Raw genomic sequence first — 55,055 nt, 5'->3', positions numbered from 1 at the left:
GCGTCTCCCAGCCGTACCTCTTCCGGCTCTTCCCGAGCAAGAAGGCGATCTTCCTGGCGGTGGCCGAGCGCTGCCTCCAGGACATGCGCCGGGTCTTCGAGTCGGCGTCCGAGGGCCTGCACGGCGAAGAGGCCCTCGCGTCCATGGCCGCGGCCTACACCCGCCTGATCAGCGAGCAGCCCGAGAGGCTGCAGATGCAGTTGCAGGTGTACGTCACGGTCGCGGCGGCCGAGGCGGAGGGCGACCACGAGTTCGGCGAGATGGTCCGCAACGGCTGGATGGAGCTCTGGGACGCCGTTCACCTGCCCCTCGGCGGCGACGTCGAGGAGACGGCGAACTTCATGGCGTACGGCATGCTCATCAACACCCTGGCCGGCATGGGCTTCCCGCCGGAGCACCGGGTCTGGAGCGGCTTCCACACCAAGCCGCACCGCACCGGCGCTCAGGGACGGCCGCCGGTGCAGGAGACCGCGTAAGGGCTGACGGCGGTATGGCGACGGCCCTTCTGCGCGCCCTCGAAAGTTAGTCAGCAATCACTAATCGACCACGACAAGCAGTGCACACCCTCTGGGGGAGAGATGTCACAGCAGAACGCACGCCGCGGGTCAGCAGGCTGGGCCCTCGTCATCACCAGCGTCGCCGGTTTCATGGCGGCCCTGGACAACCTCGTCGTCACCACCGCCCTGCCCTCCATCCGCGAGGACCTCGGCGGCGCGCTGCACGACCTGGAATGGACCGTCAGCGCCTACACGCTCACCTTCGCGGTGCTGCTGATGTTCGGCGCGGCCCTCGGCGACCGCTTCGGCCGCCGCAGGCTCTTCCTGGTCGGGCTCACCGTCTTCACCGGCGCCTCCGCCGCCGCGGCCATGGCGCCCGGCCTCGACTCCCTCATCGCCGCCCGAGCGGTCCAGGGCGTGGGCGCGGCGATCATGATGCCGCTGACACTGACCCTGCTGACGGCCGCCGTGCCCGCGGAACGGCGCGGGATGGCGTACGGCATCTGGGGAGCCGTCAACGGCCTCGCCGTGGCCTCCGGACCCCTGGTCGGCGGCAGCCTCACCGAGCACATCTCGTGGCAGTGGATCTTCTGGCTGAACGTTCCCCTCGGCCTGGCCCTGCTGCCGCTCGCCCGTCTCCGCCTCGCCGAGTCGCACGGCACCGGCGCACCGCTCGACCTCCCCGGCACGCTGCTCGCCAGCGGTGGACTCTTCGGCCTCGTCTACGGCCTGGTCCGCGGCCCGGTGGACGGCTGGACCGGCGCCGTCGTGCTGACCGCCCTGATCGCCGGAACCGCGCTGCTGGCCTGCTTCGTCGCCTACAGCACCCGCGCCGAGAACCCGATGCTCCCGATGCGGCTGTTCCGCTCCCGGGCCTTCGCCGGCATCAACGCGGCGAGCCTGCTGATGTTCCTGGGGATGTTCGGATCGATCTTCCTGCTCAGCCAGTACATGCAGGGTGTGCTCGGCTACTCGCCGACCGAGGCCGGCCTGCGCATGCTGCCCTGGACCGGCATGCCCATGCTGGTCGCGCCGATCGCCGGCATCCTCGCGGACCGGATCGGAGGGCGCCCGGTCGTCGCCACCGGACTCTTCCTCCAGGCGGCCGGCCTGGGCTACCTCGCCTCCGTGGTCACGGCCGACGCCACCTACGCCGCCCAGCTGCCCGGCCTCGTCCTCAGCGGCATCGGCATGGCGCTGTTCTTCGCTCCCGCCTCCGCCCTGGTGATGTCCAGCGTCCTCCCGAAGGAGCAGGGCATCGCCTCCGGCGCCAACAACGCCCTGCGCGAGGTGGGTGGTGCGCTCGGCATCGCGGTCATGGCCTCGATCTTCGCGGCGCAGGGCAGCTACGACTCCGGGCAGACCTTCGTCGACGGACTGCGGCCCGCGGTCGCGGTGGGCGCCGCGGTCGTGGCGCTCGGCGGCGTCGCGGCCCTGCTGGTCCCGGCCCGCCGCCGGAACGACGAGGCGCTCACGGACGGTCCCGCACCCGAACCGGCTCCCACCGCCGCGAAGCCGCTCGCGGCGGCGGGTGAGCCCTCCTCACGCTGACGCGCAACGGTGAGAAGCGCCCCGGCCGCTCGGCCGGGGCGCTTGCCGTTGCCCCGGGCCGTCGGTGCCGTCTCGTAGTCTTGAGCGCGTGCAGGAACTCCACGACGCCCCCCTCGCCCCGCTGACCACCTTCCGGCTGGGCGGCCCCGCGACCCGGCTGCTCACGGCCACCACCGACGCCGAGGTGATCGCCGCCGTCCGCGAGGCCGACGACACCGGCACCCCCCTGCTGCTCATCGGCGGCGGATCGAACCTGGTCATCGGCGACAAGGGCTTCGACGGCACAGCCCTGCACATCGCCACGCGCGGCCTCTCGCTCGACGGCACGACCCTGGAGCTCGCGGCCGGCGAGGTGTGGACCGACGCCGTCGCCCGCACCGTCGAGGCCGGGCTGGCCGGCATCGAGTGCCTGGCCGGCATCCCCGGCTCGGCGGGCGCGACCCCCATCCAGAACGTGGGGGCGTACGGCCAGGAGGTCTCCGCCACGATCACCGAGGTGATCGCGTACGACCGCAGGAACCGCGAGACGGTCGCCCTCGCCAACGCCGACTGCGCCTTCGCCTATCGCCACAGCCGCTTCAAGGCCGAACCCGAGCGGTACGTCGTCCTGCGCGTCCGCTTCGCGCTGGAGGACGCCGACGGGCTCTCCGCCCCGCTGCGCTACGCCGAGACGGCCCGCGCCCTCGGTGTCGGGACCGGCGGCCGGGTGCCGCTGGCCACCGCCCGCGAGACCGTGCTGAAGCTGCGCGCCGGCAAGGGCATGGTCCTGGACCCCGAGGACCACGACACCTGGTCCGCCGGGTCGTTCTTCACCAACCCGATCCTCACCGACGAGGAGTTCGCCGCCTTCCGGGCCCGTGTGGACGAGCGCCTCGGGAGCGAGACCGAGCCGCCCGCCTTTCCGGCGGGGGAGGGCCGCGTCAAGACGTCGGCGGCCTGGCTGATCGACAAGGCCGGCTTCACCAAGGGCTACGGCGCCGGGCCGGCCCGCATCTCCACCAAGCACACCCTCGCCCTCACCAATCGCGGCGAGGCGACGACGGAGGACCTGCTCGCCCTGGCCCGCGAGGTCGTCGCAGGTGTCCACGAGGCGTTCGGCGTCACGCTGGTCAACGAGCCGGTGACGGTGGGCGTCAGCCTCTAACATCTAGCGGGACGCGCCGCGGCTGGGCGGGGGCGGTGCGCGGCCCGGCGCTGCCGGGGCGCCCTTGCGTCCACTCGTGCCCCTGTCCGGGCGGAATCTCCGTTGCCGACGGACCCTCCCGACCGGCACGCTCGGACCATGAGGCGTCCTCCATGCGGCTGAGACTCACCGAGTACCGCCCCCGCACCGGCCCGCACACCCACCGTGTCGTCCAGCCGCGCACCCCCCTGCGCCACACTTCGCTCCGCGACCCGGAGAACGCCTACGGCATGCTCATGGGCGACCACGACGGACTGAACCGGCTCGCCGGCCTGTTCTCCTTCGCCGCCTGCTCACGCCGCACGATCGTGCACGTCCCGCTGCGCGACGGCGTACCGCCCGACGAGGGACAGGGCGACCTGGTCGACCTGGTGCTGGCGCACCCGGAGGCCGGCCTGCGCCCCACCAAGTGGCCCGAGCTGCGCCGCGGACTGGGACGCGGCACACCGCTGACCGTCCGGACCGACGAGGCCCGCACGGCCCGCGACGCCCGGGCCCGGCTCGACCGCCCGCACGCCCGCGACACGCTGCGGCACACCACGCACGCGCGCACGTACGTCCTCATCGGCGAGCGCGGCGCCTTCGCCTCCGCCGCGACCGCCCTCGCCGAGGCGGCCGGCCGTGGCCCGCGGGCCAGGGGCGTCAGCCAGGGGCACGCGGCGTTCGTCACCTGCCTGCACGGCGAACTGGCACCGGACCCCCGCCCCTGGCGGCACCCCGAGATCGTGATCGCCTTCAAGCCGTATCCGCCGTACGCCCACTTCAGGCGGCCGGGGCGCTGAGCCAGGCGTCGATCCCGGCCAGCAATCCTTCCTGCACGCCCCGCGGGGCCGCCGAGCCGCGCACGGACTGCCGGGCCAGCTCCGCCAGCTCCGCGTCCGTGAAACCGTGGGAATGCCGTGCGATCTCGTACTGCGCCGCCAGCCGCGAACCGAACAGCAGCGGGTCGTCCGCGCCCAGCGCCATCGGCACCCCCGCCTCGAAAAGGGTCCGCAGCGGCACGTCCTCGGGCTTCTCGTACACGCCGAGGGCCACGTTCGACGCGGGACACACCTCGCAGGTCACCTGCCGGTCCGCGAGCCGCTTCAGCAGCCGCGGGTCCTCCGCCGCCCGCACGCCGTGCCCGATGCGGTCCGCCTCCAGGTCGTCCAGGCAGTCCCGCACCGACGCCGGCCCGGTCAGCTCGCCCCCGTGCGGCGCCGACAGCAGCCCGCCCTCGCGCGCGATCGCGAACGCCCGGTCGAAGTCCCGGGCCATGCCGCGCCGTTCGTCGTTCGACAGCCCGAAGCCGACCACGCCCCGGTCCGCGTACCGCACCGCCAGCCGGGCCAGCGTGCGCGCGTCCAGAGGATGCTTCATCCGGTTCGCGGCGACCAGCACCCGCATCCCGATCCCGGTGTCCCGCACGGTCGTCTCCACCGAGTCCAGGATGATCTCCAGCGCCGGGATCAGCCCGCCCAGCCGGGGCGCGTACGACGTCGGGTCCACCTGGATCTCCAGCCACCCCGAGCCGTCCCGCAGATCCTCCTCCGCGGCCTCCCGCACCAGCCGCTGGATGTCCTCCGGCTGCTGGAGGCACGAACGCGCCGCGTCGTACAGCCGCTGGAAGCGGAACCAGCCCCGCTCGTCCGTCGCCCGCAGCTTCGGCGACTCCCCGGCGCTCAGTGCCTCGGTCAGCGTCTCGGGCAGCCGCACGCCGTGCTTGTCGGCCAGTTCCAGCAGGGTGGTGGGCCGCATCGACCCGGTGAAGTGCAGGTGGAGATGGGCCTTGGGCAGTTCAGAGACATCACGTACACGCTCCATCCGGTGATCCTGCCGCACGACACGCCCGGCCCGACAGCACTTTCCCCGTACGTGGTCTTGCTCGTACAAACGAACAGGGGCCACACCGGAACGTTCCGGTGCGGCCCCTCGGACGGGGGGACGGTCAGTCCCGCGCCTCCGCCAGCAGCTTCTGGATGCGGCTCACGCCCTCGACGAGGTCCTCGTCGCCGAGCGCGTACGACAGCCGCAGGTAACCGGGCGTGCCGAAGGCCTCGCCGGGCACCACCGCGACCTCGGCCTCCTCCAGGATCAGCGCGGCCAGCTCCACGGTGTCCTGCGGACGCTTGCCGCGGATCTGCTTGCCGAGCAGCCCCTTGACCGACGGGTAGGCGTAGAACGCGCCCTCCGGCTCCGGGCAGAGCACGCCGTCGATCTCGTTGAGCATCCGCACGATGGTGGTGCGGCGCCGGTCGAAGGCCTCCCGCATCTTCGCCACGGCGTCCAGGTCGCCGGAGACCGCGGCCAGGGCCGCCGCCTGCGCGACGTTGGACACGTTGGACGTGGCGTGCGACTGGAGGTTCGTCGCGGCCTTGACGACGTCCTTGGGGCCGATGACCCAGCCCACCCGCCAGCCGGTCATCGCGTACGTCTTGGCGACACCGTTGACGACGATGCACTTGTCGCGCAGCTCGGGCAGCAGCGCCGGCATGGAGACGGAGAAGGCGTCGCCGTAGACGAGGTGCTCGTAGATCTCGTCGGTCAGCACCCACAGGCCGTGCTCGACGGCCCACCGGCCGATGGCCTCGGTCTGTGCCTCGCTGTACACGGCACCCGTCGGGTTCGACGGCGAGACGAAGAGGACGACCTTGGTCTTCTCCGTGCGCGCGGCCTCCAGCTGCTCCACGCTCACCCGGTAGCCGGTCGTCTCGTCGGCGACCACCTCGACCGGCACACCGCCGGCCAGCCGGATCGACTCGGGGTACGTCGTCCAGTACGGCGCCGGGACGATGACCTCGTCGCCCGGGTCGAGGATCGCGGCGAACGCCTCGTAGATGGCCTGCTTGCCGCCGTTGGTGACCAGGATCTGCGACGGGTCGACCTCGTAGCCCGAGTCGCGCAGCGTCTTCGCGGCGATCGCGGCCTTCAGCTCGGGCAGTCCGCCGGCCGGCGTGTAGCGGTGGAACTTCGGGTTCTTGCAGGCCTCGATCGCGGCCTCGACGATGTAGTCGGGCGTCGGGAAGTCGGGTTCACCGGCGCCGAAGCCGATCACCGGTCGCCCGGCGGCCTTGAGGGCCTTGGCCTTGGCGTCCACGGCGAGGGTGGCGGACTCGGAGATCGCGCCGACTCGGGCGGAGACCCGGCGCTCGGTGGGAGGGGTTGCAGCGCTCATGGGGCCCATCGTTCCAGACCGGAAACCTCCCCGGCACACGGGTTTCACGGACTGAACATGACCGGGCAAAAGGCTGAACAACAGTCCGGATCCACCGCGCGGCCTGGGCGATCTTCGGCCGACATCGCCGGCGGGGCGCTCCACGGGCCCTTTCTGTTCGACGCCCGGCCCGCGAGCACGTACACTCTCACCTCGTTGGCCTTCAGCGGGCCGCACACACTCGGTGCCCACAGGCACTCGGGCGGATGCGGTACGTTGGGGGACACACAAAGGGTCGTAGCTCAATTGGTAGAGCACTGGTCTCCAAAACCAGCGGTTGGGGGTTCAAGTCCCTCCGGCCCTGCTACACACACCTTCGCCAGGATGTGTGCGCATGTACGTACAGCAATGCAACGCCGTGCGGCTCAGACCGGGCGCGGCACGGCCACGACCCGGAATCAGGTGAGGACGAGTGACGGATGCCGTGGGCTCCATCGACATGCCTGATGCCCAGGACGAAGCGCCGGACTCGAAGAAGAAGCCTCGCAAGGGCGGCAAGCGGGCCAAGAAGGGCCCGCTGAAGCGTCTCGCGCTCTTCTACCGCCAGATCGTCGCGGAGCTGCGCAAGGTCGTCTGGCCCAGTCGTAACCAGCTGACGACGTACACCATGGTCGTGATCATCTTCGTTGCCATCATGATCGGCCTGGTGACTCTGATTGACTATGGTCTCAGCCACGCCGCCAAGTACGTCTTCGGCTGAGTCGAGAGCGAAGGGCGCCGAGGTACCCGGCGCCCCTTTCGCGTGTTCCACCCCTATGTATCCAGGAAGAAGCAGCCACCGTGTCTGACCCGAACGTGAACGACGCCGTTGAGCCTCGCGGGGAGGCTGTCGAGTCCGTCGAGGACGAGCTCGGCCTTGTCGAGGGCGCGGACAACGAGGACACCGAGACCTCCGACGAGGTCGAGGCTGCCGACGCCGTCGTCGAGGTCGAGGACGAGGCTGCGGAGGCCGAGACCGACACCGCCGAGGACGCCGCGGACGCGGAGACCGCCGAGGACGACGCCGCCGAGGACGACGCCGCCGCGGAGGCCGCGGACGCGGAGACCGCCGAGCCCGAGCCCGAGCTCGACCCCATCGAGAAGCTCCGTCAGGAGCTGCGCGTCCTGCCCGGCGAGTGGTACGTGATCCACACCTACGCCGGTTACGAGAACCGCGTGAAGACCAACCTCGAGCAGCGCGCCGTCTCGCTCAACGTCGAGGACTACATCTTCCAGGCCGAGGTGCCGCAGGAAGAGGTCGTCCAGATCAAGAACGGCGACCGCAAGACGATCCGCCAGAACAAGCTGCCGGGTTACGTCCTGGTCCGCATGGACCTGACCAACGAGTCCTGGGGCGTCGTCCGCAACACCCCCGGCGTCACCGGCTTCGTGGGCAACGCCTACGACCCGTACCCGCTGACGCTGGACGAGATCGTCAAGATGCTCGCCCCCGAGGCCGAGGAGAAGGCCGCCCGCGAGGCCGCCGAGGCCGAGGGCAAGCCGGCTCCGCAGCGGAAGGTCGAGGTCCAGGTGCTGGACTTCGAGGTCGGCGACTCGGTCACCGTCACGGACGGCCCGTTCGCCACGCTGCAGGCCACGATCAACGAGATCAACGCCGACTCGAAGAAGGTCAAGGGCCTCGTCGAGATCTTCGGCCGCGAGACCCCGGTCGAGCTGAGCTTCGACCAGATCCAGAAGAACTAGTTCTTCTCGGACGTACGCTTCCGCGCAGGTCAGGTGGGACCCTCGGGGACTGCCTGACCTGCTCGGTTTTTGGCCGCGCATCCATACCCGTTATCGTTGTGCGGTATGCCTGTGTCCGGGTGGTTTCCCGGGTGCGGGCAGGACCCGAATCGAAAGGACCCGGAGAGCTATGCCTCCCAAGAAGAAGAAGGTCACGGGGCTCATCAAGCTCCAGATCCAGGCCGGCGCCGCCAACCCGGCTCCGCCGGTCGGCCCCGCGCTGGGTCAGCACGGCGTCAACATCATGGAGTTCTGCAAGGCCTACAACGCCGCGACCGAGTCGCAGCGTGGCTGGGTGATCCCGGTGGAGATCACGGTCTACGAGGACCGCTCCTTCACCTTCATCACCAAGACGCCGCCGGCCGCCAAGATGATCCTCAAGGCCGCGGGCGTGGAGAAGGGCTCCGGCGAGCCGCACAAGACCAAGGTCGCGAAGATCACGCGTGACCAGGTCCGTGAGATCGCCACCACCAAGATGCCCGACCTCAACGCCAACGACCTGGACGCCGCCGAGAAGATCATCGCCGGCACCGCGCGTTCCATGGGCGTCACGGTCGAGGGCTGACCTCCACCCCCGTAAGCACGCCACGCGGCGGCAGCCGCATGGTCAGGACAGTGTGGCAGGGCCTGCTCGGCCCGGACCACGACTCCTAAGAAGCCAACAGGAGCAGTAGTGAGCAAGCGCAGCAAGTCTCTCCGCGCTGCGGACGCCAAGATCGACCGGGACAAGCTCTACGCCCCGCTCGAGGCCGTCCGTCTCGCCAAGGAGACCTCCACGACCAAGTTCGACGGCACCGTCGAGGTCGCCTTCCGCCTGGGTGTCGACCCGCGCAAGGCCGACCAGATGGTCCGTGGCACCGTGAACCTCCCGCACGGCACCGGCAAGACCGCCCGGGTCCTGGTCTTCGCGACCGGTGACCGTGCCGAGGCCGCGCGTGCCGCGGGCGCCGACATCGTCGGCGCCGACGAACTGATCGACGAGGTGTCGAAGGGCCGTCTGGACTTCGACGCCGTCGTCGCCACCCCGGACCTCATGGGCAAGGTCGGCCGCCTCGGCCGCGTGCTCGGTCCCCGTGGTCTCATGCCGAACCCCAAGACCGGCACCGTGACCCCGGACGTCGCCAAGGCTGTCAACGACATCAAGGGCGGCAAGATCGAGTTCCGCGTCGACAAGCACTCGAACCTGCACTTCATCATCGGCAAGACGTCGTTCGACGACACCAAGCTGGTGGAGAACTACGGCGCGGCGCTGGAGGAGATCCTCCGTCTGAAGCCGTCCGCCGCCAAGGGCCGCTACATCAAGAAGGCCGCCATCAGCACCACGATGGGCCCCGGCATTCCGGTCGACTCCAACCGCACCCGCAACCTCCTCGTCGAGGAGGACCCGGCCGCGGTCTGAGCCAACGGCTCGCCCAACCGGTTCACGGGCCCCGCACCTTCCGAGGTGCGGGGCCCGTCCCCTTTTTCTGGTTTCCGGTTTCCGGTTTCCGGTCTTTCGGAATTCCGGTTGTCCGGGACCGCTCCCGGACGCCGGTTTCCCGGTACGGGAGCCGGGTGGCTGGGCTAGCGTGCGGGCAGGTCACGCGCACAGGGGTGGGGACATGACGAGCACGACGGCACACCGTACGGCCCTCTCGATCGCGGTGACGGCCGTGCTGGCGTGCCTGACGGCCTGCATCCCCTCCGGCCCCAACGGGGACGACCCCGCCCCGCGGGCGGAGCCGCTGAGGGCCGTGGAGCGCGCCACCGGCCGCGCCGGGTCCGCGCGGGTCCACTCCACGACCGTCATCGGCGACGAGCTGTCCCTCGACGCCGCCGGCGCCCTGCGCTGGAGCGACGGACTCACCGGCACCCTGACACTCACGTACACCGGCGGGACGGCCGCCGACGCGATGCGCCGCCTCGGCACCACCTCCATGGAGGCGCGCTACCTGCCCGAGGCCTACTACGCGAAGATGGGCGACGCCTTCGCCGCCCGGGCGGGCGGCAGGCACTGGATCAAGTACCTGTACGCCGACCTCGAGGACCACGGCGACGGCGCGGGCGCCGGCCTGGCGGACCGGATGCGCGACACCGCCCCCGACGAGGCGGTGAAACTGCTGCTCACCTCCGACGACGTGCACGAGGTCGGTGAGGAGACGACGCGTGGGCGGCGCACCACGCACTGGTCCGGCACGGTGGACGGCGACGGCGCACGGACCGTCGACCTCTGGGTCGACGCGCAGGACCTGCTGGTCAAGAAGACCGAGCGGGGACGCACGGAGACGGGGGAGCTGTCCCAGACCGCCTACTACAGCGACTACGGCGTTCCCGTCCCCGTCGAGCGGCCCCCGGCCGCCGACACGGCGGACTTCGAGGAGCTGCTCAAGGCACCCGCCGACGGCTCCTGATCCGGAAATCACAAGATCGCCCGAACCGTCTCGGCTACTCTCGCGTCCTGGCTGTGTGACAGCCGTTCACTTCCTGTGTCCCGTGGGGGGAAACCATGATGAAGACTTCTGTGCGTGTGCCCGTGGGTGCCGGGCTGGCCGCCCTGCTGCTCGCCGCGGGCGCGGTGGGCTGTTCGAAGGACGAGGGGGCGGACAAGTCCCCCGAGATGACGCCGGCGGCGGCCGTCGCCAAGGCGGCGAAGAACACGGAGGACATCACCTCCCTGCGCTACCGCATGACCGGCAAGGCCCCCGAGGAGGGCCGCGTCGAGGCCGAGGCCGAGATGCAGCTCAAGCCGACGGTCGCGATGTCCATGAAGATGAAGGCACCCGACCAGGGCACCGACGCGACCGCGGAGATCCGGCTCGTCGACAAGGCCCTCTACCTCAACGGCGGAGCCGAGGCGGCCAAGGAGATGGACGGCAAGAGCTGGATCAAGTTCGACCTCGCCGCCATGGGCGCCGACGACGAGCTGGGCCAGCTCGGCAGCGCCTCCCAGGCCGACAAGAACCCGGCGGCCGAGTCCACCTTCCTCACCGGCGCCGAGGACGTGGAGAAGGTCGGCAGCGAGACCGTCGACGGCGTGAAGACCACGCACTACAAGGGCACCGTCACCCTCGACGCCCTGGAGAAGTCCCTCGCGGACGAGGACAAGACGACCCAGGAGCAGCGCCGCAAGAGCATCGAGCAGTACGAGAAGATGGGCATCGACAAGCTCACGATGGACATGTGGGTCGACGGCGACGACCAGGCCAAGCAGTTCCGCATGCGCGGGGACGCCGCCAAGGGTCCGCTGGACATGACCGTCACCTTCCTCGACTTCAACGAGCCCGTGAAGGTCACCGCCCCGCCCGCCGGGGAGACGGCCGACCTGGCCGAGATGATGCAGGAGGGCCAGACCGGCTGAGTCCGGCCGGGTCGCCGTACGGGCGGATTTGCTTGACACTGCCCCGTTCACGTACGCTCCTCCAGAAGCCAAAGACCGCTGGTCGTTGCCGTGTGCTCGTGAGAGGGCACGGTGGCCGAAGGATCCGCTGAACTGCGGACGACCCGCGCAGGTGACAGTGGATGAGCTCCCGGAGTGCGCGCCCCGAGCGCGTATGACCGGTCGAGTCACGCCCCGTGCGCCTGCGCCGGGGCGTTTCGTTTTCCCCAGACCTCCTTCGGGTCCGCGCGGTCCGAATCACCCGGAAGGAGGCCGAGGCTCTATGGCGACGCCCGAAAAGGCTGCCGCGGTTGCCGAGCTGACGGACAAGTTCCGCAGCTCCAACGCCGCCGTGCTGACCGAGTACCGCGGTCTCACCGTGGCGCAGCTCAAGACGCTGCGCCGGTCGCTCGGTGAGAACGCCCAGTACGCCGTGGTGAAGAACACGCTGACCAAGATTGCGGCCAACGAGGCCGGGATCACGCTCGACGACCAGCTCTTCGCTGGTCCGACGGCCGTCGCCTTCGTCACCGGTGACCCGGTGGAGTCGGCGAAGGGTCTGCGCGACTTCGCCAAGGACAACCCGAATCTCGTCATCAAGGGCGGTGTCCTTGACGGCAAGGCGATGTCCGCCGACGAGATCAAGAAGCTTGCGGACCTCGAGTCCCGCGAGGTTCTGCTCTCCAAGCTGGCGGGTGCCTTCAAGGGCAAGCAGTCCCAGACTGCTCAGCTCTTCCAGGCGCTCCCCTCGAAGCTCGTCCGCACCGTGGACGCGCTCCGTGCCAAGCAGGACGAGCAGGGCGGTGCCGAGTAACTCGGCTCGCTTTGCGGCTCTCGCCGCCTGAGGCGAGGGCCGATGCGGGCCCGACGTACGCCCGCCTCACCCCGTACATCCGGCACCTGCCGAATTAGTGGAAGGACCGCCATCATGGCGAAGCTCAGCCAGGAAGACCTGCTCGCCCAGTTCGAGGAGATGACCCTCATCGAGCTCTCCGAGTTCGTGAAGGCCTTCGAGGAGAAGTTCGACGTCACCGCCGCCGCCGCCGTGGCCGTCGCGGGCCCGGCCGGCCCGGCCGCCGCCGCCGAGGCCCCGGAGGAGAAGGACGAGTTCGACGTCATCCTCACCGGCGCCGGCGACAAGAAGATCCAGGTCATCAAGGTCGTGCGTGAGCTGACCTCCCTGGGTCTGAAGGAGGCCAAGGACCTCGTCGACGGCACCCCGAAGCCGGTCCTCGAGAAGGTCAACAAGGAAGCCGCCGAGAAGGCCGCCGAGTCCCTCAAGGGCGCCGGCGCCTCGGTCGAGGTCAAGTAAGACCTCACGGGTCCCTCTGGGCCTGTAACGCTCAAGCGCTGAAGAGCGATCATCCATCCGGGTGGTCGCTCTTCGGCGTTCCGGGGGCCGGGCGGCGGCGGCCTTGCACGGGTGGCGGCGGAGAGTATGGTGATCTTCGTCGTGCCGTCTCCGGGACCCTGAGATGCCTGGACGGCAGCCGGTTTCGGCAAGGGGGCCTTGACGAACCGCACGCAGCGCGCAATTCTCAGGACGCGTCGTCACAAGGATCCGAATCCGAGGCATGGATCCACGGCGAAGAGGGCAGTATCACCGTGCGTTGAGGGCGAGGCCTTGCCGCAGGTGGTGAGCACTACGAGGAGCGGACACGGTTCAGGAAACTGGCATTGGACATCAGTGTGCCAAGTGGCTACACTGTCCCTTTGCGCTGCCTGTTAGCTGCCCCCTGCCCGTCACCAGGGGTCTGCCCTCGCCCGAGCACTGACGACCAGAGCATGTCTGACCTGGCCCTTCGGTCACATCAGACACTCCCTGTCTCCGTGTGAGGAAGAGGGGCCGGTACGCGCGTAGTGAGTCCGAGCCCTCGGAAGGACCCCCTCTTGGCCGCCTCGCGCAATGCCTCGACCGCGAATACGAACAACGCTGCCAGCACCGCCCCGCTGCGCATCTCCTTTGCAAAGATCCAGGAGCCCCTCGAGGTTCCGAACCTCCTCGCGCTGCAAACCGAGAGCTTCGACTGGCTGCTCGGCAACGACGCGTGGAAGGCTCGCGTCGAGTCGGCTCTGGAGTCCGGTCACGACGTCCCCACCAAGTCCGGTCTGGAAGAGATCTTCGAGGAGATCTCGCCGATCGAGGACTTCTCCGGGTCGATGTCGCTGACGTTCCGCGACCACCGTTTCGAGCCTCCGAAGAACAGCATCGACGAGTGCAAGGACCGCGACTTCACGTACGCGGCCCCCCTCTTCGTCACCGCCGAGTTCACCAACAACGAGACCGGCGAGATCAAGTCCCAGACGGTCTTCATGGGCGACTTCCCGCTCATGACGAACAAGGGCACCTTCGTCATCAACGGCACCGAGCGTGTCGTGGTGTCCCAGCTGGTCCGTTCGCCGGGTGTCTACTTCGACTCCTCCATCGACAAGACCTCCGACAAGGACATCTTCTCCGCCAAGATCATCCCGTCCCGGGGTGCCTGGCTGGAGATGGAGATCGACAAGCGCGACATGGTCGGTGTGCGCATCGACCGCAAGCGCAAGCAGTCCGTGACCGTCCTCCTCAAGGCCCTCGGCTGGACCACCGAGCAGATCCTCGAGGAGTTCGGCGAGTACGAGTCCATGCGCGCCACCCTGGAGAAGGACCACACCCAGGGCCAGGACGACGCGCTGCTCGACATCTACCGCAAGCTGCGTCCGGGCGAGCCGCCGACCCGTGAGGCCGCGCAGACGCTGCTCGAGAACCTCTACTTCAACCCCAAGCGCTACGACCTCGCGAAGGTCGGCCGCTACAAGGTGAACAAGAAGCTCGGCGCGGACGAGCCGCTGGACGCCGGCGTGCTCACCACCGACGACATCATCGCCACGATCAAGTACCTGGTGAAGCTGCACGCCGGTGAGACCGAGACGGTCGGCGAGTCGGGCCGGTCGATCATCGTCGAGACCGACGACATCGACCACTTCGGCAACCGCCGCATCCGCAACGTCGGCGAGCTGATCCAGAACCAGGTCCGTACGGGTCTCGCCCGTATGGAGCGCGTCGTGCGCGAGCGCATGACCACCCAGGACGTCGAGGCGATCACGCCGCAGACCCTGATCAACATCCGGCCGGTCGTCGCCTCCATCAAGGAGTTCTTCGGCACCAGCCAGCTGTCCCAGTTCATGGACCAGAACAACCCGCTGTCGGGTCTGACGCACAAGCGTCGTCTCAACGCGCTCGGCCCGGGTGGTCTCTCCCGTGAGCGGGCCGGCTTCGAGGTCCGTGACGTTCACCCGTCGCACTACGGCCGCATGTGCCCGATCGAGACGCCCGAAGGCCCGAACATCGGTCTGATCGGCTCGCTCGCCTCGTACGGCCGGATCAATCCGTTCGGCTTCATCGAGACGCCGTACCGCAAGGTCGTCGACGGCCAGGTCACCGACGAGGTGGACTACCTGACCGCCGACGAGGAGGACCGCTTCGTCATCGCGCAGGCCAACGCGCCGCTGACGGACGAGTTCCGCTTCGCCGAGAACCGCGTGCTGGTCCGCCGCCGTGGCGGCGAGGTCGACTACGTCCCCGGTGACGACGTCGACTACATGGACGTCTCGCCGCGCCAGATGGTGTCGGTCGCGACCGCCATGATCCCGTTCCTCGAGCACGACGACGCCAACCGTGCCCTCATGGGCGCGAACATGATGCGCCAGGCCGTGCCGCTCATCAAGAGCGAGGCCCCGCTCGTCGGCACCGGCATGGAGTACCGCTCCGCGGTCGACGCCGGCGACGTGGTCAAGGCCGAGAAGGCGGGTGTGGTCCAGGAGGTCTCCGCGGACTACATCACCACCACCAACGACGACGGCACGTACATCACGTACCGCCTGGCCAAGTTCTCCCGGTCCAACCAGGGAACGTCGGTCAACCAGAAGGTCATCGTCAGCGAGGGCGACCGGGTCGTCGAGGGCCAGGTCCTGGCCGACGGTCCGGCCACCGAGAACGGCGAGATGGCGCTCGGCAAGAACCTGCTGGTCGCCTTCATGCCGTGGGAGGGTCACAACTACGAGGACGCGATCATCCTGTCGCAGCGCCTCGTGCAGGACGACGTCCTCTCCTCGATCCACATCGAGGAGCACGAGGTCGACGCCCGTGACACCAAGCTCGGCCCCGAGGAGATCACGCGGGACATCCCGAACGTCTCCGAGGAGGTCCTCGCCGACCTCGACGAGCGCGGCATCATCCGCATCGGTGCCGAGGTCGTCGCCGGTGACATCCTCGTCGGCAAGGTCACGCCCAAGGGTGAGACCGAGCTGACCCCGGAGGAGCGCCTGCTCCGTGCGATCTTCGGTGAGAAGGCCCGTGAGGTCCGTGACACCTCGCTGAAGGTCCCGCACGGCGAGATCGGCAAGGTCATCGGCGTCCGCGTCTTCGACCGCGAGGAGGGCGACGAGCTTCCGCCCGGCGTCAACCAGCTGGTGCGCGTCTACGTCGCGCAGAAGCGCAAGATCACCGACGGTGACAAGCTCGCCGGCCGTCACGGCAACAAGGGTGTCATCTCGAAGATCCTGCCGATCGAGGACATGCCGTTCCTGGAGGACGGCACCCCGGTCGACATCATCCTCAACCCGCTGGGTGTGCCGTCCCGAATGAACCCGGGACAGGTCCTGGAGATCCACCTCGGCTGGCTCGCCAGCCGCGGCTGGGACGTCTCCGGTCTCGCGGACGAGTGGGCCCAGCGCCTCCAGGCCATCGGCGCCGACAACGTCCAGCCCGGCACCAACGTCGCCACCCCGGTGTTCGACGGTGCGCGCGAGGACGAGCTGGCGGGTCTGCTGCAGCACACCATCCCGAACCGCGACGGCGAGCGCATGGTGCTCCCGTCCGGCAAGGCCCGGCTGTTCGACGGCCGCAGCGGTGAGCCGTTCCCGGACCCGATCTCGGTCGGCTACATGTACATCCTCAAGCTGCACCACCTGGTCGACGACAAGCTGCACGCCCGCTCGACCGGTCCGTACTCGATGATCACCCAGCAGCCGCTGGGTGGTAAGGCCCAGTTCGGTGGCCAGCGCTTCGGTGAGATGGAGGTGTGGGCGCTGGAGGCATACGGCGCCGCGTACGCCCTCCAGGAGCTGCTGACCATCAAGTCCGACGACGTCACCGGCCGCGTGAAGGTCTACGAGGCCATCGTCAAGGGCGAGAACATCCCTGAGCCCGGCATCCCCGAGTCCTTCAAGGTGCTCATCAAGGAGATGCAGTCCCTGTGCCTCAACGTGGAGGTGCTGTCCTCGGACGGCATGTCCATCGAGATGCGCGACACCGACGAGGACGTCTTCCGCGCTGCGGAGGAGCTCGGCATCGACCTGTCCCGGCGCGAGCCGAGCAGCGTCGAAGAGGTCTGACGGGAGTTTCGGCGGGCCTTGAGCGATCAAGGCCCGCCGGCCCCAGGACCCCCGATTCAGACCCCAAGACTTACAACCCTGAGAGGGATTGACGCATAGTGCTCGACGTCAACTTCTTCGACGAGCTCCGGATCGGTCTGGCCACCGCTGACGACATCCGTCAGTGGAGCCACGGCGAGGTCAAGAAGCCCGAGACCATCAACTACCGCACCCTCAAGCCCGAAAAGGACGGACTCTTCTGCGAGAAGATCTTCGGTCCGACCCGGGACTGGGAGTGCTACTGCGGCAAGTACAAGCGCGTCCGCTTCAAGGGCATCATCTGTGAGCGCTGTGGCGTCGAGGTCACGCGCGCCAAGGTGCGCCGTGAGCGGATGGGCCACATCGAGCTCGCCGCCCCCGTCACCCACATCTGGTACTTCAAGGGCGTCCCGTCGCGCCTGGGCTACCTGCTGGACCTGGCGCCGAAGGACCTCGAGAAGGTCATCTACTTCGCCGCGTACATGATCACGTTCGTGGACGAGGAGCGCCGCACCCGCGACCTGCCCTCGCTGGAGGCCCACGTCTCCGTCGAGCGTCAGCAGATCGAGAACCGCCGCGACGCCGACCTCGAGGCCCGCGCCAAGAAGCTCGAGACCGACCTGGCCGAGCTCGAGGCCGAGGGCGCCAAGGCCGACGTGCGCCGCAAGGTGCGCGAGGGTGCCGAGCGCGAGATGAAGCAGCTGCGCGACCGTGCGCAGCGCGAGATCGACCGCCTCGACGAGGTGTGGAACCGGTTCAAGAACCTCAAGGTCCAGGACCTCGAGGGCGACGAGCTGCTCTACCGCGAGCTGCGCGACCGCTTCGGCACCTACTTCGACGGCTCGATGGGCGCCGCCGCGCTGCAGAAGCGCCTGGAGTCCTTCGACCTCGACGAGGAGGCCGAGAAGCTCCGCGAGATCATCCGTACCGGCAAGGGCCAGAAGAAGACCCGCGCGCTCAAGCGTCTCAAGGTCGTCTCCGCGTTCCTGCAGACCAGCAACAGCCCCAAGGGCATGGTGCTCGACTGCGTGCCGGTCATCCCGCCGGACCTGCGTCCGATGGTGCAGCTGGACGGTGGCCGCTTCGCGACCTCCGACCTGAACGACCTGTACCGCCGTGTCATCAACCGCAACAACCGCCTGAAGCGGCTTCTCGACCTCGGCGCGCCCGAGATCATCGTGAACAACGAGAAGCGCATGCTCCAGGAGGCCGTGGACGCGCTGTTCGACAACGGCCGCCGCGGCCGTCCGGTCACCGGTCCCGGCAACCGCCCGCTGAAGTCCCTCAGCGACATGCTGAAGGGCAAGCAGGGTCGTTTCCGTCAGAACCTGCTCGGCAAGCGAGTCGACTACTCGGCGCGTTCCGTCATCGTCGTCGGCCCGCAGCTGAAGCTGCACCAGTGCGGTCTGCCCAAGGCCATGGCGCTGGAGCTCTTCAAGCCGTTCGTGATGAAGCGCCTGGTCGACCTGAACCACGCGCAGAACATCAAGAGCGCCAAGCGCATGGTCGAGCGCGGCCGCACGGTCGTGTACGACGTGCTGGAAGAGGTCATCGCGGAGCACCCGGTTCTGCTGAACCGTGCGCCCACCCTGCACCGCCTCGGCATCCAGGCCTTCGAGCCGCAGCTGGTCGAGGGCAAGGCCATCCAGATCCACCCGCTCGTCTGCACCGCGTTCAACGCGGACTTCGACGGTGACCAGATGGCCGTGCACCTGCCGCTGTCCGCGGAGGCGCAGGCCGAGGCCCGCATCCTGATGCTGTCCTCGAACAACATCCTCAAGCCGGCCGACGGCCGTCCGGTGACGATGCCGACCCAGGACATGGTCCTCGGTCTGTTCTTCCTCACCACCGACGGCGAGATGCGGGACACCAAGGGCGAGGGCCGGGCCTTCGGCTCCACCGCCGAGGCGACCATGGCGTTCGACGCCGGTGAGCTCGCGCTCCAGTCGTCCATCGACATCCGCTTCCCGGTGGGCACCATCCCGCCGCGCGGCTGGACCCCGCCGGTCTCCGAGGAGGACGACGCCGACGCCGCCGCCTGGCAGCCGGGCGACCCGTTCCGCCTGCGGACCACCCTGGGCCGTGCGCTCTTCAACGAGCTGCTGCCCGAGGACTACCCGTTCGTCGACTACTCGGTGGGCAAGAAGCAGCTCGGCGAGATCGTCAACGACCTCGCGGAGCGCTACCCCAAGGTGATCGTGGCGGCGACGCTCGACAACCTGAAGGCGGCGGGCTTCTACTGGGGCACCCGCTCCGGCGTCACCGTGGCCATCTCCGACGTCGTCGTCCCCGAGGCGAAGAAGGAGATCGTCAAGGGGTACGAGGCTCAGGACGAGAAGGTCCAGAAGCAGTACGAGCGTGGTCTGATCACCAAGGAAGAGCGCACTCAGGAGCTCATCGCGATCTGGACCAAGGCGACCAACGAGGTCGCCGAGGCGATGAACGAGAACTTCCCGAAGACGAACCCCATCTTCATGATGGTCGACTCGGGCGCTCGAGGAAACATGATGCAGATGCGTCAGATCGCCGGTATGCGCGGTCTGGTGTCGAACGCCAAGAACGAGACGATCCCGCGTCCGATCAAGGCGTCGTTCCGTGAGGGTCTGTCCGTGCTGGAGTACTTCATCTCCACGCACGGTGCCCGTAAGGGTCTGGCGGACACCGCTCTGCGTACCGCCGACTCGGGTTACCTCACGCGTCGTCTGGTCGACGTCTCCCAGGACGTCATCATCCGCGAGGAGGACTGCGGCACCGAGCGCGGTCTGAAGCTGCGGATCGCCGAGCGTGGCGAGGACGGCGTGCTGCGCAAGGCCGAAGACGTCGAGACCAGCGTCTACGCCCGCATGCTCGCCGAGGACGTCGTCATCGACGGCAAGGTGATCGCGCCGGCCAACGTCGACCTCGGTGACGTCCTGATCGATGCTCTGGTCGCCCACGGTGTCGAGGAGGTCAAGACCCGCTCGATCCTGACCTGCGAGTCCCAGGTCGGCACCTGCGCCATGTGCTACGGCCGCTCCCTGGCCACCGGCAAGCTGGTCGACATCGGTGAGGCGGTCGGCATCATCGCCGCCCAGTCCATCGGTGAGCCCGGTACCCAGCTGACGATGCGTACCTTCCACACCGGTGGTGTGGCCGGTGACGACATCACCCAGGGTCTGCCCCGTGTCGTCGAGCTCTTCGAGGCCCGTACCCCGAAGGGTGTCGCCCCGATCTCCGAGGCCTCCGGCCGCGTGCGGATCGAGGAGACCGAGAAGACCAAGAAGATCGTCGTCACGCCGGACGACGGCAGCGACGAGACGGCCTACCCGATCTCGAAGCGTGCCCGTCTGCTGGTCGGCGAGGGCGACCACGTCGAGGTGGGCCAGAAGCTCACCGTGGGTGCCACCAACCCGCACGACGTGCTGCGCATCCTGGGTCAGCGTGCCGTCCAGGTCCACCTGGTCGGCGAGGTCCAGAAGGTCTACAACTCGCAGGGCGTGTCGATCCACGACAAGCACATCGAGATCATCATCCGGCAGATGCTGCGCCGGGTGACGATCATCGAGTCCGGCGACGCCGAGCTGCTGCCCGGTGAGCTGGTCGAGCGGTCGAAGTTCGAGACCGAGAACCGTCGTGTGGTCCAGGAGGGCGGTCACCCGGCCTCCGGTCGTCCGCAGCTGATGGGTATCACCAAGGCCTCGCTGGCGACGGAATCCTGGCTGTCGGCCGCCTCCTTCCAGGAGACGACCCGAGTCCTGACGGACGCGGCGATCAACGCCAAGTCCGACAGCCTCATCGGCCTCAAGGAGAACGTCATCATCGGTAAGCTCATCCCGGCCGGTACGGGCCTGTCCCGCTACCGCAACATCCGGGTCGAGCCGACCGAGGAGGCCAAGGCCGCGATGTACTCGGCCGTCGGCTACGACGACATCGACTACTCGCCGTTCGGCACGGGCTCCGGCCAGGCCGTTCCGCTGGAGGACTACGACTACGGTCCGTACAACCAGTAAGCGAGCAGCTTGATACGACCGAAGGGCGGTCACCCCGTGCGGGTGGCCGCCCTTCGGCGTGCCGCGCCGGCCCCGGGAAGGGCGCTGACGCGCGGCGTGGGGCCCTGCGGGCCGGGGGCGTGGTGCGGATTCCGTCGGCGGCGAGCCGGGCCTCTACAGGGGCCGTCCCGGAGGCCCGGTGAGGGGCCGGCGCGGATCGGGTGAAAGTGGTGCGAGGCGGGTGGCGGAGTCGGTGTCGCCCATTTGTTTTGACCACAGCGAATGCGATAGGTACGCTCAGACCTTGTGCCTGGGGTGTGCCCTGGCCTTCGTGCGTGCCTTCAACCGCACCGGGGGCCGTGAGCGACCACCGTAAATCGCGTTTCTTCCGTCCTCGCGGCGAGGGTCCGCGGTTTCGACACACCCGACCGCGTGGGTCGGCGACGTTCCAGGTTAGCTTCACCATTCGGCACACAGAAACCGGAGAAGTAGTGCCTACGATCCAGCAGCTGGTCCGTAAGGGCCGGCAGGACAAGGTCGAGAAGAACAAGACGCCCGCGCTCGAGGGTTCCCCCCAGCGCCGTGGCGTCTGCACGCGTGTGTTCACGACCACCCCGAAGAAGCCGAACTCGGCCCTGCGTAAGGTCGCGCGTGTGCGTCTGACCAGCGGTATCGAGGTCACTGCTTACATTCCGGGTGAGGGACACAACCTGCAGGAGCACTCCATCGTGCTCGTGCGCGGCGGCCGTGTGAAGGACCTGCCGGGTGTTCGCTACAAGATCATCCGCGGCTCGCTCGACACCCAGGGTGTCAAGAACCGCAAGCAGGCCCGCAGCCGCTACGGCGCCAAGAAGGAGAAGTAAGAATGCCTCGTAAGGGCCCCGCCCCGAAGCGCCCGGTCATCATCGACCCGGTCTACGGTTCTCCTCTGGTGACCTCCCTGATCAACAAGGTGCTGCTGAACGGCAAGCGCTCCACCGCCGAGCGCATCGTCTACGGCGCCATGGAGGGTCTGCGTGAGAAGACGGGCAACGACCCGATCATCACGCTGAAGCGCGCGCTCGAGAACATCAAGCCGACCCTCGAGGTCAAGTCCCGCCGTGTCGGTGGCGCCACCTACCAGGTGCCGATCGAGGTCAAGCCCGGTCGCGCCAACACCCTCGCGCTGCGCTGGCTCGTCGGTTACTCCCGCGCCCGTCGCGAGAAGACCATGACCGAGCGTCTGCTCAACGAGCTCCTCGACGCCTCCAACGGCCTCGGTGCCGCTGTGAAGAAGCGCGAGGACACGCACAAGATGGCCGAGTCCAACAAGGCCTTCGCGCACTACCGCTGGTAGTCGCTACCCACATCGAGACCGAGAGAAGACTGAAGCCTTATGGCTACCACTTCACTTGACCTGGCCAAGGTCCGCAACATCGGGATCATGGCCCACATCGACGCGGGCAAGACGACCACCACCGAGCGGATCCTGTTCTACACCGGTGTGTCGTACAAGATCGGTGAGGTCCACGACGGCGCTGCCACCATGGACTGGATGGAGCAGGAGCAGGAGCGTGGCATCACGATCACGTCTGCTGCGACCACCTGTCACTGGCCGCTCGAGGACAACGACTACACGATCAACATCATCGACACCCCGGGGCACGTCGACTTCACCGTCGAGGTGGAGCGTTCCCTGCGTGTGCTCGACGGTGCCGTGACCGTGTTCGACGGTGTCGCCGGTGTCGAGCCGCAGTCCGAGACGGTGTGGCGTCAGGCCGACCGTTACGGCGTGCCCCGCATCTGCTTCGTCAACAAGCTGGACCGTACCGGCGCCGAGTTCCACCGCTGCGTGGACATGATCTCGGACCGCCTGGGCGCCCAGCCGCTCGTCATGCAGCTCCCGATCGGTGCTGAGGCCGACTTCAAGGGCGTCGTGGACCTGGTCCGCATGAAGGCGCTCGTGTGGTCCGCCGAGGCCGCCAAGGGCGAGATGTACGACGTCGTCGACATCCCCGACACGCACACCGAGGCCGCCGAGGAGTGGCGCGGCAAGCTGGTCGAGGCCGTCGCCGAGAACGACGAAGAGATCATGGAGCTGTTCCTGGAGGGCCAGGAGCCCACCGAGGAGCAGCTGTACGCCGCGATCCGTCGCATCACCATCGCCTCCGGCAAGTCCAGCGACACCACGGTCACCCCGGTGTTCTGCGGCACCGCGTTCAAGAACAAGGGCGTCCAGCCCCTGCTCGACGCGGTCGTGCGCTACCTGCCGACCCCGCTCGACGTCGAGGCCATCGAGGGCCACGACGTCAAGGACCCCGAGGTCGTCGTCAAGCGCAAGCCGTCCGAGGACGAGCCGCTGGCCGCGCTCGCGTTCAAGATCATGAGCGACCCGCACCTCGGCAAGCTCACCTTCGTCCGGGTCTACTCGGGCCGCCTGGAGTCCGGCACCGCGGTGCTGAACTCCGTCAAGGGCAAGAAGGAGCGCATCGGCAAGATCTACCGCATGCACGCCAACAAGCGTGAGGAGATCGAGTCGGTGGGCGCCGGCGACATCGTCGCCGTCATGGGCCTGAAGCAGACCACCACCGGTGAGACGCTGTCCGACGACAAGAACCCGGTCATCCTGGAGTCCATGGACTTCCCGGCCCCGGTCATCCAGGTCGCCATCGAGCCCAAGTCGAAGGGCGACCAGGAGAAGCTCGGCGTCGCGATCCAGCGCCTGGCCGAGGAGGACCCGTCCTTCCAGGTCCACTCGGACGAGGAGACCGGCCAGACCATCATCGGTGGTATGGGCGAGCTGCACCTCGAGGTGCTGGTCGACCGCATGCGCCGTGAGTTCAAGGTCGAGGCCAACGTCGGCAAGCCGCAGGTCGCCTACCGTGAGACGATCCGCAAGGCCGTCGAGCGCGTGGACTACACCCACAAGAAGCAGACCGGTGGTACCGGTCAGTTCGCCAAGGTGCAGATCGCGATCGAGCCGATCGAGGGCGGCGACGCCTCGTACGAGTTCGTGAACAAGGTGACCGGTGGCCGCATCCCGAAGGAGTACATCCCTTCGGTGGACGCCGGTGCTCAGGAGGCCATGCAGTTCGGCATCCTGGCCGGCTACGAGATGACGGGCGTCCGCGTCACGCTCATCGACGGTGGCTACCACGAGGTCGACTCCTCCGAGCTCGCGTTCAAGATCGCTGGTTCGCAGGCCTTCAAGGAGGCCGCGCGCAAGGCTTCGCCCGTGCTCCTGGAGCCGATGATGGCCGTCGAGGTCACCACGCCCGAGGACTACATGGGTGAGGTCATCGGCGACATCAACTCCCGCCGTGGCCAGATCCAGGCCATGGAGGAGCGGGCGGGTGCCCGCGTCGTGAAGGGCCTCGTGCCCCTGTCGGAGATGTTCGGCTACGTCGGCGACCTCCGCAGCAAGACGTCGGGTCGCGCAAGCTACTCGATGCAGTTCGACTCCTACGCCGAGGTTCCCCGGAACGTCGCCGAGGAGATCATCGCGAAGGCCAAGGGCGAGTAACCCAGTCCGCGTTTAACGGACCGCGTTCACACGCTTTAGGCTTGACCCCGGAGCCTGCAAGGGGCATTCCACCGCCAACCCGGCGGAATGCCCCCTGGCCCGGGTTTCCCAGCAAAGATCACCTGGCGCCGATGAGTAAGGCGTACAGAACCACTCCACAGGAGGACCCCAGTGGCGAAGGCGAAGTTCGAGCGGACTAAGCCGCACGTCAACATCGGCACCATCGGTCACATCGACCACGGTAAGACGACCCTCACGGCCGCCATTACCAAGGTGCTGCACGACGCGTACCCGGACCTGAACGAGGCCTCGGCCTTCGACCAGATCGACAAGGCTCCCGAAGAGCGCCAGCGCGGTATCACCATCTCCATCGCGCACGTCGAGTACCAGACCGAGACGCGTCACTACGCCCACGTCGACTGCCCCGGTCACGCGGACTACATCAAGAACATGATCACGGGTGCGGCGCAGATGGACGGCGCCATCCTCGTGGTCGCCGCCACCGACGGCCCGATGCCGCAGACCAAGGAGCACGTGCTCCTGGCCCGCCAGGTCGGCGTTCCGTACATCGTCGTCGCCCTGAACAAGGCCGACATGGTGGACGACGAGGAGATCCTGGAGCTCGTCGAGCTCGAGGTGCGCGAGCTCCTCTCCGAGTACGAGTTCCCGGGCGACGACGTTCCCGTCGTCAAGGTCTCCGCCCTGAAGGCCCTCGAGGGCGACAAGGAGTGGGGCAACTCGGTCCTCGAGCTCATGAAGGCCGTGGACGAGGCCATCCCGGAGCCCGAGCGTGACGTCGACAAGCCGTTCCTGATGCCGATCGAGGACGTCTTCACCATCACCGGTCGCGGTACGGTCGTCACCGGCCGCATCGAGCGTGGTGTCCTCAAGGTCAACGAGACCGTCGACATCATCGGCATCAAGACCGAGAAGACCACCACCACGGTCACCGGCATCGAGATGTTCCGCAAGCTCCTCGACGAGGGCCAGGCCGGTGAGAACGTCGGTCTGCTGCTTCGCGGCATCAAGCGCGAGGACGTCGAGCGCGGCCAGGTCATCATCAAGCCGGGCTCGGTCACCCCGCACACCGAGTTCGAGGCGCAGGCCTACATCCTGTCCAAGGACGAGGGTGGCCGCCACACGCCGTTCTTCAACAACTACCGTCCGCAGTTCTACTTCCGCACGACGGACGTGACCGGCGTCGTGACCCTCCCCGAGGGCACCGAGATGGTCATGCCGGGTGACAACACCGAGATGAAGGTGGAGCTCATCCAGCCCGTCGCCATGGAAGAGGGCCTGAAGTTCGCCATCCGTGAGGGTGGCCGGACCGTGGGCGCCGGCCAGGTCACCAAGATCAACAAGTAAGCTCCGCTTGCTTGTCGGTCACTGACCTGACCTGGGCTTGATGCCTGAGAGGACCCGCACGACTTCGGTCGTGCGGGTCCTCTCGCGTATGGGGGGAGCCGGCGTGGAGGGCGGATCACCTCATCGGGGGAAGCGACGGGCATATACCCCTGGCAGTAGCGAACCCCGGTCTACGTTCGTCCCATGGTCAGCTCTTCCCACGAAGCGTTGCATCGGATCTTCCAGGAGGATCCGGCGCTCTTCGCCCGTGCCGCCAAGGCCCTCGGGCTCGCCTTCGCCGAACCACTGTCCGCGGTTCCGCTCACCACCGATCTCACGGAGAACCGGCCGGTGGAGAGACGGGTGGACACGCTGTTGCGCATGGACGCGGGAGCCGACGGCAGTTTTCTCCTCGCAGTCGAGTCCCAGGGGAAGCAGGACCCTGACAAGCCCGCGAGCTGGGCGTACTACTTGGCGCACCTGCACGCGAAGTACCGCCTCCCCCCGGTCCTCCTGGTCGTCTGCGCGGATCGGCGCACGGCGGCCTGGGCGGCTGGGCAGGTCGACATCGGGCCGCCGCAGTGGCCCTCGCTGACCGTGCGCCCTCTGGTGCTGGGGCCCGACAGCGTCCCGGTCGTCGATGACCCGGACGTGGCCGCGCGGGACATCCCGCTGACCGTCCTTTCCGCAGCTCTGCACCGTCAGGATCCGGACGCCGATGCCATACTGAAGGCCCTGGCGACGGCGCTGAAAGGCTTGTCGGCCGACGACGAGACCACTGCAAGCATCTTCATCGAGCTCACGGAACAAGGCCTCGGCAAGACGCCGGCCGCGGACCTCTGGAGGCAGATCATGGCCGCCGACCTCTCCTTCTTCCAGTCGGAAACCGCTCAGAGCCTCAGGGCCGAGGGCCGGGCCGAGGGCCGGGCCGAGGACATCGTGCTGCTGCTGGAGCGACGGGGTGTCGAGGTCTCCGAGGAAGACAGGGCGCGCATCCGCGGCTGTGGCGACCTGGACGTCCTGGGTGTCTGGTTCACGCGGGCGGTCACCGCCCTGTCGGCGGCGGAGGTGTTCGCGCCGGGCCAGGACGAGCCCCGGCGCTGACACCCGGCGCCGAGGGCGTGCGTGAGTGGGCCCGGGCGCTCTCCCGCTGCGCGCCCGGGTCCTGCCCCCGTGTCCCCCGTGGGGCGGTCACTGGGTCACACGCGCTGCCACAGGGCGGGGACGTTCGACGGCTCCCAGCCCGGCTGGGCCTGGTGTCCCTGCAGGCAGCGGTAGGTCGCGCCGCCGTACGTCACCGTGTCGCCCGGCTGGTAGACGGTGCCGGCCGCCCAGGTGCCGCCGCCGGGCGGGGGCTCCTCGGGGCCGCCGCCGTCACCGGAGGTCTTCAGGGTGAGCCCGTAGTTCGTCAGCAGCGGGTTGATCGGCTGGAAGAAGGTCTCGCCGCCGCTGCTGCAGTTGCCCGAGCCTCCCGAGGTGACGCCCTGGGCCTGGCTGCCGGAGATGTAGGAGCCGCCGGAGTCGCCGGGCTCGGCGCACACCGTGGTGCGGGTGACGCCGGAGACGGTGCCCTCCTGGTAGGTGACGCTGGTGTTCAGCTGCTGGACGGTGCCGCAGTGCCAGCCCGTCGTCGAGCCGGAGCGGCACACGGACGCGCCGACCGTGGCCTGCGTGGAACCGGCGACCTGCACGCTCTGCCCGCCGGCGCCGTTGACGTACGGGGTCGCCGTCCAGCTGGAGTTGGCCGCCACCCAGGCCATGTCGCGGCCGGGGAAGACCGAGCCCTGGAAGGTGCCCTGGGCGACCCGGTTGGCGCCGCTCGTGCCGGCGCCGGCCTGGCCGCAGTGACCGGCGGTCGCGAAGCCCTGCTGGGTGCCCTTGGTGACCGGGAAGCCGATCGAGCAGCGTCCGCTGTTGTTGATGTAGTACGCCTCGCCGCCGCGCAGGTCGTAGAACGTGCGGGGGCGTTCGGTGCGGGGCACGACGCGGGTGAGGGACCGGTCGACCCCGGCGGCGGCCAGCAGCGTACGTGCGGCCGCGGGCCGTACGGCCTCCACGACGAGGGTGTTGGTGCGCGTGTCGACGTACCAGACGGGAGCGTCCGCGGTGTTCCGGCCGGCCGCCGCCCGGTCCAGGCGGGCCTTGGCGGTGTCCAGGTCGGCCAGCGAGTGGCGTACGACCTTCGCCTCGGCGCCCTGCGCCTCGATGGCGCCGACGTCGCCCGCGTCCGTCGTCGCCACGGTCAGCGTGCCGGACTCGGCGCCCTTCACCCAGGCGCCCGCGAAGTCGGTGCCGAGCGCCGCCCGCAGCCGGCCCGCCACGGCGCCCGCCTCGGCCTCGTTCACCAGGCGCCGCTCGGCCTGACGCCGGTCCAGGCCGAGGTCGCGCCGCATGGCGTCGAGCACGGCGGGCGGAGCGGTGTCGGTGCGGAGGGTCCGTGCCGCGGAGGGCGCCGGCGGCTCCGCGGGCCCGGCCGCCCTGGCGCTCGCGGAGCCGCTGAGCCCGGCCACGAGCAGGGCGGCCGTCGCCGCGAGGGCGGCGCCCGCGGCTCTGGCCCTGGTGTGCCGCTGGGACACGGAGGACAGGGAGGACATGGGGATCTCCTCGGTCTCGGTGGGGAGGTGCCGAAACCGTAGGGAGGACCCGCCGGCCGGCATAAGACACCGGCCGGCCCCCTCCCCGGCGTTATGGAACGACGCGTGGCCCCGGTCAGGCGTCGTCGCGGGGGCCGCGGTCCACGAGCGCGCGCAGCCACCCGAGGCCGATCAGCAGCAGGGTCATGATGGTGCCGAACCACGCGGCGTCCTGCCAGGAGCCGTACCAGAGCCGGGACACCGCCCCCGAGCACAGCCCCCACGCCACCGCCGCTCCCGCCCGCTTCCACCCCAGTCGCATGACTGCCCGCCTACCCGCGGACCGCGGTCGTACAGGTCGTACGGGTCGTAGCGGGTCGTACAGGTCGTACGGGGAGTCCGGGGGCGGTGTTCAGGAGACCGTCTCGGGCCGGGCGTCGCGGTGGGCGGCCAGCCACTGCGTGTAGCTGTGGCTGCCCGCGGCGACGCCCGCGTGGGCGATGCGGGCCTGCGCGAGGACGGTGGCGGCCGTGTCCTGCCGCTGGGTCCCGGCGTGCCAGCCGAGCAGGTGCCGCCAGGCCAGGGGAGTGCCGGCCAGCGGCCGGGTGACGATGCCGGGCGTGGTGGGGAACGTCGCCCGGCACAGACCCACCGCCCGGCCCACCTGCACGAGGTGCACCAGGGAGGCGGTGTCCGTCTCGTACATGCGGTGCGGGGTGAACCCGGCGCGGGCGCAGGACGCGGTGAAGCAGTCCCCGAAGCACCCGTCGCCGGGCACGCAGGCCCACTCCTCGCCCGCCAGCTCGGTCAGGTCCACCTCGGGACGGCCGGCGAGCGGGTGGCCCTCGGGCATCATGACGAACACCGGGTCGACGGCGACCTCCCGCCAGACCAGCCCCTCCCCGCCGGGCGGGGACGCCGACCCGCAGGTCCCGGCGAGGGCGAAGTCGAGCCGCCCTTCGACGAGCTGCTCGGCCAGCTCCCGCTCCGACCACGAGGTACAGGTCGTCATCCGGGCGTCCGGTGCCACGCCCGCCAGCCGGTCCACCAGCGCGCCCAGCAGCGGCCCGTGGGTGCCGCCCAGCCGGAGCCGCTCGGCGCTGCGCGGGGCCGCACGGGCGAACCGGGCCGCCTCCTGCTGGAGTTCGGTGACCGCGGGCAGCACGATCCGGCTGCGTTCCAGCACCAGTTCCCCCAGCGCGGTGGCCCGCACGCCGTGCCGGCCGCGCTCGAACAGGGCGCCGCCGAGGGCCCGTTCGATCCGCTTGAGCTGTGCGCTCAACGCGGGCTGCGCGAGGCCCAGCGCCGTCGCCGCCCTGGTGAGGCTGCCGGCGTCGGCGATGGCCCGGACCGTCTTGAGATGCCGCAACTCCAGCTCCATGAGGGGAGCTTGCGACGCGGGAGGGGTGGGGGCAAGGGGTTGGTTCGGACCATTGTCGGTGAGTGCTCCGAGCTGCTCCACCGGCCCCTGGGGGGATCGCCGTCAGGACCCCGCGTCCGCGTTGTCCTCGACCAGCTCCCGCGCACGCCGCGCCAGCGCCTCGCGCACGGGGTCCGGGGTGATGACGCGCAGGGGGGTGCCCAGGCCCAGCAGGTAGGTGGCGAGGCCCTCGGGGTGGGGGCCGCCGACCTCGACGAGGGTGGCGTCGGGGCCGTCGGCGCGGTGGGTGCCGACGGTGGGCGGGACGAGCCGCAGGGCCTGGTCGAGCGGCACCGGGAGGCGCACCGTCGCCCGGAGCGGGTAGGGGCCGGTGGCCGTCGAGCGGGAGACCAGCAGCGCCGGGTCGGGCGGGTCGGTGATCTCCACCGGGCGGCCGGCGGACTGGAGCCGCTGGACGCGGTCGGCCCGGAAGGTCCGCCACTGGTCGCGGGCCACGTCGCGGGCCACGAAGTACCAGCGGCGTCCGGTGTGGACCAGACGGTAGGGGTCGACGTCCCGGACCGTGGCCCGCCCCTCCCAGTCGCGGTAGGACAGCCGCATGCGCTCGGCCCGGCGGCAGGCGGTGGCCAACTCCAGGAGCATGCCGGGCGGGACCTGCGGCTCCTCGGTCCTCGGGGTGTGGACGAAGGCGGCGTCCATGTCGCCCAGCCGGTCCGCGACCCGCCGGGGCAGCACCTGCCGCAGTTTCAGCAGCGCCGACAGGGCCGCCTGATCACCGCCGAGCGCCCCGCTGAGCGCGGCCTCCCGCAGCCCGACGGCGACGGCGAGCGCCTCCTCGTCGTCCAGGATCAGCGGCGGGGTGCGCGTGCCGGGGCGCAGGCGGTAGCCGCCCCAGGGGCCCGGGTCGGACTCGACGGCGTAACCGAGCTCGCGCAGCCGGGCGATGTCCCGGCGCACCGTCCGCTCGGTGACCTCGATGCGTGCGGCCAGTTCACCGCAGGTCCAGGTGGGCCGGACGGCCAGCAGGGAGACCAGCCGCAGCAGACGGGCGGACGTACTCAGCATGTCGGCGAAGTTTTCCACACACCGCCGCACGACCAGGACCGAACCTGTCCTGGTTGCGTCCTACCGTTCCCCTCATGACAACCACCTCGGAGAACACCACCTCGGAGAACACCGCGACGCCCGTGCTCCGCTACTCGGCGGTCACCTTCGACTGCCCCGACCCGGCGGAGATGGCCCGCTTCTACGGAGAGGCCCTCGGGCTGTCCGTCGTCTTCTCCACCGACGACTTCGTCCTGCTCGGCCAGAAGGACGGTGCGGCCGGCCTCGGCTTCAACCGCCTGGCCGACTACCGCCCGCCCACCTGGCCGGACCCCGCGCAGGAGAAGCAGGCCCACATCGACCTCGGCGCCGACGACCTGGACGCGGCCGAGGCCCGGCTGCTGGCCCTGGGCGCCACGAAGCCCGACTTCCAGCCGGAACCGGACCGGTGGCGGGTGCTGCTGGACCCGGCGGGACATCCGTTCTGCGTGTCCACGGTGGCGTGAGCGGCCCGGTCCGGCCCGAGCGGAGGTCCTCAGAGGCCGGGTTCCGGTGGGGTGAGGCGTAGTTCGGCCCACACGGTCTTGCTCGGCGAGCGGCCCTCCGTCACTCCCCAGCGGTGCGCGAACGCCTCCACGAGCAGCAGCCCGCGGCCCGACTCCGCGTCGGGACCGGGCGTGCGCAGCTCGGGGAGCCGTTCTCCCCGGGTGTCCGTGACCTCGACGCGCAGGGTGTCGCCGACGACGTACAGGGTGAGCCGGAAATCACGGCCGGGGACGCGTCCGTGGGCCGCCGCGTTCGCGGCCAGTTCGGCGACCACGTGCCGTGCCGGGTCCAGCGGCAGTCCCCAGGAGCGGAGTTGCTCGGTCGCCAGCAGACGGGCCAGCCGGGCACCGCGTGGCGTGGGGGAGAGCTGCACGCTGAAGTTGCGTACGGACGTCGTCGGTTCGGCGGTTTCCTGATTCACGTCACTCAGCGTGGCGGCGCGTGCGTACCGTGGGAAGTGACTCAGCGGATGCGTACGGTGACCGTCCGGAACTTGTCCGGTGCTGTCGGCACTGTCGGGGCGGGGCGTACGGGTAGGGCGCTGAGAGCCGGACAGCCAGGACGACGAAGGGGCGCGGGATGACGGTCGAGGCGGAAGCGGGCCGGCTCAGGGACGAGGTCGACGAGCCGGGGTGGGAGGTGGATCCGGACGACGAGTGGGGCGTCGCGGTCATCGCCACGGTGGGACGGCAGTTGAAGCTCCGCCGGGAGGCGGTGGGGATGCGTGCCGCCGACTTCGGGGTCGCGGTCGGGTACGGGGAAGACCTCGTCTACAAGGTCGAGGGCGGCAAGCGGATTCCCCGGCAGGAGTATCTGGACAGGGCCGACGAGGTGTTGGGCGCGGGCGGTCTCATCGCGGCCACCTGGGAGGACGTGAAGAAGGTCCGGTATCCGAAAAGGGTTCGGGAGCTGGGACAGCTGGAGGCGCGTGCGGTCGAGATCGGCCTCTATGAGTGCCACATCATTCCGGGGCTGCTGCAGACGCGGGATCACGCACGCGCGGTGATCGGGGCCGCGCAACCGCCGTACTCGCCGGACGACGTCGAACGGATGGTGGCCGCCCGCCTGGCCCGGCAGTCGGTGTTCGAACGCGACCCGGCTCCCTCGATGCACTTCGTCCTGGAAGAGGGGGTTCTGCGGCGCCCCATCGGCGGCACAATGGTCTGGCGTCAGCAACTCGAACGTCTGTCGGAGGTAGGGCGGTTGCACAACGTCGTGCTCCAGGTGATGCCGATGAACTGCGACTTCCACTCCGGTCTGGACGGACGGATCGAGTTGCTGAAGTTCCCGGACGGTACGGCGGTGGGCCGGTCCGACGGGGCTTTCAACGGCCGACCGACTCCCGATCCCAGGCACCTGCGCGTTCTCGAGCTGCGGTATGGCACGATCCGGGCTCAGGCGCTCTCGCCTCGGGAATCGCTGGCCCTCGTCGAGCAACTGCTGGGAGAAACATGATCCGCAAGACCACTGCCGGGGACGTCTCCGAGCTGGCGTGGTTCAAGAGCAGCTACAGCGGTGGGAACGACGGCAACTCCTGCGTCGAACTGGCCGTCACCCCCGGCACCGTCCACGTCCGCGACTCCAAGCACACCGACGGCCCCCGCCTGACCCTCACCCCTGCCGCCTGGGCGGACTTCCTGCCGTACGCGTCGCAGAGCTGACCACCTCCTGCGTCCCGATGACCGACAACAGCTCCAGCAGTCCCGCGCTGTCCGTCCCGACGGCCGGGGTGAACCAGAGCAGCCGTTGCCGCCCGTCCTCGCTGAAGAGGTTGAGGCAGTTGACCTCGATCAGGCCCAGCTCCGGATGCACGAGGCGCTTGCGGTCCTCCCGCCGCCGGAAAGCCACGTCGTGGTCGGCCCACAGCGCGGCGAACTCGGGGGAGACGCCGAGCAGGGTACGGATCATCGAGCCGACCTCCGCGTCCTTCGAGTCCCGCCGCGCGGCGGCGGCCCGCAGGTCGGCGACGAAGGACCGGGACTTGCCCTCGTGGTCGGCCTCCGGATACAGGCGCCGGGCGTCCGGCTCGGTGAACCACCGGTGCACGAGGCTGGCCCGGGGCCCACGGAAACCGGACTGGTCCCCGAGCAGCGCCACGGCCAGCGGATTCTGTACGAGGGTGACGTGCAGGTCGGTGATCACCTGCGCCGGTGTCGAGGGCATCCGGCCCAGCAGATCCAGCATGCCGGGGTGCACGTGCGAGGCGGGCCCGCCCGGCACGGGCACCGGCCGGTCGGCGAGCCGGTACAGATAGTCCCGCTCGTCGCCGGACAGCCGCAGCGCACGCGCCAGCGCGGCGATCATCTGCTCGGACGGCTGGGACCCGGCACCGCGCTCCAGCTCGTTGTAGTAGTCCACGGACGCCCCCGCCAGCTGGGCGACCTCCTCGCGGCGCAGCCCCGGCACCCGGCGGCGCGGCCCGGCCGGGAGTCCCACGTCGGCGGGGCGGATGCGCTCACGCCGCGACCGCAGGAACGACCCCAGCTCGGCGTACTTCACAGCGCTCATGCGGTCCATTCTGCGCCCGGCGGGGACGGTGACCCATGGGGTGACATCCCCTGGCTGCGCCGGCCGACCGGTCGCATCGTGGACGCATGACCACGAACACGAACCAGAACACAGCGGCGGACGCCCGCGTGGCGATCGTCACCGGCGGATCGCGCGGCATCGGCCGGGCGGTCTCGCAGAAGCTCGCCGAGGACGGCCTGGCCGTCGTCGTGAACTACGCCCGCGACGCCTCCGCCGCCGACGAGACGGTGGCGGCGATCACCGGGGCCGGCGGACGGGCCGTCGCCGTACAGGCGGACGTGGCGGAGGAGAAGGAGGTCGCCGCACTGTTCGACCGGGCGGAGGAGGAGTTCGGCGGCGTCGACGTGGTCGTGAACTCGGCCGGGCGGATGACCCTGTCGCCGATCGCGGACCTGGACCTTTCGGCGCTCGACGCCATGCACCGCACCAACATCCGCGGCACCTTCGTCGTCGCCCAGCAGGCGGCTCGGCGGCTGCGCGAGGGCGGCGCGTTCATCGGCTTCTCGACCTCCGTGGTCGGCGCGCAGTTCCCCACGTACGGCGCCTACGCGGCGAGCAAGGGCGCCGTGGAGGCGATGACGATGATCCTGGCGCGGGAGCTGCGCGGCCGGAACATCACCGTGAACACGGTCGCTCCGGGCCCGACGGCCACCGACCTCTTCCTCGACGGCAAGACGGCCGAGCAGATCGACCGGCTCGCCAAGACGCCGCCGCTGGAACGGCTGGGCACTCCGGAGGACATCGCGGCCGTGGTCGCCTTCCTGGGCAGCCCCGCCGGTCACTGGGTGAACGGCCAGATCCTGCGCGCCAACGGAGGGCTGGTCTGACATGCCCTTCGCCCACTTCAAGGTCCCCGCGGGCACCGTCACCGCCGAGGACAAGCGGAAGATCGTCGAGCGCACCACCGACCTGTACGCGGAGATCTACGGCGAGCGCGCCCGCGCCACCACCGTCGTCCTCGTCGACGAGGTCACCGACGGCGGCTGGGGGGTCGCGGGGAACGTCCTCACGGCGGCGATGCTCAACGGGGAGGGGTGACCCGGGCGGCCCCGGCCGCCTTCGCCCCGTGCGCCCGCCGACGGCCGGTATGTGGCGCTCCGGTCTCACATAGTGGTCGGGGCGCAGACCGGACCCTGGTCAGGGTGTTTACATGCGCGTAACACTTAGGTGTCCCCGCGCGCGGCAACGGCGCCGAGCGCCCTTCACCGGCCCGGACCGGAGTAACGTCGGCCACCCCTCCCGGCGCTCCTCCCGGTCCCGGTGTCAGCCGTGCCAGAAAGGGCTTCTGTGACGACGCGATCCGAGTCGAAGACCACGCTCGACCACCTGCTCACCGAGATCGAACACCGCAACCCGGCTCAGCCGGAGTTCCACCAGGCCGTCCACGAGGTGCTGGAGACGCTCGCCCCCGTGGTCGCGGCCAGGCCCGAGTACGCGGAGCCGGGCCTCATCGAGCGGCTCGTCGAGCCGGAGCGGCAGGTCATCTTCCGCGTGCCGTGGCAGGACGACCAGGGGCGGGTCCAGGTCAACCGCGGGTTCCGGGTGGAGTTCAACAGCGCGCTCGGCCCGTACAAGGGCGGCCTGCGCTTCCACCCCTCCGTCAACCTGGGCGTCATCAAGTTCCTGGGCTTCGAGCAGATCTTCAAGAACGCCCTGACCGGCCTCGGCATCGGCGGCGGCAAGGGCGGCAGCGACTTCGACCCGCACGGGCGCAGCGATGCCGAGGTCATGCGGTTCTGCCAGTCGTTCATGACGGAGCTGTACCGGCACATCGGCGAGCACACCGACGTCCCGGCGGGTGACATCGGCGTCGGCGGCCGCGAGATCGGCTACCTGTTCGGCCAGTACCGCCGCATCACCAACCGCTGGGAGGCCGGCGTCCTCACCGGCAAGGGCGCGGGCTGGGGCGGCTCGCTGATCCGCCCCGAGGCGACCGGGTACGGCAACGTCCTCTTCGCGGCGGCGATGCTGCGCGAGCGCGGCGAGGACCTGGAGGGCCAGACGGCGGTCGTGTCCGGCTCCGGAAACGTGGCGATCTACACCATCGAGAAGCTGGCCGCCCTCGGCGCCAACGCCATCACCTGCTCGGACTCCTCCGGCTACGTGGTCGACGAGAAGGGCATCGACCTCGAGCTGCTCAAGCAGATCAAGGAGGTCGAGCGCGGCCGGGTCGACGCGTACGCCGAGCGGCGGGGCGCCTCGGCGCGCTTCGTGCCCGGCGGGCGGGTCTGGGAGGTCCCGGCCGACATCGCGCTGCCGTCGGCCACGCAGAACGAACTGGACGAGAACGACGCCGCCGCGCTGATCCGCAACGGCGTCAAGGCGGTCTCCGAGGGCGCCAACATGCCGACCACCCCCGAGGCCGTCCACCTCCTCCAGAGCTCCGGCGTCGCCTTCGGCCCCGGCAAGGCGGCCAACGCGGGCGGCGTCGCCGTCAGCGCCCTGGAGATGGCCCAGAACCACGCCCGTACGTCGTGGACGGCGGAGCGCGTCGAGGACGAGCTGACGCAGATCATGAACGACATCCACACCACCTGCCACGAGACCGCCGAGCGCTACGGCGCCCCCGGCGACTACGTGACCGGCGCCAACATCGCCGGTTTCGAGCGCGTCGCCGACGCGATGCTCGCCCAGGGCGTCATCTGACGCGGAGGTGAACACGCCGCCAACGCCGGACGGGGCGTTGGCGGCGAGTCGTCGAAAGTACTTCCGTCAACGGAACGGCTGTTCTTGTCTGGGCGGATGGTGCATGCGGCGGACAAAGGAACACCGAGGGTCGAGCGGGCGGCGAGACGCGTCGTGGGGCGGTCGAGGCAACCGCTCCCGCCGCTCGCCGTGCCCGTGCCGAACGACCCCGCGGCCCTCACCGGACGGCCGGTGCCGGGCCGCCGCGAGGGCGGGCGCCTGTACGTCATCGACGGCATCCGGCTGCTCGCCGCGCTGATGGTGGCCGCGCACCACTACGCCGGGACCTGGCGGGCCGACCGCCCCGGCAACCCGATCTGGGGCCGGCCGGTCTCCGAGATCATGCCGACCGTGTTCCGCTTCGCCTCCTACGGCTGGATCGGCGTCGAGATCTTCTTCGTGATCAGCGGCTTCGTGATCTGCATGTCCTGCTGGGGGCGCACCCCGCGCCAGTTCTTCGTCTCCCGCGTGATCCGGCTCTACCCGGCGTACTGGTTCGCGGTCCTCTTCACCACGGCCTTCCTGATCGCCGTACCCGGCGTGTGGGAACGCCTCCGGCTGCGCGAGGTGCTGCTCAACCTGACGATGCTCCAGTCCGGCTCGGGCGTGCCCAACGTCGACGGCGTCTACTGGACCCTCTGGTCGGAACTGCGCTTCTACCTGCTCTTCCTCGTCGTGGTCGCGATGGGCCTGACGTACCGCAGGGTGGTCCTGTTCTGCTGCCTGTGGGGCGCGGCGGCGATGCTCGCGCCCATTGCCCGGCTGCCCCTGCTGGAGCTGATCGCCAATCCGGACGGGGCCTGGTACTTCATCGCCGGCCTCGCCCTGTACCTCATGCACCGCTTCGGCCAGGACCTGCTGCTGTGGGGCATCCTCACCATGGCGTGGCTCATGGGGCAGCTGGAGCTCGGCAACCGCATCGCGGAGATCGAGCACGTCTCGGGTTGGCGGGGGAGCGTGCTGATCTTCACCGCCTTCCTGCTCTTCATGGTCGCCGTGGCGCTCGGCCACACGGACCGGATCCGCTGGAAGTGGCTGGTCACGGCGGGCGCCATGACGTACCCCCTCTACCTGGTCCACTACGCGGCCGGCACCACGCTCATCAACCGCCTCCACGGCACGATGGACGCCCGCGTCCTCGTGGCCGCGGTCGTCGCCGGCTTCCTGGTCCTGAGCTACCTCGTGCACCGCTGCGTGGAACGCCCCCTGTCCCGGCTGCTGAAGAAGGGCCTGGACACGTCCTTCGCCCGCCTGCGGAACGCGGGAGGAGACTGACCGGCACCGGACGCCCCGCCGAGGACGTCCGGGGGCCCGACCGTCGGCGTTCGCGTTCCCAGGTGTGCAGGACCGTCAGGGCGTAGGCGACGCGGGGGTCCAGCCGGTGGGGGTCGAGGCGGTGAAGCTTGTTGACGCCCCGGTAGTCCAGCACCCGTGCCGGCACCGCGCGTGCGCCGGCGGGTCCGGGCCGGCCTGCCGAACGTGCAGTCGTCCGCCTCGCCCACGAAGAACGAGTACAGGGCCGCGCAGAGCGCGAGGACGAATCACAGGGGTGCGGTCACCACGTACACCGGCCACGCGTACCACGTGCCCGCCCTGCCGCTGTCCTCGGGCCGGCGGGCGGTCGTCGACCGGACCGCCGGGACCGCCTCGGCGTCGGACGGCAGGTGCCCGGGCCGTGGGTCCGTCACCGGGACCGGGTTGTCCACGGAGACCACGAACGCGTACGGGGTGGTGTCTTCAGATCCTGCAACACTCCACGCGCCCCCCAAGTCCGCAGTGCGCTCCCCGGCGGCGACTGTCTTCCAGTGATGAAACGGTCACGCGGAGTAGTCGGTGAGGTACCGTGACCGTGAGCGATGGACGAAGCTCAGAGAGCTTCTCGCTGGGGGAGGCGGTTCGTTGTGGGCGGTGCCGGCGTGCCGGGGGCTGCGGGTGGTGGACGCAAGGATCTGGCCTCCTCGCCCGCCGAGAAGGCGGCCGCCGTGAAGGCGATCGAGGAGCACATCCAGCCCGACACGGCGAAGGCCGGTGCGTGGGCCGACGAGGACACGCGGAGTGCGGTCAAGGCGTTCACCGCCAAGGACGGGGACGGGTGGGTCACCTCCGGGGCGCTGAAGAAGGCCCACGAGACCTGGGGCGGGCAGGTGAAGAATCTGATGGACCGGCTCGACGCGGAGAAGGGCGCGCTGCGCGGCGCCGGCACGATCCTCCAGAGCACGGACTACGGCGTGGGGGCCCAGGCCCTGAGGATCCGGCAGCCGTCGCCGCTGGACCGGTTCTGAGGGCGCGGGGCGGGGAAGCGGACGCATGCCGACGTACCACGAGATCATGACCGCCGACCTCGGCGCGCTCACCACCGCCGCGGAGCGGTGGGACGGCATGGCGGGTGAGTTCGCCGAGCAGGAGAAGGCCTACCGGCGGGATGTGCACGGCATCTCCATGGGCACCGGCTGGATCGGTCTGAGCGCCGACGCCGCCAACCGGCGTTTCGACCTCACGCTCCAGGAGTTCGCGTCCGCGCAGACGGAGGCGAGGGCGGTGGCCGGGCTGCTGAGAGACGCGCACTCGCAGTTCGTGGAGCTGCGGGGCCGTCTGACGTCGGCCAGGCAGGACGCCGTCGACGCGCGCATGAAGGTGTCCGAACGGGGCCTGGTGAGCCTGGACACCGAGCGGCTGCCGGACGCCGAGCGCAGGACGCTCCATCAGGACCCGGGGTGGCAGGAGGCCGTCCGGACCTGGCAGGACCGCATCGACAAGGCGGTGCGGGACGTCACGGACGCGGACACCGGTGTGCGGATCGCCCTTCAGGCCGTCGTGGTCGCCTCCGGCGCCGTCGCCGGGGGCAAGGGCTTCAACGGCGAGGCGAAGGGTGACATCGAGAAGTACGAGGGCGAAGCGGCCGAGAAGGCGCTGGAGAAGCTTCGGGCGGGCGGCCGCCTGTCCGACAAGGAGATCGCGGAGCTGGAGCGCACCTTCCGTGACAACAGCGACGATCCGGCGTTCTCGCGGGCCCTCCTGGACGGCCTGGGCGCCGAGGGCACGCTCACGCTGACGAACGAGCTGAACGACCTCGTCCATGTGCGGGGAGGTGACCGCGCGGCGCGCTACGCGGCGATCGAGACGGGTCTCGCTGATGCGCTGGCCTCGGCGACGAAGGACACGTCGTCGTCGTGGTACGAGGGCTGGCGCGAGGACATGCGCGAGGCCGGCGTGGAGCGACACGGCACCGATGCGCAGGGCGCCCGCCTGGACAAGGCCGTCGGGTACCAGTCGCTGGTCACGCTGATGCAGAGGGGGCACGGGTACTCGCCGCAGATGCTGGGGGATCTCACCGACGACATGATCGCGGCGGAGAGGAAAGACCCGGGCATCTGGCGGATGAAGGGGGAGTACGCCGGTGCGCACGGCGGCTGGTTCGCCAACGACCCGGTGGACGGCATGCTCGGCATCATGAGCCACGACCCCGACGCGGCGGCGGCGTATCTCGGTTCCGACGAGAAGATGCAGTACCTCATGAAGGACCGGGACTGGGACGTCACGCTGCATGCGCGGGACGGGGTGAAGGTCAGCACGTACACGCCGGGCGTGGACGGGGACAACAGGGCCGGCTTCGGGGCCGCGCTCCAGGCCGCGGCGACGGGCATCGACCCGTCGGACCCGAACGGGCGGTATGTCGAACACACGAAGCAGAACGACGCGGTCTTCCAGTCGGCCCTCACGTCCCTGGCGGCACAGGGCGACGACTTCCCCCCGACCCTGCGGGAGCCGATGGCGAACGTCCTGGTCAATCACGGGGGGACGGTGCACGAGTCGATGAGCAACATCGACGTCGCCAATTCCCCCCTGAACCAGACGGACCTGTTCGAGGTGACCAAGCAGATCTCCAAGGACCAGTCGGCCTACGGCACGCTGAACGGCGGACTGAACCAGGCGATGGTGGCGGACATCCACGACGACGGTGGGTCGGGGTCGACCGAATCTTTGATCCGCGCGGGACGAACGGTGGGCTTCCTCGAGGAGGCGCGCCTCCAGGCACAGGGAGACCCGGAAGTCGCGGCATTCGCGGCGAAGCCACTGGTCGACGAAGCGGTCAGCTACATCCCGGTCGCTAGTGACAAGGTGCAGCAAGGAGTCGATTACGTCACGGACAGATGGCTGGAGGACGAGCAGAAGAGACTTGACGATCAGCGAGTCAGGGGCAATATCGAGGCCGCGGAAGCGAGGAACAGACAGCTCATGGCGCTCGCGGATACATGGGAAGCGGTACACGGGGATGAAGTCGACGCCAGCTATGACGCGCAGAACGCTATCGATACGGCAGCCGGCCGTGGTGGTGCGAAGGGCCGAGATGTATCCGGAGAGGACCCGAGCTGATGCGAAGGGTCCCGCTGCGACGGATCACGGCTGTCATCGCTCTGAGTTTTGCTTTCCTCACAGGGTCATGCGGTAGCGGCCGAAACGCCGAGCCACCTCACAGAATCTGCGGCACCCCGATCGACTGGAAGCTCGTTGATCCTCTAGTCGCGTCCACTGAGGACCTTCACGAATACAGTCGAGTGGACCGATCGGAACTCATCTCCGCCCCGTGCACCCTGTTCTCCGGCGACGACAGGATGATGGAGTTCCATTTCTACTGGACATCGGATACGCCTGGGTTTGCTCACCGATCCCGATTCGACCCAGTCTTCAGAGACGTATCACAGTGGCGCACAGCGAACATCGGCGACGAGGCGGTGGTGGGCAGGAACGGCGCGATCGTGAGCGCCTCATGCGATACCGCGCGCGGTCGCTATTTCACGCTCAAACTACATCTGCCCCAGGCAAGCATCCTCGACGAGGAAAATCTTGCGGAAGTGGAGGCATTCATGCGCGCCTACTTCCCCGCCACCGTCAAGACGCTGCGTTGTAGGTGAGTGACCCGGGGTGGTCCGGGTGGCCGTGTGTGCGCGGCGGTGACGTGGGGTACAGTCATCCGCTTCGATTGGCCAGGCCCCTGCTCCGTATGGCAGACTAGCCGAGTTGCTCGGTCGAGTGCCGATGCTGCGCGCCTCCCGCCGGGGGGACCGGAAGCGAGTCCCACAGTACTCGTCGCTCCTGATCAGGGGCGGACGTACGGGAATCTTCCGGGAAGCGTCAGCGGGGTGCAGACCAGGCGCCCGGTGGGCCTCTCGCCCCCGCCCGCGGTTCCGGAAGGGCCCGCACTCCCCACGCAGGGAAGTCCCGAAAAGGGACATCCGTGTCAGCGGGAGCGCGACACGCCCGACCGCGTGGGTCGGAGGTGAGGGTGAGGAACACCGGGTTCCAGAGCGTTTTCGAGAGACAGGACTGCTGAGTAGCCATGGCGGGACAGAAGATCCGCATCCGGCTCAAGGCCTACGACCACGAGGTCATCGACTCTTCGGCGAAGAAGATCGTCGAGACGGTGACGCGCACTGGTGCGTCGGTCGCGGGCCCGGTGCCGCTGCCCACTGAGAAGAACGTGTACTGCGTCATCAAGTCGCCGCACAAGTACAAGGACTCGCGCGAGCACTTCGAGATGCGCACGCACAAGCGCCTGATCGACATCCTCGACCCGACGCCCAAGACCGTTGACTCCCTGATGCGACTCGACCTCCCGGCCGGTGTCGACATCGAGATCAAGCTCTGAGGGCCGGTGATCTGAAGATGACCAAGCAGATCAAGGGCATCCTGGGCGAAAAGCTCGGCATGACGCAGGTGTGGGACGAGAACAACCGTGTTGTTCCGGTCACCGTCGTCAAGGCCGGCCCCAACGTCGTGACCCAGGTTCGCACGAACGACGTCGACGGCTACGAGTCGGTCCAGATCGCCTTCGGCGAGATCGACCCGCGCAAGGTGAACAAGCCCCTCAAGGGCCACTTCGCCAAGGCCGACGTCACCCCCCGTCGTCACCTCGTCGAGATCCGTACCGCTGGTGCCAGCGAGTACACCCTCGGCCAGGAGATCACCGCTGAGACCTTCGAGTCCGGCGTGAAGGTCGACGTCACCGCGAAGAGCAAGGGCAAGGGCTTCGCCGGCGTCATGAAGCGCCACAACTTCAAGGGTGGCAAGGCGTCGCACGGTGCCCACCGTGTGCACCGCATGCCCGGATCCATCGGTGGCTGTGCCACCCCCGGCCGTGTCTTCAAGGGCATGCGCATGGCGGGTCGCATGGGCAACGAGCGGGTCACCACCCAGAACCTGACCGTTCACGCCGTTGACGCGGAGAAGGGCCTGCTCCTCATCAAGGGTGCGGTTCCTGGTCCGAACGGCGGCCTCGTCCTGGTCCGCACCGCGGCCAAGGGGGCCTGAGGTAACCGATGAGCACTGTTGACATCCTTTCGCCTGCCGGCGAGAAGACCGGAAGCGTCGAGCTCCCCGCGGAGATCTTCGGCGTGGAGAAGATCAGCATCCCGCTGATCCACCAGGTCGTCGTCGCGCAGAACGCCGCTGCCCGCCAGGGCACGCACAAGACCAAGCGTCGCGGCGAGGTCCGTGGTGGCGGCAAGAAGCCGTACCGCCAGAAGGGCACCGGCCGCGCCCGCCAGGGTTCGACCCGTGCGCCGCAGTTCGCCGGCGGTGGCGTCGTCCACGGCCCGCAGCCGCGTGACTACTCGCAGCGGACCCCGAAGAAGATGAAGGCCGCGGCTCTGCGCCACGCCCTCACCGACCGGGCCCGCCACAACCGCATCCACGTCGTCTCCGGCGTCATCGAGGGCGACAGCCCGTCGACGAAGGCCGCCCGGACGCTGTTCGGCAAGATCTCGGAGCGCAAGAACCTGCTCCTGGTCGCCGACCGCTCCGACGAGGCCGCGTGGCTGTCCGCCCGCAACCTGCCCCAGATCCACATTCTGGAGCCGGGCCAGCTGAACACGTACGACGTTCTCGTCTCGGACGACGTGGTCTTCACCCAGGCCGCTTTCGAGTCCTTCGTGTCTGGCCCCAAGGCCGCTGACACCGAAGGGAGCGAAGCCTGATGGCTACGCGTCACCCGAGCATCGCCTCCAAGGCGGCCAAGGCCGCCAAGGCCGCGCGCGTCGCCAAGGCGCGTCGCCACGAGGCCGAGGGCAAGAACACCGTCGTCACCCCGGCCAGCAAGGCGTTCACGGACCCCCGTGACGTGCTGCTGAAGCCGGTCGTGTCCGAGAAGAGCTACGCGCTGCTCGACGAGAACAAGTACACGTTCATCGTCGCGCCGGGCTCCAACAAGACCCAGATCAAGGAAGCCGTCCAGGCGGTCTTCTCGGTCAAGGTCACCGGGGTCAACACGATCAACCGCCAGGGCAAGCGCAAGCGGACCCGCACGGGCTTCGGCAAGCGTGCCGACAGCAAGCGCGCGATCGTGACCCTCGCCGAGGGCGACCGTATCGACATCTTCGGCGGTCCGACCTCCTGACGGAGGTCCGGATCGTCCGATATCGGACGAGGACTGAGAAATGGGTATCCGCAAGTACAAGCCGACGACTCCGGGCCGTCGTGGCTCCAGCGTCGCCGACTTCGTCGAGGTCACGCGGTCCACGCCGGAGAAGTCGCTGGTCCGCCCGCTGCACAGCAAGGGCGGCCGTAACAACGCCGGTCGTGTGACCGTTCGCCACCAGGGTGGCGGACACAAGCGCGCCTACCGCGTGATCGACTTCCGTCGTCACGACAAGGACGGCGTGCCGGCGAAGGTCGCGCACATCGAGTACGACCCCAACCGCACCGCGCGCATCGCGCTGCTGCACTACGCCGACGGCGAGAAGCGCTACATCCTCGCCCCGCGCAACCTGCAGCAGGGTGACCGCGTCGAGAACGGTCCCGGGGCCGACATCAAGCCGGGCAACAACCTGGCCCTCCGCAACATCCCGGTCGGTACCACGATCCACGCGATCGAGCTCCGTCCCGGTGGCGGTGCCAAGTTCGCCCGTTCCGCCGGCGCCTCCGTGCAGCTGCTCGCGAAGGAGGGCACGATGGCCCACCTCCGCATGCCCTCCGGTGAGATCCGCCTGGTCGACCAGCGCTGCCGCGCCACGGTCGGCGAGGTCGGCAACGCCGAGCAGAGCAACATCAACTGGGGCAAGGCGGGCCGCAAGCGGTGGCTGGGCGTTCGCCCGACCGTCCGTGGTGTGGTCATGAACCCGGTGGACCACCCGCACGGTGGTGGTGAGGGCCGGACCTCCGGTGGTCGTCACCCCGTGTCCCCGTGGGGCAAGAAGGAAGGCCGTACTCGTTCGCCCAAGAAGGCGTCGAACAAGTACATCGTCCGCCGCCGCAAGACGAACAAGAAGCGCTAAGGACGGGTTGAGATGCCTCGTAGCTTGAAGAAGGGACCCTTCGTCGACGACCACCTGATCAAGAAGGTGGATGTCCAGAACGAAGCCGGTACCAAGAACGTCATCAAGACCTGGTCCCGTCGCTCGATGATCGTCCCGGCGATGCTCGGCCACACGATCGCGGTGCACAACGGCAAGACCCACATCCCGGTGTTTGTCACCGAGTCCATGGTCGGCCACAAGCTCGGCGAGTTCTCGCCGACGCGCACCTTCCGGGGTCACGTCAAGGACGACCGGAAGTCGAAGCGCCGCTAGTCAGCGGGGTGTGAAAGACCATGACAAACACTGAAGGGACAACCATGGAAGCCAGGGCCCAGGCGCGGTACATCCGCGTCACGCCCATGAAGGCCCGCCGCGTGGTGGACCTCATCCGTGGCATGGATGCCACGGAGGCTCAGGCGGTCCTGCGTTTCGCCCCGCAGGCCGCGAGCGTGCCGGTCGGCAAGGTGCTGGACAGCGCCATTGCCAACGCCGCGCACAACTACGACCACACCGACGCCGACAGCCTCTACATCTCCGAGGCCTACGTCGACGAGGGCCCGACCCTGAAGCGGTTCCGTCCGCGCGCCCAGGGCCGCGCCTACCGGATCCGCAAGCGGACCAGCCACATCACCGTGGTCGTCAGCAGCAAGGAAGGAACCCGGTAATGGGCCAGAAGGTTAACCCGCATGGGTTCCGGCTCGGTGTCACGACCGACTTCAAGTCGCGTTGGTACGCCGACAAGCTGTACAAGGACTACGTCAAGGAAGACGTCGCCATCCGTCGGATGATGACGTCCGGCATGGAGCGCGCCGGCATCTCCAAGGTCGAGATCGAGCGCACCCGTGACCGCGTGCGTGTGGACATCCACACCGCTCGTCCGGGCATCGTCATCGGCCGCCGTGGCGCCGAGGCCGACCGCATCCGCGGCGACCTCGAGAAGCTGACGGGCAAGCAGGTCCAGCTGAACATCCTCGAGGTCAAGAACCCCGAGACGGACGCTCAGCTCGTGGCCCAGGCCGTCGCCGAGCAGCTCTCCTCCCGCGTCTCCTTCCGCCGTGCCATGCGCAAGAGCATGCAGTCGGCGATGAAGGCCGGCGCCAAGGGCATCAAGATCCAGTGCGGTGGCCGCCTCGGTGGCGCCGAGATGTCCCGCTCGGAGTTCTACCGCGAGGGCCGCGTGCCCCTGCACACGCTCCGCGCGAACGTGGACTACGGCTTCTTCGAGGCCAAGACGACCTTCGGCCGCATCGGTGTGAAGGTCTGGATCTACAAGGGCGACGTCAAGAACATCGCCGAGGTCCGCGCCGAGAACGCCGCTGCCCGCGCCGGCAACCGCCCGGCCCGTGGTGGCAACGACCGCCCGGCCCGTGGTGGCCGCGGTGGCGAGCGTGGCGGTCGCGGTCGTAAGCCGCAGCAGCAGTCGGCTCCGGCCGCCGAGGCCCCCAAGGCCGACGCTCCCGCCGCCGCTGCCGCTCCGGCTGAGAGCACCGGAACGGAGGCCTGACCGAAATGCTGATCCCCCGTAGGGTCAAGCACCGCAAGCAGCACCACCCGAAGCGCCGCGGTCAGGCCAAGGGCGGTACGACGGTTGCGTTCGGCGAGTACGGCATTCAGGCCCTCACGCCGGCGTACGTGACCAACCGCCAGATCGAGGCGGCCCGTATCGCGATGACCCGCCACATCAAGCGTGGCGGCAAGGTCTGGATCAACATCTACCCGGACCGCCCGCTCACGAAGAAGCCCGCCGAGACCCGCATGGGTTCCGGTAAGGGTTCCCCCGAGTGGTGGATCGCGAACGTGCACCCGGGTCGGGTCATGTTCGAGCTGTCGTACCCCAACGAGAAGATCGCCCGTGAGGCGCTGACCCGTGCGGCCCACAAGCTGCCGATGAAGTGCCGGATCGTCAAGCGCGAGGCAGGTGAAGCGTGATGTCGGCCGGTACCAAGGCGTCCGAGCTGCGCGAACTGGGTGACGAGGAGCTGCTGAACAAGCTCCGCGAAGCCAAGGAAGAGCTGTTCAACCTCCGCTTCCAGGCGGCGACGGGTCAGCTCGAGAACCACGGTCGGCTCAAGGCCGTCCGTAAGGACATCGCGCGGATCTACACCCTGATGCGTGAGCGCGAGCTGGGCATCGAGACGGTGGAGAGCGCCTGATGAGCGAGAGCAACGTGACTGAGAACACCGAGGCACGCGGATTCCGCAAGACCCGTGAGGGTCTGGTCGTCAGCGACAAGATGGACAAGACCGTCGTCGTCGCCGTCGAGGACCGCGTCAAGCACGCGCTGTACGGCAAGGTCATCCGCCGTACGAACAAGCTCAAGGCTCACGACGAGCAGAACGCCGCGGGTGTCGGCGACCGCGTCCTCCTCATGGAGACCCGGCCGCTGTCCGCGACGAAGCGCTGGCGCGTCGTCGAGGTCCTCGAGAAGGCGAAGTAATTCCTGCGGGCTCGTCCCGCAGGCCAGATGCGCCGCCCCGGCGTGGGGTCCGTGAAGCTGCGGACCCCCGCCGGAAACGCCGGGCGGGCAGCGTGGAGCACTCACGCCGCCCGGCCGGGGGGCGGCCTCGTAATTCCTGCGGGGACCATCCGCAGGGGAGTTCCGCCAGGCTCTCCGGGCTCACCCCCGGAGGGAACCGGCAGACAAACAGGAGATAGACGTGATCCAGCAGGAGTCGCGGCTGCGTGTCGCCGACAACACGGGTGCGAAGGAAATTCTCACCATCCGTGTGCTCGGTGGCTCCGGCCGCCGCTACGCGGGTATCGGTGACGTCATCGTCGCCACCGTCAAGGACGCGATCCCCGGTGGCAACGTGAAGAAGGGTGACGTCGTCAAGGCGGTCATCGTTCGCACCGTCAAGGAGCGCCGCCGTCCGGACGGCTCGTACATCCGCTTCGACGAGAACGCCGCCGTCATTCTGAAGAACGACGGCGACCCTCGTGGCACCCGTATCTTCGGCCCGGTGGGCCGTGAGCTGCGCGAGAAGAAGTTCATGAAGATCATCTCCCTCGCGCCGGAGGTGCTGTGAGCATGAAGATCAAGAAGGGCGACCTGGTCCAGGTCATCACCGGTAAGGACAAGGGCAAGCAGGGCAAGGTCATCGCGGCCTTCCCCCGCGAGGACCGTGTCCTGGTCGAGGGTGTCAACCGGGTCAAGAAGCACACCAAGGCCGGGCCGACCGCTGGCGGTTCGCAGGCCGGCGGCATCGTGACCACCGAGGCTCCGATCCACGTCTCCAACGTCCAGCTGGTCGTGGAGAAGGACGGCAACAAGGTCGTCACGCGCGTCGGTTACCGCTTCGACGACGAGGGCAACAAGATCCGCGTTGCCAAGCGGACGGGTGAGGACATCTGATGGCGACCACCACCACTCCGCGTCTGAAGACGAAGTACCGCGAGGAGATCGCGGGCAAGCTGCGTGAGGAGTTCTCCTACGAGAACGTCATGCAGGTTCCCGGCCTCGTCAAGATCGTGGTCAACATGGGTGTGGGCGACGCCGCCCGCGACTCCAAGCTGATCGAGGGCGCCATCCGCGACCTCACCACGATCACCGGTCAGAAGCCGGCCGTCACCAAGGCCCGCAAGTCCATCGCGCAGTTCAAGCTGCGCGAGGGCCAGCCGATCGGTGCCCACGTCACCCTCCGTGGCGACCGCATGTGGGAGTTCCTGGACCGCACCCTGTCGCTCGCGCTGCCGCGCATCCGCGACTTCCGCGGCCTGTCCCCCAAGCAGTTCGACGGCCGTGGCAACTACACCTTCGGTCTCACGGAGCAGGTCATGTTCCACGAGATCGACCAGGACAAGATCGACCGTGTCCGGGGTATGGACATCACCGTGGTCACCACGGCGACCAACGACGCTGAGGGCCGCGCGCTCCTTCGTCACCTCGGCTTCCCCTTCAAGGAGGCGTGAGCGAGATGGCGAAGAAGGCTCTGATCGCTAAGGCTGCTCGCAAGCCCAAGTTCGGTGTGCGTGGCTACACCCGCTGCCAGCGCTGTGGCCGCCCGCACTCCGTCTACCGCAAGTTCGGCCTGTGCCGCGTGTGCCTCCGTGAGATGGCTCACCGTGGCGAGCTGCCGGGCGTGACCAAGAGCTCCTGGTAATCCGGTAATTCCGGGTTATTCAGACTCTCGGTAAGCATCTGGGTCGGCAGGGGCCCGTCTCCGCATGCCTTAGGCTTGTGGGGTTGGGCGTCTGCCGCCCGTACGACTTACTACGCCGTAGGTCCACCGCGCCGCACCCGTCCCGTCTCGGATCGGGGAGAGGGATGGCGCACCAGGAAACCCCGGCGAGAGAGGCCGAAGGCCAATTCATGACCATGACTGATCCGATCGCAGACATGCTTACGCGTCTGCGGAACGCGAACTCGGCGTACCACGACTCCGTGACGATGCCGGCGTCCAAGATCAAGTCTCACATCGCGGAGATCCTCCAGCAGGAGGGCTTCATCACGGGCTGGAAGGTCGAGGACGCCGAGGTCGGCAAGAACCTCGTCCTCGAGCTGAAGTTCGGCCCGAACCGTGAGCGCTCCATCGCGGGCATCAAGCGGATCTCCAAGCCCGGTCTCCGGGTGTACGCGAAGTCCACCAACCTGCCCAAGGTGCTGGGCGGCCTCGGCGTGGCGATCATCTCCACGTCGCACGGGCTCCTCACCGACAAGCAGGCCGGCAAGAAGGGCGTGGGTGGGGAAGTCCTCGCCTACGTCTGGTAGCGGAAGGGAACGGAGGAAACAGCTATGTCGCGCATCGGCAAGCTCCCCATCGCGGTTCCCGCCGGCGTGGACGTCACCATCGACGGCCGTACGGTCGCGGTCAAGGGCCCCAAGGGCACGCTGACCCACACCGTCGTCGCGCCGATCGACATCGCCAAGGGTGAGGACGGCGTTCTGAACGTCACCCGCCCCAACGACGAGCGTCAGAGCAAGGCCCTGCACGGCCTGTCCCGCACGCTGGTGGCGAACATGATCACCGGCGTGACCCAGGGTTACGTGAAGAAGCTCGAGATCAGCGGTGTCGGTTACCGCGTGGTCGCCAAGGGTTCGAACCTGGAGTTCTCCCTCGGCTACAGCCACCCGATCACCGTCGAGGCCCCCGAGGGCATCACCTTCAAGGTGGAGTCCCCGACCCGCTTCTCGGTCGAGGGCATCGACAAGCAGAAGGTCGGCGAGGTTGCGGCCAACATCCGCAAGCTGCGCAAGCCCGACCCGTACAAGGCCAAGGGCGTCAAGTACGAGGGCGAAGTCATCCGCCGCAAGGTCGGAAAGGCGGGTAAGTAAGCCATGGCATACGGGCAGAAGATCCTCAAGGGCGACGCCTACAAGCGCGCCGCGATCAAGCGCCGTCACATCCGGATTCGCAAGAATCTCTCGGGTACGGCGGAGCGTCCCCGTCTGGTCGTTACTCGCTCCAACCGCCACATCGTGGCCCAGGTGATCGACGACCTCAAGGGCCACACCCTTGCGTCGGCGTCCACCCTGGACAGCTCGATCCGCGGCGGCGAGGCCGACAAGTCGGCTCAGGCCAAGCAGGTCGGCGCCCTGGTCGCCGAGCGCGCCAAGGCCGCCGGTGTCGAGGCCGTCGTGTTCGACCGTGGTGGCAACCAGTACGCCGGGCGCATCGCCGCTCTGGCGGACGCCGCCCGCGAAGCCGGTCTGAAGTTCTGAGCCGGTTCCGTAGCTAGCGGAAAAAGAGAGAGGTAATTCCAATGGCTGGACCCCAGCGCCGCGGAAGCGGTGCCGGTGGCGGCGAGCGGCGGGACCGGAAGGGCCGTGACGGCGGCGCAGCTGCCGCCGAGAAGACCGCTTACGTTGAGCGCGTCGTCGCGATCAACCGCGTCGCCAAGGTTGTGAAGGGTGGTCGTCGCTTCAGCTTCACCGCGCTGGTCGTGGTGGGCGACGGTGACGGCACCGTGGGCGTCGGATACGGCAAGGCCAAGGAGGTGCCGGCCGCCATCGCCAAGGGCGTTGAGGAGGCCAAGAAGCACTTCTTCAAGGTCCCCCGCATCCAGGGCACTATCCCGCACCCCATCCAGGGTGAGAAGGCTGCCGGCGTCGTGCTGCTCAAGCCCGCGTCCCCGGGTACCGGTGTTATCGCCGGTGGTCCGGTGCGTGCCGTGCTCGAGTGCGCCGGTATCCACGACGTGCTGTCGAAGTCGCTCGGCTCCGACAACGCCATCAACATCGTGCACGCGACCGTGGAGGCCCTGAAGGGTCTGCAGCGTCCCGAGGAGATCGCGGCCCGCCGTGGTCTGCCGCTCGAGGACGTCGCCCCCGCGGCTCTTCTCCGTGCGCGTGCCGGGGCGGGTGCGTAATCATGGCGCAGCTCAAGATTACGCAGGTCAAGTCCTACATCGGCAGCAAGCAGAACCACCGTGACACCCTGCGCTCCCTTGGTCTCAAGGGCATCAACACGCAGGTCGTCAAGGAGGACCGCCCCGAGTTCCGCGGCATGGTGCACACCGTCCGCCACCTCGTGACGGTCGAGGAGGTCGACTGATCATGGCGGAGCAGAACCCGCTCAAGATCCACAACCTCCGTCCCGCCCCGGGCGCCAAGACCGCGAAGACCCGTGTCGGTCGTGGTGAGGCGTCGAAGGGTAAGACGGCCGGTCGTGGTACCAAGGGTACGAAGGCCCGTTACCAGGTTCCGGAGCGCTTCGAGGGTGGCCAGATGCCCCTCCACATGCGTCTCCCGAAGCTGAAGGGCTTCAAGAACCCGTTCAAGACCGAGTTCCAGGTCGTGAACCTCGACAAGCTGGCCGCGCTGTACCCCGAGGGTGGCGAGGTCACCGTCGAGGGCCTCGTGGCCAAGGGTGCCGTTCGCAAGAACAGCCTCGTCAAGGTCCTCGGCCAGGGCGAGATCTCCGTGGCGCTGCAGGTGACGGTCGACGCCGTCTCCGGCTCCGCCAAGGAGAAGATCACCGCCGCCGGCGGTACCGTCACCGAGCTCGTCTGAGCCATTCAGGCGTCTCGATGACCTGAACGATCCCACCGGGGATACCCCACAAAAGGGGTATCCCCGGTTGGTCGTTCCAAGGGAAGTGGTCCCGCCGGTAAGGTGGCCTGCGCTGCCCTCTTTCACGGGTGCCACACATGGGGCACCCTGAGCGGCAGTTGACCGTTATCCCTAAGTCGTCAGTCGAACCTCAAGACCGTCACCCTTGACGCAGAAGCGCGGGGGTCGCAGGAGGCACCGTGCTCACCGCGTTCGCCCGGGCGTTCAAGACGCCCGACCTGCGCAAGAAGCTGCTCTTCACGCTCGGCATCATCGTGGTGTACCGGGTCGGTACCCACATCCCGATTCCCGGCGTCGACTACAAGAGCGTCCAGGAGTGTGTGGACCAGGCGTCCGGCAACCAGGGCCTCTTCGGTCTGGTCAACATGTTCAGCGGTGGCGCCCTGCTGCAGATCACGGTCTTCGCGCTCGGCATCATGCCGTACATCACTGCGAGCATCATTCTGCAGCTGCTGACCGTGGTGATCCCGCGCCTGGAGGCCCTGAAGAAGGAGGGCCAGGCGGGTACGGCGAAGATCACGCAGTACACCCGCTACCTGACCATGGCACTCGCCATCCTGCAGGGCACCGGCCTGGTGGCCACCGCCCGCAGCGGCGCCCTGTTCTCCGGCTGCACCGTCGCCGGCCAGATCGTGCCGGACCGGTCGATCTTCACCACCGTCGTCATGGTGATCTGCATGACCGCCGGTACGGCCGTCGTCATGTGGCTCGGCGAGCTCGTCACCGACCGCGGCATCGGCAACGGCATGTCGATCCTGATGTTCATCTCGATCGCCGCGACCTTCCCGTCCGCCCTGTGGGCCATCAAGAAGCAGGGCGACCTGGCCGGCGGCTGGATCGAGTTCGGCACGGTCATCCTGGTCGGCCTGGTGATGGTCGGTCTCGTGGTCTTCGTGGAGCAGGCCCAGCGCCGTATCCCGGTCCAGTACGCGAAGCGCATGATCGGCCGCCGGTCCTACGGCGGCACGTCGACGTACATCCCGCTCAAGGTGAACCAGGCGGGTGTGATTCCCGTCATCTTCGCCTCGTCGCTGCTCTACATTCCGGCGCTGATCGTCCAGTTCTCCAACTCGCAGGCGGGCTGGGCCACCTGGATCACGAAGAACCTCGCGGACACGGCGGCCACGCCGCACATCATCCTGTACTTCTTCCTGATCGTGTTCTTCGCCTTCTTCTACGTGGCTATCTCGTTCAACCCCGAGGAAGTCGCCGACAACATGAAGAAGTATGGTGGCTTCATCCCGGGCATCCGGGCTGGCCGACCGACCGCTGAGTATCTGAGCTACGTACTCAACCGGATCACCTGGCCGGGTTCGCTGTACCTGGGTCTGATCGCTCTCGTCCCGACAATGGCGTTGGCTGGTTTCGGGGCAAACCAGAACTTCCCCTTCGGCGGCACCAGCATCCTGATCATCGTGGGTGTGGGTCTCGAGACGGTGAAGCAGATCGAGAGCCAGCTCCAGCAGCGCAATTACGAAGGGTTCCTCCGCTGATGCGAATCGTCCTCGTCGGGCCGCCGGGTGCCGGAAAGGGAACGCAGGCCACCCGCCTTGCCGAGACGCTGCACATTCCGCACATCTCCACGGGCGACCTGTTCCGCGCGAACATCAGCCGGCAGACCGAGCTGGGCAAGCTCGCCAAGTCCTACATGGACGCCGGCAACCTCGTACCGGACGAGGTCACCATCGCCATGGCGAAGGACCGGATGGAGCAGCCCGACGCCGAGGGCGGCTTCCTGCTGGACGGTTTCCCGCGCAACGTCTCGCAGGCCGAGGCGCTGGACGAGCTCCTCGAGACCGAGAACATGAAGCTCGACGCGGTGCTGGACCTCGAGGCCCCCGAGGACGAGGTCGTGAAGCGGATCGCCGGCCGGCGTGTCTGCCGCAACGACTCGGCGCACGTCTTCCACGTGACGTACACGCCGCCGAAGAAGGAAGGCGTCTGCGACGTCTGCGGCGGCGAGCTGTACCAGAGGGACGACGACTCCGAGGAGACGGTCCGCACGCGGCTCGAGGTCTACCACACGCAGACCGAGCCGATCATCGACTACTACAAGTCGCAGGGGCTGGTCGTCACCATCTCCGCGATGGGGCCCGTGGCCGAGGTCACCGGGCGGGCGCTGGAGGCGCTGAAGCGGGACAAGTAGTTCTTCGCGTGGCTGCAGCCGCGGTTCCCTCCGGGGGCCGCGGCTGTGGTGTGGGTGGGGGCGGATCGGGCGGCCCGGCGCCGGCGGGGTGCCGTCGCGCCCGCCCTCCCCGCTCTCGGCTTCGCCCGAGCGGGGGGCCCCCGTCGCCCCGGCGGCACGACTGCCCGCGACCGCGCGGGCCCGTATCGTTGAGTCAGTCCGTTTTCCCTCGGTCCAGAAAGGCCGCAGCCCCCATGGTGCAGATCAAGAGCCCCGAGCAGATCGCCAAGATGCGTGAGGCGGGGCTGGTCGTGGCCGCCATCCACGCGGCCACGCGGGAGGCCGCCGTGCCCGGCGCCACCACCAAGGACTTGGACCAGGTCGCCCGCAAGGTGCTCACCGAGCACAACGCCAAGCCGAACTTCCTCGGCTACGGCGGGTTCCCGGCGACGATCTGCACGTCCGTGAACGAGGTCGTCGTCCACGGCATCCCGTCCGACGACGTGGTCCTCAAGGACGGGGACGTCATCTCCATCGACTGTGGCGCGATCATCGACGGCTGGCACGGCGACGCCGCCTACACGGCCTTCGTCGGCTCCGGCCACTCCCCGGAGCTGGTCGAGCTCTCCCGGGTGACCGAGGAGTCGATGTGGGCGGGCATCGCGGCGATGAAGCAGGGCAACCGGCTCGTCGACATCTCGCGGGCCGTCGAGACGTACATCCGCCGCCAGCCCAAGCCGGGCGGGGGCAAGTACGGGATCATCGAGGACTACGGCGGCCACGGCATCGGCACCGAGATGCACATGGACCCGCACCTGCTGAACTACGTCGACCGGCGCCGCGGCAAGGGCCCGAAGCTGGTGCCCGGCTTCTGCCTGGCCATCGAGCCGATGGTGTCCCTCGGCACCCCGAGGACCGAGGTCCTGCAGGATGACTGGACGGTCATCACGACGGACGGCACCTGGTCCTCCCATTGGGAGCACTCCGTGGCCCTGACGGAAGAGGGCCCCTTGGTCCTGACGGCCCCCGACGGAGGCAAGGCCAAGCTGGCGGAGCTGGGCGTGACTGCGGCGCCGGACCCGTTGGGGTGATGTCGGCCCGAGCCACGACCGCCGGTCGGAGGCCGGCGCAGCCGCTCGAAGCTTGTGAGGCGCCCCTGGCGC

62 protein-coding genes and 1 tRNA gene (1 of these 63 only partly in view) are annotated in these 55,055 nt (G+C 68.8%); 54 read left to right on the top strand and 9 right to left on the bottom strand.

Annotated features, from left to right (window positions below):
• The 4 genes from ACGF3H_RS22395 to ACGF3H_RS22380 form a co-directional block, all read left to right on the top strand.
• Positions 1-476: the 3' portion of a TetR/AcrR family transcriptional regulator gene (locus ACGF3H_RS22395; RefSeq protein WP_362489368.1), read on the top strand. The gene continues 115 nt to the left of window position 1, outside the view; the window shows 476 of its 591 coding nt (coding positions 116-591); its start codon lies off the left edge, out of view; the stop codon is at positions 474-476.
• A 102-nt stretch (positions 477-578) separates the two neighbouring features.
• Positions 579-2,048, top strand: coding sequence for an MFS transporter (locus tag ACGF3H_RS22390; RefSeq protein WP_362489369.1), 1,470 nt, complete (start codon positions 579-581; stop codon positions 2,046-2,048).
• Between the two features lie 88 nt (positions 2,049-2,136).
• Entirely contained in the window at positions 2,137-3,192 is a 1,056-nt protein-coding gene (locus tag ACGF3H_RS22385; protein ID WP_362489371.1) for a UDP-N-acetylmuramate dehydrogenase, read from the top strand.
• A 152-nt stretch (positions 3,193-3,344) separates the two neighbouring features.
• Complete coding sequence (locus ACGF3H_RS22380) at positions 3,345-4,013, top strand: hypothetical protein (RefSeq protein WP_362489373.1); 669 nt, start codon at positions 3,345-3,347, stop codon at positions 4,011-4,013.
• On the opposite strand, the gene ACGF3H_RS22375 is transcribed toward ACGF3H_RS22380, so the two are convergent.
• Entirely contained in the window at positions 3,994-5,034 is a 1,041-nt protein-coding gene (locus tag ACGF3H_RS22375; RefSeq protein WP_362489374.1) for an adenosine deaminase, read from the bottom strand. The genes ACGF3H_RS22380 and ACGF3H_RS22375 overlap by 20 nt on opposite strands.
• A gap of 124 nt (positions 5,035-5,158) precedes the next feature.
• A complete protein-coding gene (locus ACGF3H_RS22370; RefSeq protein ID WP_362489376.1) occupies positions 5,159-6,385 on the bottom strand; it encodes a pyridoxal phosphate-dependent aminotransferase in 1,227 nt (408 codons plus the stop codon).
• 270 nt (positions 6,386-6,655) lie between these two features.
• On the opposite strand from ACGF3H_RS22370, the gene ACGF3H_RS22365 reads away from it, so the two are divergent.
• The 16 genes from ACGF3H_RS22365 to ACGF3H_RS22290 all read left to right on the top strand — a co-directional run bounded on the left by ACGF3H_RS22365 (position 6,656) and on the right by ACGF3H_RS22290 (position 26,813).
• A tRNA-Trp gene (locus ACGF3H_RS22365) sits at positions 6,656-6,728 on the top strand.
• Positions 6,729-6,836: 108 nt separating this feature from the next.
• A complete protein-coding gene (gene secE, locus ACGF3H_RS22360; protein ID WP_362489378.1) occupies positions 6,837-7,124 on the top strand; it encodes a preprotein translocase subunit SecE in 288 nt (95 codons plus the stop codon).
• An 80-nt stretch (positions 7,125-7,204) separates the two neighbouring features.
• Positions 7,205-8,107, top strand: a complete 903-nt coding sequence (nusG, locus tag ACGF3H_RS22355; protein WP_362489380.1) for a transcription termination/antitermination protein NusG — start codon at positions 7,205-7,207, stop codon at positions 8,105-8,107.
• 169 nt (positions 8,108-8,276) lie between these two features.
• Positions 8,277-8,711 (top strand): 50S ribosomal protein L11, encoded by a 435-nt coding sequence (gene rplK, locus ACGF3H_RS22350; protein WP_006130605.1) that lies wholly within the window; start codon positions 8,277-8,279, stop codon positions 8,709-8,711.
• Between the two features lie 108 nt (positions 8,712-8,819).
• A complete protein-coding gene (gene rplA, locus ACGF3H_RS22345) occupies positions 8,820-9,545 on the top strand; it encodes a 50S ribosomal protein L1 (RefSeq protein ID WP_019329683.1) in 726 nt (241 codons plus the stop codon).
• Between the two features lie 202 nt (positions 9,546-9,747).
• A complete protein-coding gene (locus ACGF3H_RS22340) occupies positions 9,748-10,536 on the top strand; it encodes a hypothetical protein (protein ID WP_362489383.1) in 789 nt (262 codons plus the stop codon).
• 98 nt (positions 10,537-10,634) lie between these two features.
• Positions 10,635-11,483 carry a DUF1396 domain-containing protein gene (locus ACGF3H_RS22335; protein ID WP_362489657.1) on the top strand — a complete coding sequence of 283 codons (849 nt, stop codon included), beginning with the start codon at positions 10,635-10,637 and terminating at the stop codon, positions 11,481-11,483.
• 301 nt (positions 11,484-11,784) lie between these two features.
• A complete protein-coding gene (gene rplJ, locus ACGF3H_RS22330) occupies positions 11,785-12,315 on the top strand; it encodes a 50S ribosomal protein L10 (protein WP_003974311.1) in 531 nt (176 codons plus the stop codon).
• A gap of 114 nt (positions 12,316-12,429) precedes the next feature.
• Positions 12,430-12,813 (top strand): 50S ribosomal protein L7/L12, encoded by a 384-nt coding sequence (gene rplL, locus ACGF3H_RS22325; protein WP_362489385.1) that lies wholly within the window; start codon positions 12,430-12,432, stop codon positions 12,811-12,813.
• Between the two features lie 578 nt (positions 12,814-13,391).
• Entirely contained in the window at positions 13,392-16,877 is a 3,486-nt protein-coding gene (gene rpoB / locus ACGF3H_RS22320; RefSeq protein ID WP_362489387.1) for a DNA-directed RNA polymerase subunit beta, read from the top strand.
• A 98-nt stretch (positions 16,878-16,975) separates the two neighbouring features.
• The gene (locus tag ACGF3H_RS22315) at positions 16,976-20,884 is read left to right on the top strand and encodes a DNA-directed RNA polymerase subunit beta' (protein ID WP_362489388.1); all 3,909 of its coding nucleotides are present in this window, start codon (positions 16,976-16,978) and stop codon (positions 20,882-20,884) included.
• Between the two features lie 470 nt (positions 20,885-21,354).
• Positions 21,355-21,726, top strand: coding sequence for a 30S ribosomal protein S12 (gene rpsL / locus ACGF3H_RS22310; protein WP_003948652.1), 372 nt, complete (start codon positions 21,355-21,357; stop codon positions 21,724-21,726).
• Between the two features lie 2 nt (positions 21,727-21,728).
• Positions 21,729-22,199 (top strand): 30S ribosomal protein S7, encoded by a 471-nt coding sequence (gene rpsG, locus ACGF3H_RS22305; protein WP_003992340.1) that lies wholly within the window; start codon positions 21,729-21,731, stop codon positions 22,197-22,199.
• 39 nt (positions 22,200-22,238) lie between these two features.
• Positions 22,239-24,365, top strand: coding sequence for an elongation factor G (gene fusA, locus ACGF3H_RS22300; RefSeq protein ID WP_362489390.1), 2,127 nt, complete (start codon positions 22,239-22,241; stop codon positions 24,363-24,365).
• Between the two features lie 171 nt (positions 24,366-24,536).
• Positions 24,537-25,730 (top strand): elongation factor Tu, encoded by a 1,194-nt coding sequence (tuf, locus tag ACGF3H_RS22295; protein WP_161166423.1) that lies wholly within the window; start codon positions 24,537-24,539, stop codon positions 25,728-25,730.
• A gap of 183 nt (positions 25,731-25,913) precedes the next feature.
• Positions 25,914-26,813 carry a hypothetical protein gene (locus tag ACGF3H_RS22290; protein WP_362489392.1) on the top strand — a complete coding sequence of 300 codons (900 nt, stop codon included), beginning with the start codon at positions 25,914-25,916 and terminating at the stop codon, positions 26,811-26,813.
• Between the two features lie 95 nt (positions 26,814-26,908).
• On the opposite strand, the gene ACGF3H_RS22285 is transcribed toward ACGF3H_RS22290, so the two are convergent.
• The 4 genes from ACGF3H_RS22285 to ACGF3H_RS22270 form a co-directional block, all read right to left on the bottom strand.
• Complete coding sequence (locus ACGF3H_RS22285; protein ID WP_362489394.1) at positions 26,909-28,303, bottom strand: alpha-lytic protease prodomain-containing protein; 1,395 nt, start codon at positions 28,301-28,303, stop codon at positions 26,909-26,911.
• A 115-nt stretch (positions 28,304-28,418) separates the two neighbouring features.
• Complete coding sequence (locus tag ACGF3H_RS22280; protein WP_362489396.1) at positions 28,419-28,604, bottom strand: hypothetical protein; 186 nt, start codon at positions 28,602-28,604, stop codon at positions 28,419-28,421.
• 90 nt (positions 28,605-28,694) lie between these two features.
• Positions 28,695-29,663, bottom strand: a complete 969-nt coding sequence (locus ACGF3H_RS22275) for a LysR family transcriptional regulator (protein ID WP_362489398.1) — start codon at positions 29,661-29,663, stop codon at positions 28,695-28,697.
• 102 nt (positions 29,664-29,765) lie between these two features.
• Positions 29,766-30,728, bottom strand: a complete 963-nt coding sequence (locus ACGF3H_RS22270; RefSeq protein WP_362489400.1) for a YafY family protein — start codon at positions 30,726-30,728, stop codon at positions 29,766-29,768.
• A gap of 74 nt (positions 30,729-30,802) precedes the next feature.
• On the opposite strand from ACGF3H_RS22270, the gene ACGF3H_RS22265 reads away from it, so the two are divergent.
• Complete coding sequence (locus tag ACGF3H_RS22265) at positions 30,803-31,213, top strand: VOC family protein (protein WP_362489402.1); 411 nt, start codon at positions 30,803-30,805, stop codon at positions 31,211-31,213.
• A 29-nt stretch (positions 31,214-31,242) separates the two neighbouring features.
• On the opposite strand, the gene ACGF3H_RS22260 is transcribed toward ACGF3H_RS22265, so the two are convergent.
• Positions 31,243-31,674, bottom strand: a complete 432-nt coding sequence (locus ACGF3H_RS22260) for an ATP-binding protein (RefSeq protein ID WP_362489404.1) — start codon at positions 31,672-31,674, stop codon at positions 31,243-31,245.
• Positions 31,675-31,832: 158 nt separating this feature from the next.
• Between ACGF3H_RS22260 and ACGF3H_RS22255 the strand changes: the two genes are divergently transcribed.
• Both ACGF3H_RS22255 and ACGF3H_RS22250 read left to right on the top strand, forming a co-directional pair.
• Positions 31,833-32,708: a helix-turn-helix transcriptional regulator gene (locus ACGF3H_RS22255; protein WP_362489405.1), complete on the top strand. Its 876-nt coding sequence runs from the start codon at positions 31,833-31,835 to the stop codon at positions 32,706-32,708.
• A complete protein-coding gene (locus ACGF3H_RS22250) occupies positions 32,705-32,914 on the top strand; it encodes a DUF397 domain-containing protein (protein ID WP_362489407.1) in 210 nt (69 codons plus the stop codon). Before ACGF3H_RS22255 ends, ACGF3H_RS22250 begins: the two co-directional genes overlap by 4 nt.
• On the opposite strand, the gene ACGF3H_RS22245 is transcribed toward ACGF3H_RS22250, so the two are convergent.
• The gene (locus ACGF3H_RS22245; RefSeq protein WP_362489409.1) at positions 32,865-33,770 is read right to left on the bottom strand and encodes a helix-turn-helix transcriptional regulator; all 906 of its coding nucleotides are present in this window, start codon (positions 33,768-33,770) and stop codon (positions 32,865-32,867) included. The two genes, ACGF3H_RS22250 and ACGF3H_RS22245, sit on opposite strands and share 50 nt — an antisense overlap.
• A 77-nt stretch (positions 33,771-33,847) precedes the next feature.
• On the opposite strand from ACGF3H_RS22245, the gene ACGF3H_RS22240 reads away from it, so the two are divergent.
• The 4 genes from ACGF3H_RS22240 to ACGF3H_RS22225 all read left to right on the top strand — a co-directional run bounded on the left by ACGF3H_RS22240 (position 33,848) and on the right by ACGF3H_RS22225 (position 37,742).
• A complete protein-coding gene (locus tag ACGF3H_RS22240) occupies positions 33,848-34,609 on the top strand; it encodes an SDR family oxidoreductase (protein WP_362489411.1) in 762 nt (253 codons plus the stop codon).
• A 1-nt stretch (position 34,610) separates the two neighbouring features.
• Complete coding sequence (locus ACGF3H_RS22235) at positions 34,611-34,820, top strand: 4-oxalocrotonate tautomerase family protein (protein WP_362489413.1); 210 nt, start codon at positions 34,611-34,613, stop codon at positions 34,818-34,820.
• A gap of 249 nt (positions 34,821-35,069) precedes the next feature.
• On the top strand, positions 35,070-36,428 hold the full coding sequence (gene gdhA / locus ACGF3H_RS22230) for an NADP-specific glutamate dehydrogenase (RefSeq protein ID WP_362489414.1): 1,359 nt from the start codon (positions 35,070-35,072) through the stop codon (positions 36,426-36,428).
• A gap of 195 nt (positions 36,429-36,623) precedes the next feature.
• Positions 36,624-37,742: an acyltransferase family protein gene (locus ACGF3H_RS22225; protein ID WP_393816526.1), complete on the top strand. Its 1,119-nt coding sequence runs from the start codon at positions 36,624-36,626 to the stop codon at positions 37,740-37,742.
• Between the two features lie 266 nt (positions 37,743-38,008).
• Here ACGF3H_RS22225 and ACGF3H_RS22220 read toward each other — a convergent pair whose 3' ends face one another.
• A complete protein-coding gene (locus ACGF3H_RS22220; RefSeq protein ID WP_362489418.1) occupies positions 38,009-38,173 on the bottom strand; it encodes a hypothetical protein in 165 nt (54 codons plus the stop codon).
• Between the two features lie 210 nt (positions 38,174-38,383).
• Between ACGF3H_RS22220 and ACGF3H_RS22215 the strand changes: the two genes are divergently transcribed.
• The 27 genes from ACGF3H_RS22215 (at position 38,384) to map (ending at position 54,983) form a co-directional block, all read left to right on the top strand.
• The gene (locus ACGF3H_RS22215; protein ID WP_362489420.1) at positions 38,384-38,749 is read left to right on the top strand and encodes a hypothetical protein; all 366 of its coding nucleotides are present in this window, start codon (positions 38,384-38,386) and stop codon (positions 38,747-38,749) included.
• Positions 38,750-38,774: 25 nt separating this feature from the next.
• A complete protein-coding gene (locus ACGF3H_RS22210; RefSeq protein WP_362489422.1) occupies positions 38,775-40,841 on the top strand; it encodes a hypothetical protein in 2,067 nt (688 codons plus the stop codon).
• Between the two features lie 182 nt (positions 40,842-41,023).
• A complete protein-coding gene (locus ACGF3H_RS22205) occupies positions 41,024-41,380 on the top strand; it encodes a hypothetical protein (protein WP_362489423.1) in 357 nt (118 codons plus the stop codon).
• A 425-nt stretch (positions 41,381-41,805) separates the two neighbouring features.
• Positions 41,806-42,114, top strand: coding sequence for a 30S ribosomal protein S10 (gene rpsJ / locus ACGF3H_RS22200; protein WP_003948644.1), 309 nt, complete (start codon positions 41,806-41,808; stop codon positions 42,112-42,114).
• A gap of 17 nt (positions 42,115-42,131) precedes the next feature.
• Positions 42,132-42,776, top strand: a complete 645-nt coding sequence (rplC, locus tag ACGF3H_RS22195) for a 50S ribosomal protein L3 (RefSeq protein ID WP_053135618.1) — start codon at positions 42,132-42,134, stop codon at positions 42,774-42,776.
• Between the two features lie 8 nt (positions 42,777-42,784).
• Entirely contained in the window at positions 42,785-43,441 is a 657-nt protein-coding gene (gene rplD, locus ACGF3H_RS22190; RefSeq protein WP_356601748.1) for a 50S ribosomal protein L4, read from the top strand.
• Entirely contained in the window at positions 43,441-43,860 is a 420-nt protein-coding gene (rplW, locus tag ACGF3H_RS22185) for a 50S ribosomal protein L23 (protein WP_007443985.1), read from the top strand. Before rplD ends, rplW begins: the two co-directional genes overlap by 1 nt.
• A 40-nt stretch (positions 43,861-43,900) precedes the next feature.
• Positions 43,901-44,737: a 50S ribosomal protein L2 gene (rplB, locus tag ACGF3H_RS22180; protein ID WP_003974264.1), complete on the top strand. Its 837-nt coding sequence runs from the start codon at positions 43,901-43,903 to the stop codon at positions 44,735-44,737.
• Positions 44,738-44,749: 12 nt separating this feature from the next.
• Positions 44,750-45,031 carry a 30S ribosomal protein S19 gene (gene rpsS, locus ACGF3H_RS22175; RefSeq protein ID WP_003948639.1) on the top strand — a complete coding sequence of 94 codons (282 nt, stop codon included), beginning with the start codon at positions 44,750-44,752 and terminating at the stop codon, positions 45,029-45,031.
• A 44-nt stretch (positions 45,032-45,075) separates the two neighbouring features.
• Entirely contained in the window at positions 45,076-45,423 is a 348-nt protein-coding gene (gene rplV / locus ACGF3H_RS22170) for a 50S ribosomal protein L22 (RefSeq protein ID WP_019329637.1), read from the top strand.
• Positions 45,423-46,262, top strand: coding sequence for a 30S ribosomal protein S3 (rpsC, locus tag ACGF3H_RS22165; protein WP_356293063.1), 840 nt, complete (start codon positions 45,423-45,425; stop codon positions 46,260-46,262). Before rplV ends, rpsC begins: the two co-directional genes overlap by 1 nt.
• A gap of 5 nt (positions 46,263-46,267) precedes the next feature.
• The gene (gene rplP / locus ACGF3H_RS22160; RefSeq protein ID WP_004927269.1) at positions 46,268-46,687 is read left to right on the top strand and encodes a 50S ribosomal protein L16; all 420 of its coding nucleotides are present in this window, start codon (positions 46,268-46,270) and stop codon (positions 46,685-46,687) included.
• Entirely contained in the window at positions 46,687-46,911 is a 225-nt protein-coding gene (rpmC, locus tag ACGF3H_RS22155; protein ID WP_005481220.1) for a 50S ribosomal protein L29, read from the top strand. The genes rplP and rpmC overlap by 1 nt, the downstream gene beginning before the upstream one ends.
• Positions 46,911-47,195 (top strand): 30S ribosomal protein S17, encoded by a 285-nt coding sequence (gene rpsQ, locus ACGF3H_RS22150; protein ID WP_161163021.1) that lies wholly within the window; start codon positions 46,911-46,913, stop codon positions 47,193-47,195. The genes rpmC and rpsQ overlap by 1 nt, the downstream gene beginning before the upstream one ends.
• A gap of 220 nt (positions 47,196-47,415) precedes the next feature.
• A complete protein-coding gene (gene rplN, locus ACGF3H_RS22145) occupies positions 47,416-47,784 on the top strand; it encodes a 50S ribosomal protein L14 (RefSeq protein WP_003974257.1) in 369 nt (122 codons plus the stop codon).
• A gap of 2 nt (positions 47,785-47,786) precedes the next feature.
• A complete protein-coding gene (rplX, locus tag ACGF3H_RS22140; RefSeq protein WP_024883202.1) occupies positions 47,787-48,110 on the top strand; it encodes a 50S ribosomal protein L24 in 324 nt (107 codons plus the stop codon).
• The gene (rplE, locus tag ACGF3H_RS22135) at positions 48,110-48,667 is read left to right on the top strand and encodes a 50S ribosomal protein L5 (RefSeq protein WP_019329632.1); all 558 of its coding nucleotides are present in this window, start codon (positions 48,110-48,112) and stop codon (positions 48,665-48,667) included. Before rplX ends, rplE begins: the two co-directional genes overlap by 1 nt.
• Positions 48,668-48,672: 5 nt before the next feature.
• Positions 48,673-48,858 (top strand): type Z 30S ribosomal protein S14, encoded by a 186-nt coding sequence (locus tag ACGF3H_RS22130; protein WP_003948630.1) that lies wholly within the window; start codon positions 48,673-48,675, stop codon positions 48,856-48,858.
• A 209-nt stretch (positions 48,859-49,067) separates the two neighbouring features.
• A complete protein-coding gene (gene rpsH / locus ACGF3H_RS22125) occupies positions 49,068-49,466 on the top strand; it encodes a 30S ribosomal protein S8 (protein ID WP_007384075.1) in 399 nt (132 codons plus the stop codon).
• 24 nt (positions 49,467-49,490) lie between these two features.
• Positions 49,491-50,030, top strand: coding sequence for a 50S ribosomal protein L6 (gene rplF / locus ACGF3H_RS22120; protein ID WP_217143310.1), 540 nt, complete (start codon positions 49,491-49,493; stop codon positions 50,028-50,030).
• 3 nt (positions 50,031-50,033) lie between these two features.
• Positions 50,034-50,417 (top strand): 50S ribosomal protein L18, encoded by a 384-nt coding sequence (gene rplR, locus ACGF3H_RS22115; protein WP_043381015.1) that lies wholly within the window; start codon positions 50,034-50,036, stop codon positions 50,415-50,417.
• Between the two features lie 41 nt (positions 50,418-50,458).
• On the top strand, positions 50,459-51,064 hold the full coding sequence (rpsE, locus tag ACGF3H_RS22110; RefSeq protein ID WP_019753099.1) for a 30S ribosomal protein S5: 606 nt from the start codon (positions 50,459-50,461) through the stop codon (positions 51,062-51,064).
• A gap of 2 nt (positions 51,065-51,066) precedes the next feature.
• Complete coding sequence (gene rpmD, locus ACGF3H_RS22105; RefSeq protein WP_003974250.1) at positions 51,067-51,249, top strand: 50S ribosomal protein L30; 183 nt, start codon at positions 51,067-51,069, stop codon at positions 51,247-51,249.
• 2 nt (positions 51,250-51,251) lie between these two features.
• Entirely contained in the window at positions 51,252-51,707 is a 456-nt protein-coding gene (rplO, locus tag ACGF3H_RS22100) for a 50S ribosomal protein L15 (RefSeq protein WP_023547373.1), read from the top strand.
• Between the two features lie 239 nt (positions 51,708-51,946).
• Positions 51,947-53,260 (top strand): preprotein translocase subunit SecY, encoded by a 1,314-nt coding sequence (secY, locus tag ACGF3H_RS22095; protein WP_362489430.1) that lies wholly within the window; start codon positions 51,947-51,949, stop codon positions 53,258-53,260.
• Positions 53,260-53,913, top strand: a complete 654-nt coding sequence (locus tag ACGF3H_RS22090) for an adenylate kinase (RefSeq protein ID WP_359392846.1) — start codon at positions 53,260-53,262, stop codon at positions 53,911-53,913. The genes secY and ACGF3H_RS22090 overlap by 1 nt, the downstream gene beginning before the upstream one ends.
• A 233-nt stretch (positions 53,914-54,146) precedes the next feature.
• Positions 54,147-54,983 carry a type I methionyl aminopeptidase gene (map, locus tag ACGF3H_RS22085; RefSeq protein WP_362489432.1) on the top strand — a complete coding sequence of 279 codons (837 nt, stop codon included), beginning with the start codon at positions 54,147-54,149 and terminating at the stop codon, positions 54,981-54,983.
• The last annotated feature ends 72 nt before the right edge of the window (positions 54,984-55,055 follow it).

It is taken from the genome of Streptomyces sp. NPDC048185, assembly GCF_043202495.1.
GTDB lineage: Bacteria > Actinomycetota > Actinomycetes > Streptomycetales > Streptomycetaceae > Streptomyces.
This window is presented reverse-complemented; position numbering and strand designations above follow the sequence as displayed.

Coding starts and splice junctions, on each gene's coding strand:
- ACGF3H_RS22390 (WP_362489369.1), top strand. CDS start 579: ATGTCACAGCAGAACGCACGCCGCGGGTCAGCAGGCTGGGCCCTCGTC.
- ACGF3H_RS22380 (WP_362489373.1), top strand. CDS start 3,345: ATGCGGCTGAGACTCACCGAGTACCGCCCCCGCACCGGCCCGCACACC.
- ACGF3H_RS22375 (WP_362489374.1), bottom strand. CDS start 5,034: ATGGAGCGTGTACGTGATGTCTCTGAACTGCCCAAGGCCCATCTCCAC.
- ACGF3H_RS22370 (WP_362489376.1), bottom strand. CDS start 6,385: ATGAGCGCTGCAACCCCTCCCACCGAGCGCCGGGTCTCCGCCCGAGTC.
- rplK (WP_006130605.1), top strand. CDS start 8,277: ATGCCTCCCAAGAAGAAGAAGGTCACGGGGCTCATCAAGCTCCAGATC.
- ACGF3H_RS22340 (WP_362489383.1), top strand. CDS start 9,748: ATGACGAGCACGACGGCACACCGTACGGCCCTCTCGATCGCGGTGACG.
- ACGF3H_RS22335 (WP_362489657.1), top strand. CDS start 10,635: ATGAAGACTTCTGTGCGTGTGCCCGTGGGTGCCGGGCTGGCCGCCCTG.
- rplJ (WP_003974311.1), top strand. CDS start 11,785: ATGGCGACGCCCGAAAAGGCTGCCGCGGTTGCCGAGCTGACGGACAAG.
- rplL (WP_362489385.1), top strand. CDS start 12,430: ATGGCGAAGCTCAGCCAGGAAGACCTGCTCGCCCAGTTCGAGGAGATG.
- rpsG (WP_003992340.1), top strand. CDS start 21,729: ATGCCTCGTAAGGGCCCCGCCCCGAAGCGCCCGGTCATCATCGACCCG.
- fusA (WP_362489390.1), top strand. CDS start 22,239: ATGGCTACCACTTCACTTGACCTGGCCAAGGTCCGCAACATCGGGATC.
- ACGF3H_RS22290 (WP_362489392.1), top strand. CDS start 25,914: ATGGTCAGCTCTTCCCACGAAGCGTTGCATCGGATCTTCCAGGAGGAT.
- ACGF3H_RS22285 (WP_362489394.1), bottom strand. CDS start 28,303: ATGTCCTCCCTGTCCTCCGTGTCCCAGCGGCACACCAGGGCCAGAGCC.
- ACGF3H_RS22280 (WP_362489396.1), bottom strand. CDS start 28,604: ATGCGACTGGGGTGGAAGCGGGCGGGAGCGGCGGTGGCGTGGGGGCTG.
- ACGF3H_RS22275 (WP_362489398.1), bottom strand. CDS start 29,663: ATGGAGCTGGAGTTGCGGCATCTCAAGACGGTCCGGGCCATCGCCGAC.
- ACGF3H_RS22270 (WP_362489400.1), bottom strand. CDS start 30,728: ATGCTGAGTACGTCCGCCCGTCTGCTGCGGCTGGTCTCCCTGCTGGCC.
- ACGF3H_RS22265 (WP_362489402.1), top strand. CDS start 30,803: ATGACAACCACCTCGGAGAACACCACCTCGGAGAACACCGCGACGCCC.
- ACGF3H_RS22255 (WP_362489405.1), top strand. CDS start 31,833: ATGACGGTCGAGGCGGAAGCGGGCCGGCTCAGGGACGAGGTCGACGAG.
- ACGF3H_RS22250 (WP_362489407.1), top strand. CDS start 32,705: ATGATCCGCAAGACCACTGCCGGGGACGTCTCCGAGCTGGCGTGGTTC.
- ACGF3H_RS22245 (WP_362489409.1), bottom strand. CDS start 33,770: ATGGACCGCATGAGCGCTGTGAAGTACGCCGAGCTGGGGTCGTTCCTG.
- ACGF3H_RS22240 (WP_362489411.1), top strand. CDS start 33,848: ATGACCACGAACACGAACCAGAACACAGCGGCGGACGCCCGCGTGGCG.
- ACGF3H_RS22235 (WP_362489413.1), top strand. CDS start 34,611: ATGCCCTTCGCCCACTTCAAGGTCCCCGCGGGCACCGTCACCGCCGAG.
- ACGF3H_RS22210 (WP_362489422.1), top strand. CDS start 38,775: ATGCCGACGTACCACGAGATCATGACCGCCGACCTCGGCGCGCTCACC.
- rpsJ (WP_003948644.1), top strand. CDS start 41,806: ATGGCGGGACAGAAGATCCGCATCCGGCTCAAGGCCTACGACCACGAG.
- rplC (WP_053135618.1), top strand. CDS start 42,132: ATGACCAAGCAGATCAAGGGCATCCTGGGCGAAAAGCTCGGCATGACG.
- rplD (WP_356601748.1), top strand. CDS start 42,785: ATGAGCACTGTTGACATCCTTTCGCCTGCCGGCGAGAAGACCGGAAGC.
- rplW (WP_007443985.1), top strand. CDS start 43,441: ATGGCTACGCGTCACCCGAGCATCGCCTCCAAGGCGGCCAAGGCCGCC.
- rplB (WP_003974264.1), top strand. CDS start 43,901: ATGGGTATCCGCAAGTACAAGCCGACGACTCCGGGCCGTCGTGGCTCC.
- rpsS (WP_003948639.1), top strand. CDS start 44,750: ATGCCTCGTAGCTTGAAGAAGGGACCCTTCGTCGACGACCACCTGATC.
- rplV (WP_019329637.1), top strand. CDS start 45,076: ATGGAAGCCAGGGCCCAGGCGCGGTACATCCGCGTCACGCCCATGAAG.
- rpsC (WP_356293063.1), top strand. CDS start 45,423: ATGGGCCAGAAGGTTAACCCGCATGGGTTCCGGCTCGGTGTCACGACC.
- rplP (WP_004927269.1), top strand. CDS start 46,268: ATGCTGATCCCCCGTAGGGTCAAGCACCGCAAGCAGCACCACCCGAAG.
- rpmC (WP_005481220.1), top strand. CDS start 46,687: ATGTCGGCCGGTACCAAGGCGTCCGAGCTGCGCGAACTGGGTGACGAG.
- rpsQ (WP_161163021.1), top strand. CDS start 46,911: ATGAGCGAGAGCAACGTGACTGAGAACACCGAGGCACGCGGATTCCGC.
- rplX (WP_024883202.1), top strand. CDS start 47,787: ATGAAGATCAAGAAGGGCGACCTGGTCCAGGTCATCACCGGTAAGGAC.
- rplE (WP_019329632.1), top strand. CDS start 48,110: ATGGCGACCACCACCACTCCGCGTCTGAAGACGAAGTACCGCGAGGAG.
- ACGF3H_RS22130 (WP_003948630.1), top strand. CDS start 48,673: ATGGCGAAGAAGGCTCTGATCGCTAAGGCTGCTCGCAAGCCCAAGTTC.
- rpsH (WP_007384075.1), top strand. CDS start 49,068: ATGACCATGACTGATCCGATCGCAGACATGCTTACGCGTCTGCGGAAC.
- rplF (WP_217143310.1), top strand. CDS start 49,491: ATGTCGCGCATCGGCAAGCTCCCCATCGCGGTTCCCGCCGGCGTGGAC.
- rplR (WP_043381015.1), top strand. CDS start 50,034: ATGGCATACGGGCAGAAGATCCTCAAGGGCGACGCCTACAAGCGCGCC.
- rpsE (WP_019753099.1), top strand. CDS start 50,459: ATGGCTGGACCCCAGCGCCGCGGAAGCGGTGCCGGTGGCGGCGAGCGG.
- rpmD (WP_003974250.1), top strand. CDS start 51,067: ATGGCGCAGCTCAAGATTACGCAGGTCAAGTCCTACATCGGCAGCAAG.
- rplO (WP_023547373.1), top strand. CDS start 51,252: ATGGCGGAGCAGAACCCGCTCAAGATCCACAACCTCCGTCCCGCCCCG.
- ACGF3H_RS22090 (WP_359392846.1), top strand. CDS start 53,260: ATGCGAATCGTCCTCGTCGGGCCGCCGGGTGCCGGAAAGGGAACGCAG.
- map (WP_362489432.1), top strand. CDS start 54,147: ATGGTGCAGATCAAGAGCCCCGAGCAGATCGCCAAGATGCGTGAGGCG.